A 51,187-nucleotide genomic window follows, 5' to 3' on the forward strand; every position below is an offset into this window, starting at 1 on the left:
GGTGGTGTTCATGGTCAATTCCGCCGCTGTCGCGCGGTGGAAGGTCACCGAGGACGAGACCCTGATCCGGTGGATCGAGGGTGCGCTGCTGGCGATGAGCATCGGTTTGAACACCTACCCGTACCTGAAGACCGGGGACCTGTTCAACGTCGCCGTGCACTCCGTGGCCCCGGTGATGGTCGGTGTCGCCCTGTTCGCCCACACCGCGGTGATGCGCCGCTACGGCCTGGCCATCGACCGCGCCTCGACCGCCGCTGACGAAGCCGGAGACGACATCGCCGAACGCCTCGCCGCCCTGGCCGACACCGGCCACCGCGTCACCACCCCCGAGCCCGCACCGGCGCTGGCCCCCATCCCGGCCGCCGACGACGACGAGGTGATCGCCCAGTACGAAGCCGAACTGAACCCCGCCCCCGCGCCGGAGGTGGCCGCCGCGTCGCCGCGCGCTACCGAGGAAACCGCGCCGATCGCGGGCGAGCAGTCGATCGCGCGCGAGGTTGAAACGATCGATCGCGCGCCGCGCGAACGCGCGGAATCGACCGCGCGCGGAGTCGATAGCGCGCCGCGCGCGAGCGAGCAGATCGCGCGTTCACGCGCGAGCGAGACCACCGCGCCGATCGCGCGCGAAGAGTCGATCGCGCGCGAACCGGAGGCGGCCGATCGTTTGATCGAGGTGCCCGATCGCGCGTCGATCGCGCGCGACGAGCAGGTGAGCACTCGCGCGTCGCGCGTCGCGCAAACAGGATCTGACCTGGGAACCGATCACGAGTCGCGCGTCGATCACTCGGCCGAGGAAGCCGCTGCGGACGCGCGAGCCGACGCCGCTGAACGCGCGACCGATGAGGAGGAACGCGCGACCGTCGCGCGCGCGACGCAGGCGCTCGCGCGCGATCGGCGCGCGGTGGTCTCGCTCGCGCGCGATCGGAATCCGGTGGCGTCGATCGCGCGCGACGGCGTCGATCGCGCGCAGCCATCGCGCGCGGGCCGCGCGCGATCGGCGACGATCCAGGGTGCACTCGCGCGCGCGATCGACAGCGCGCCGCGCGCGCGAACCGGCGCCGGGCACGGCCCGTTCGATCGCGCACTCTCGCGCGCGGAGGCGGCAGGAATCGCGCGCGCGGTCGTCGATCGCAAGCTCTCCCGCAAGACCATCGAGGAACTGACCGCGATCTATGAGGCGGTCTCGACCGGCACGTCGCCCAACGCGATCGGCACCCTGCTGGGGCTGCCGCACTCCACGGTCGGTCGCGCCCTGGAAGCGGCCACGAAGGTCTCCGGCCCGCGCCCGGTCTAGCCCACCTCTGCGCACCAGCACGAAGGCCCCCGCCGGCGGGAACCCGGCGGGGGCCTTCTGTGTGCGGAGTCCCTGGTAGCGCGAACCAACCAGGGACTCCGTGCGGTGACCTTACCGCCGGGGCTCGTGCGCTCCCTCCAGATGTGGCCCCGCGTGGGCGCCGGTGCGCATCAGCGCCGTCGGCGGCGGCCGGCCAAGTGTGCGGCGGCCGGGTGGATTCAGGCGTCGTTCCCGATCCGCCCGGTGAGGTCTTCCCGCCCCAGCGGGCTCGGGTCGGATACTCTGGAAGAAGAAGAGAGCGAGCTAGTATTTAGGTGACCTAGACCGGTCACCCCACCCGTTCGGGTGGTCGCTGCGCTGGGCTGTGAGGAGAGCTGCGGATGGCAGGGGAGTCACCGGATCGCCGGGCGCGGGTGCGCCGAGAGCGGCAGGCGAACGTGCCCGGCGGGCGCCCGCACCGGCACATCGTGAAGCTGTCGGATGCCGAGCACGAAGACCTCACCCGTCGGGCGTTGGAGGCGGGGGTGTCGGTGCCGCGGCTGCTGGTGGAGTCGGCGACCGATTCCGGGCGGGCGGAGGCCGGCCGCGCGCATGCGGCGCTGCAGTTGCTGGAGTTCGACGACCAGATCCGCCGGATCGGCAACAACCTGAACCAGCTGGTGCGGTGGGCGCATCAGAACCGGGAGATCCCCGAGCATTTGATCGACTCGCTGCACGCGGTGACGCGGGCGTGCTTGAGCGTGGATGCGACCGCGCGGTGGGTGATGGGTTTGGATCCGGCGGTGACCGGGGTGTCGGTGGATGTCGAGGCGGATCTGCCGATCTCGGAGGAGTGGGCGGGCTCGGTCGACCCCGACGAGATCGACGGGGTGTGATGCGGCGGTGATGCCGAACGTGGTCAAGGGCTCGGACATGCGCGGCCTGCTGCGCTATCTGGCCGGTCCCGGGCGGGCGAACGAGCACACGAACCCGAAGGTGATCGCCGGGGATGTGGTGACGATGGCGGTCTACTCCGGCGGTATCGACCCGGTCCGGGCGACCGAGTTGGCGAAGCTGCTGGATTCCCCGCGCCAGACCGTGCTGCGGGGGGCGCCGGTGCTGGTGACGAACTACAAGAAGGCCTACGGCCTGATCGATGAGGGCATGGAGCGCCGGAAGGCGTTCGAGGAAGCGACCCGGGATCAGAACGTGTGGCACTGCTCGCTGAGCCTGGGCCCGCGCGAGGGGCAGCTAGACGAGGAGACCTGGGCGCGGATCGCGCGGCGGTTCATGACCGAGATGGGGTTCACCGACTCTGCTGGTGGGGCGCCGGATGTGCGGTGGACGGCGATCCATCACGGCCTGACCAAGGCCGGGGGTGACCACATCCATGTGGCGATGAGCGTGGTGCGTCCGGACGGGTCGCTGGCGGATGTGCGGCGGGACTGGAAACGCTCGCAGGACGCGGCCGCGCTGCTGGAGCGCGAGTTCGGGCTGCAGGTGCTGGTGTCGCGGGAGGACCGCGGCACCGAGGCGGCGACGCGTCCGGACGAGCGGGGCCGCGCCGAGCGGGTCGGCGCCGCCGAGACCGACCGCGAAGCGCTGCGCCGGCGGGTGCGGGCCGCGGCGGTCGCGTCGGAGACCGAGGCGGAGTTCGTCGCGGCGCTACGGGGCGAGGGGATGGTGTTGCGCCCCCGGTTCGCCAAGGGTGGCACCGATCAGGTGGTCGGGTATGCGGTGCGGATGCCCGCGCAGAAGAACTTGCGGTCCGGGGCGTGGGAGAAGGCGGTCTGGTACGGCGGCGGGCAGTTGGCCAAGGACCTCACTCTGGCGTCGTTGCGGTCCTGGGCGGGTTGGGAGCAGTCCGAGCAGGCGCAGGCGGCGGCGGTCGCGGAGTGGGGGCGGGCGTCGACGACGCGCTCCGGACGAGCGATCAGCCCGGATCAGCTGTCGCGGCAGGACGCGGTATGGCAGCTGTCGCAGTGGTCGCAGTACATGCGCACCATCCCGGTCGAGGACCAGGATGCGTGGGCGCAGGCCGCTTCCCAGACGGCGGGGGTGTTCGCGGCGGCGAGCGTGCGCACCGAAACCACCCCGGGGCCGTTGGACCAGCTGTCGCGGCAGCTCGCCCGCGCGGGCCAGTTGCCCGCGCATCGGCGGCGCCCGCACGGGGTGCACGGGCCCGGGATGCGGGCGGTCGCGCGGATGCTGTGGTCGACGCAGTCGCCGGTCACCTCGGATCTGGCGTTGATGCAGGCGTTGAGCGACTGCCTGCTCACCGTCGGTGACATGCTCGCCGCGTCCGACCGCGCGCACGCCGCGCAGGTGATGGCCGGCAACGCCCGCCACGTGTTGACCGAGGTGCACATGCGCCTGGACGGGCTCGACCCGACGAAACGGTATGTGCGCGATCACGGATCGCCGATGTGGGCGGCCGAGCAGCGGGCCCGCGCCATCGTCGACCGCGTCGACGAGACCAGCCGCGGCAAGCTGGAAACCGAGATCGCCGCCGCCCACGACGGCTGGAAAGCACGCCGGATCGCCCAAGTTGGGGCCGGAAAGGGACCACGCATCGACGCCCGAGGCCAAATCCTCGACGCCCCCGCCACACCAGCGAAACCCACACGGCGGCGGACTGCCGCCGATCGTCTGGCCTGGCTCGACCAGGAGACCGGGTCTGCCCCCACGCGGGCGGCCGGGCCGAAGCCCAAGCCCGCACCGCGGCAGACACCGGAATCCGTGCACGAGAAGCACTCCGGCCTCGGACTACCGCACTTGCCTTATGACACAGACCAGGACCGAGACTTCGAGCGCTAGAGCTGTGAGTGGTGACTGGATCAACGTTCGCGCAGTAGCTGAGCGAGCTTCTCCTTCAACGCCTGCTCCAGTGGCCGTTCGGAATAGGACAATCCGCGCACTTGGTCGATCGGTAGGTCCAGGGGTGTGACGGTCCAGCGTTGTCCGAATCCCATGAACCCCGGCTCCATACGTTGCGTGGCGGTGTTGTAGACCTCCAGCTCGGGAGTCACGACATAGTGGAAGGTCCGGTGCAGATCGGACCATGAGTAGAAAGACCAGCCGGTGACTGCTTTGCGGCTGTCGATGCAGTAGGTGTCCCCATATGCGATCTTGGTGGCGTGGAGTCGATAGCGCTCGACTGCCACCCCGAGTCGGTTCATGGCTTCGACGAATTCACGTAGCTGGTCCCGCTGTCGACGGGCGCGATCGCTCAGTTCTCGTTGTCGCTGCTGAGCTGCCCGATCGCTCTCGGCATTCGCGTGCTGAGCGTCCTCCCACAGACCCATGAACCTGTTCCCTCCATCGAGTCCCCCCATCATCAGCCAGCCTCAGCCAGGTCGCAGAACATTCACAAGGCGACGAGGCTGCCTCGTCTTTCCGCCTGCCGCCCACGCGGACGTAGCGGACAGGGCGGTCTACGGACCGATGTCCGTGCCTTGGTTGCGCCCCGCCGACGCATCGTGCTGGTAGGAATCCAGCTGCTGCTGCGGACGCTCGTCAGGTTCTGCGGGCAGTTGCCCACCGTGGATTTCGATGCGGGCGCGGTGTTCGAGGGCGCGTTCGGGGTCGGTGAGCGCGCGACGGCGGCCGCGCTCACCGACCGCGGTGCGGCGCTGGTCGCGGATGGCATCGACGCGGGCTCGGCCGGCGGCCTGGTCGGCGTCGCGTTGCGCGTCGGTGTCGCGGGCGGTGTCGAGTTCGGCCTGTCGGCGTTCGTGGTCGCCGTGGCGGGCGAGCGCCCTGTCCCACCGGGCTTGCGGGGTGTGGGTCCGGTAGGCGGCGTCACGGGCAGCGTGCTCAGCGGTCAAGGCGGCCTGGCGGAGGCGTTCGGTCTCGGAGGCGAGTTCGGCAAGTGTGGCCTGGTGGGTGTTGTGGGCGTTGCGGCGCAACAGCTTGGAGGGGACGGGGGCTTGGCGTAGCCGAGCCAGCTCGGCGGCCGCGGCGGCGTGTTCGCGGGCGGCGGCCTGGGCGGTTCGGGCGGCGGCTTGGGCGGCGAGGATCGCGGCGGCTTCGCGGTCCTCGTCTGCGTGTCGGTCCTGGACGCGGGGGAGTGCGCGTTGGGAGTCGCCGCCGGCGAAGCGGATGGCCTCCATCAGCCCATCGTGCTGGACCACACCCGCCAGGTACCGGATGTGGGCGTCGAGTTCGGCGTCGGTCATGCGGCGCAGCGGGTCATCGCGCATCTGTTGGAGCGCGTCGACGAAGGGCGGGTGGGGTGGGTGTGTGTCGAGGGTTTCGGTCAGGCGCCAGCGCAGCGCGGCGGCGGGCTGCTCGACCGGTAGCGGCCGCACGGCGGCCGCGCGGGTGAGCGCACGGGGGATGTCGAGGCCGGTGCGGGCGGCGGCGGTGAGTTCGCGGGCCAGGATCGGCCAGTACGGGTCGGCGGTGATCCCGGTGCCGAGCTGGTCGGCGAGGGGCTGCCAGCGGCGCACGTCGACGTTGTGGTCGCCGAGGCGGGTGGCGGCTCGGGTGTCGAGGTGGTGTTGAGTGCGGCGTTCGGCGGTGGGGTAGCGGGGTGGGCCGGTGAGGCGGCGGTCGGTGTCGTCGATGCCGTGGGCGGCTCGCCAGATCGCCAGATCCGCTGCCAGCCGCGGAGCGTCGAGCAGGGGTTGCGCCCACCGGGGCGCGTTCACTGGTGTCCAGGCGCGGGTGGTGGCGGTGATCTGGGCGACCAGGTCCTGGATCTGGTCACGTCGGGCTTGCAGGTGCGGCCCGAACTGCGGGTCGGCGGCCAGGACGGGCGGGAGTTCGGGCACCCAGGTCAATGGGCCCGGGCGCTGGTGGTGCTCGCCGGTGGAGTCGATACGCCAGTCCAGCACCGCGGCCGGATCGTCGGCGGTGTGCAGTTCACGGCCCCGGGCGGCGGTACGCAGCGCGGTGATGGGGTCGTGGCCGTGCAGAGCGAGGGTGGCCAGGTGCTGGCGCAGCACCGGATACGCTGCGGCGGCGGTCAGCCCGGGATGGACCTGTTCGGCGGCAGCGTCGATCGCGGCCAACTGTGCGGCGCCGACACGGGTTTCGGCGGCCACGGCCAGGGCGTCGCAGTAGGCGTCGACGACCCCGGCCAGCCGTTGCCGTGGGTCGGCGTCTTCGCGCTGGTCGGTCGAGGCCGAGGTTTGTGTGCCTTCGCGCGCGAGGATCCCGGTGAGCACATCGAGGGCGGTGGGCGGCAGGACGGTGGGCCAGGCGGTCGGCGCGGTGTCGCCGTCGGTGGTGGCGAGGTAGATGTGGTTGCGGGTGCGGCCGCGGGTGAGCATCACGTAGGCCTGGGCGCGGGATTCGCGGCCGGTGAGCACGCCGTGGCAGGTGTCGACGGTCATGCCTTGGCTGGTGTCGATGGTGGTGGCGTAGCCGAGGTGGGTGTGTTCGCGCACGTAGTCGGCGGGCAGGGTGACGCGGCGTCCGGAGCCGAGGTGGGTGGCGGTGATCCGGCCATCTGGGTGGACTTTGCGCACGGTCCAGCGGTAGCCGTTGCGGACGGTGTCGGTTGCTGAGATCCGCAGCTGGTAGTTGTTGCGGCGGGTGCAGATCACATCCCCGGCCGAGGCTGAAAGCCCGTCGGCGAGGGCGACTTCCCGACCGTCGATACCGCCGTCGCGGGCCAGCCGCGCGGTGCGGGCACGGTGATTGAGCGCGGTGACCAGTTCGCGGGTGGGGGCCAGCAGGGCGGAGTCGAGACCGTTGTCGATGTCGGCGGCCCAGGCGGCGAAGACGTCCTCGACGACTACATCGAGCGGGCCGGTGCGGAGGCGGTCGTGGTCGAGGTAGTGGGCCAGCCCGGCGGGGTCGCCGTCGCGGATGGCGAGGCTGGCCGCGCGCTCTCCGGGGTCGGTGAACCGCATGACCTGGGACAAGGTGGCCGCGCCGGTGCGGGCGACGATGTCGCGGATTACCCCGCCGGCGGCGACCGAGGCCAGTTGGCGGTCGTCACCGATCGCCCGCACGCTTGCACCCCGCTGCAGCAGCCACCCGACCGCGGAGTCCAGCGACAGCGTGGAGCATTTGGCGGCTTCGTCAACGATGACCAGCGTGCCCGGCCCGACACGGTTCACCCAGTCAGGCGGGACGTGGCGGGGATCGGATGCCGCGCGGGACACCTGGGCAATCAGCATGTCCACGGTCGCGGTCGGCGACCCGATCTCCTCGGCCAGCACCGCGGCCGCCGACCCGGTCGGCGCCAGCCCGAGCACGGTGCCGCCGGCGTCGGTCCAGGCGCGGGTGAGGACCTGCATCGCCGTGGTTTTCCCGGTCCCGGCGGGAGCGAGGCCGACCTGTAGACGGGCGCCGGAGGTGGCGAAAGTGCGCACCATCTCCCGCTGCCCGGCGTTCAGGGCGCGGCCGGGATTGTTGGCGGCGTGCTCGATGATCGCGGTCTCGATCGCGGCCGCGGGGAGGGTGCGGCCGTCGTGGCGGCCGCTCGCGGCGATCAGGCGCTGCTCGGCGTCGAGGATCGCCTGCGAGGTGTAGCGCGTCGAGCGGGCGGTGGTGTACACGCTGGTGCCGTCACTGCGGGTCAACCCCGGTGCGGGCGGGACCTGCTCGGGCAGCCCCAGGCGCAGCGAGATCGGCGGCGACAACGCGGCATCGATGATCTGCTCGACCAGGCCAGCCCACTCCCCGGGCGCGACGGCTCCACGCAGTTGGCGTTCGACCTCGGCGCGGATGTGGTGGTGCTGCCAGGTCGCCCGCGACTGCGCCACCACCTCGACCGCCGCCCGAGCGACCTCACCGATCACGATCGCGCCCCGACCAGGGAGTGCCTGGGAGAGCACACGTTCGACCATCGCCTCGACCGCAGCCTCGTCGCCGAGCACTCCGACCGCATCCGCTCGCCAGGCGGTGCGCTGCTCGGCGCGGGAACGGGCGGGCAGCTTCCCGCGCCGTGTCGACAGCGTCGCCTGCTGGGCCAGGTCCAGCAACTCCATCGGAGTCGGCTCGCGCCCGTGATCAGCGGCGAACTGGCGGGCGAGTTCGCCGGTCGCGGCGGTGATCGCGGCCCGCCGCTTGGACCACACCGCCAGCAGCCGCTCGTCGACACCGACGATCTCCCGGATCGGGCGCTTGCCGGCTGCGGTGGCGCGGTCGGCGAACACCAGGCCGAGCCCCTGCTCGAGGTGGTGTTCGAGGCGGGTGTTGTAGAGCTCGGAGGCGGCGACGTTGTGCCGGTAGATCATCCGCCCATCCAGCGCACCCCACTGCCCGTCGAGGCGACGGACCTTGTTGGAGATGACGACATGGGTGTGCAGGTCCGGGTCACCGGCGCGGGAATCACGGTGGTCGAACGCGGTGGCGATCAGGCCTTCCACTTCGACCTGGCGGACGCTGTGGCGGCCGATGCGGGTGTAGGTGGCATGGGATTCCAGGTAGACCAGCGCGTCGGCGATCGCGGCATGGTGGGCGGCTTCGATCGCTTCGGCGACCTCACGCGAAGCGACCGCCCACAACGCCGAGACCGACTTCACGGGGGAGAAGGTGAGGTCATAGGCGGCGACCGCGGTCCGGACCGGGCGCGAGGACACCGCGATCCACGACGACAACTCCCGGTCGTTGTCCGGGACGCGGCCGTGCTCGGTGGCGAACATCCGCCGAGCGGTGTCGGTGCGGATCTGCTGGCGCACCTCCACCGGCACGAGTTGGTCCTCGCCGAAACCGTGCTCGGCGTTCCAGGCCGCGAACGCTTCGGCGACCTGGTGGCGGTAGCTGCCCTCGGCGAAGGTGTAGCGGCTGAATGGTGCTCCGAGACGGGCCTGGGCGTGGGCGTAGCGGATCGCGTCCTTGCGCTTCGCGCCCAAACCGATCTGCGTGGCGATCGCCTCGTCGATGATCGCGTCGGCGTCCGGGTGCAGGCCTTCACCGATCAACGCCCGCATCTGGGATTCCCGGACCTGCTCGCCCGCTGTGATGCCCAGCGACCTCAGTCCGGAACCCAGCCAGACGCCCGGGGATTCGCCGCGCTCGCTGTAGTAATCGGCCAGCGGCTGACGGCCGCGCTCGTTCGCGTCGTGGGTGGCGATGACGCGCAGGTAGTACGAGAACCCGTCTCCCGCGCTCAATTTCGCCACCGACATCACATACTCCACGGTACGGAAACCCCAGGTGACGTGACCGGGTCGTTACCTACAGAGCATGAGGTGTACGGGTCGTCCATGAGTTTGAAGGGGCTTTTAGAGCTGATGAATGGTGTTGTCCTGTTCAGATGAACTTTTCGGTGTTCGGGTCTACTTTTCGTGGGTGGGTTCGGAGTTCGGATGTAGGTTTCGTGGCTGCTGATGCCGATCTGCAAAGATCCGCTCGCTGCTGTCAGTCGCTCCGCTGTCGATCGCTCCGTAGCGTGCTCCAGCCGGGCCGACGCCCCTCGATCCGAAAGGTAGATCCGAACACCTGCGCTGCCGAGCTGTGCGCCCCAACTTTTCGTGCCGCAGGTCAGGCAGGCGCGGTCCGAAAGGTCCACGTGGACCGGACAAATGGGGGTGGGCGCGATGTGTGGGTTCGGATTGCGGATGCGCTGTGGATGAGGTGACGCTTTCCGTAGTGGGGATGGTGATGGCGCGCAGGGTTGTGGCTGCTACCGCCTGCGCTGCATGGGAGGTGGCGAATCCTCGACGCACCGATCCGGCGGGCTCGCAGACGCGCGACACTCCCACCGACGACCGATGTCGATCTATAGTTGTCGGCTATGACTAGGCGAGGTGGGAAGTCCAAGCGGACCCGTACCGACGCGTCGGCGGCCACGCGGGTACGGGCCGCTGCCCTGCGTGACCCCGCCGGCGCGACTGCGGTGAGCGGGTTCGCTGAGCGCGCCGCCCGCGCGGTGGAGGCGCCCCTGCTGATTCCGGCGTGGATCGCCTGGATCGCCGAACGCAACAAGCACACCGCGGCGTTCTGCTACCAGCTGCACTATCCGCCGCTGCGCGACGGGCAACCACACTGGCCGGATGGGGAGTTCTGGACCTACGAGCGGATCATGCGGGCCGAGAAGAGTGCTCGGGCGACCGAGCGGGCCCGCCGCTACCACGCAGACCGCCCCGGCCTCATCTCCGCCTACAGCCCGCCGCTGCCTGACGACGCGGAGTTCGAAGCCGCGCTCGACGCCGGCCGGGAGTGGACGGGGCACTTCTACTGCCTCGACCCCGCCCCGGATGTCGGAGCGGACCGATAGTCTCCACCGGCGTGGGCTGCCACGCCCGCCGGCGGGTGGTCACCGAGGAAGGGGTGGGCGATGTATCCGCAGCCGTATCCGATGTACCGGTGCCTGAACATCTACTGCCTGGACCAGTTCCACGCCACCCCGACCTGTCCGCGGGCCACCCCACCTGAGCCGGTGAGTTACGGACTCACCGACGCGGAGAGGCGCACGCTGCGCCATCTGCGGCACCTGGAACAGACCACCGACTTCCGTATGCCCGAACCGCTGGACCTGCGCTGGCTGCTGCTGATCCCGCTCGCGGCAGGGGCATTCATCCTGCTCGCCCTGCTCTCCTGAATCGCTGGGTCAGCATGGCGGCGGTGAATCGCACCAATTGATCCTGCTCGACCTGCCGTAGAGGCACTGGGTTTGTCGGTCGGTTGTGTCACGCTGAGATGTTGGAGCAGCTCACCGACCGGTCGCAGGGGAGAACGAGATGACCGATATCGCCGAAGGGCCCACGGTGCGGTTGGTCGCGCACTGCCGCCGCTGCCACGGCTGGCTGCTGTCCGCGCGATCGATCGCCGCCGGTATCGGGCCGACGTGCGCGATCCGGGAACGCGCCGAGCAGCGCGCCGTCGACACCGCGGTGTCCTCGCCGACGTTGTTCGACCTACCCGTCACTACCGCCGAGCAGACGATGCAAAGTGATCCGCTCGCCCTGTTCGACATTGCCAGCTGACTCGCAGCCGGGAGCCGCGGCCCGGTCGGTGCTCGGCGGATACGCAACGGCGGGCCACTCCCATCAGGTGGCCCGCCGTTGTCGTTGGGGCAGGCTCCGGTGGGAGTCCGGTTAAACCACGTTGCCCTGGGCGAGGATGCGGCATACGTCGGGCTCGGCCTCGTACATGGGTCCGTTGAGCGCGCCGAACTCGAAGTCTGCTCGGGCGCAAGCGCCGCGGAGCTCGTCGATGAAGTTCACCATGACCTCTGCGCCGTACACCGGTTCGCAGTGGGTGACGAAGAAGATCACGCAGCTGCCGAACTGGTCGTAGCAGGCCACCCACATCATCCTCAGGTTGCCGAGGTCGAGTTCGAAGAAGCCGTTCGGTTTCTCCACGGAATGCTCGATGGTGGGGAAGTGTGCGCGAAGCTGCTGGGCGAACTGCACCGGAGGAAGGCTTCCGGACACGGTGGGGTTCAGTTGCACAGCTGCGTGAATGACTTTGTTGACCAGCGCTATCGCAGGGTTGGGATTGTTGGTGACGTTGATGGAGGGCATGATGTTTGCCTTCTTCCGGGCTGGTACGGGGTACTGGGACGGCTCTGTTGCTCAGGCGAGGTGGTTCGCGGGCTTGACGTTGGGGGTTAGTACCGCCACTCGGTCTTCAGTAGGCTCTCGGCCTCGGGGTCGAGGTTGGTGGGCGGATGTTTGATACCGGCGCCACCCCACTCGAGTAGTCGGCTGACGATCTTCACAGCACTTTTGATGGTGCGTTGCCAGAGCAATTGGTTGGATAGCTCGGCATCCTCGGGCGCTTGGCTGGTGCTGTCAGGGGTCGCCCAGGGATAGTCCAAGTCGACGATCATCGCGCGCCGCTGCCGAACCAAGGGCTCGACGCTGTCGACGAGCTCGTCGCGCCACGCGGCCCACCTGTCGACTGGCCAACGGGGACTGGCGTCCTTGAACCTCAAGGCCACCCGGTCCTGGTTTGCGATCATCCCGTCGGACTCCCGCAGGACCACCAGGAACGGCGGGTCGAAGTCGAAGTCGGCGGAGAGCAGGTCGACGACCGGATGGCCCTCGACGAGCTCGCCGTTGGTGTCGACGACTGCATGCCCGGTGTGGTGCAGCACGGTGCACTCCGTGGGCTTGAGCAGCTTGGACCGCAGCCCATCGTTGCGCAGCTTGTTCATCCGGGCGATGAACAGGTCGCGGTCACCGTCGAGGATCGGCGCGGCGACACGGCGAACCGAGGAGGCATTCTCTACGCCCCACCCAATCGCGCGACCGACCAGCGCGGCGACATTCGAGCACCAAGCGCTCTGCAGGGTCGAGACGATCACGATCGAGGTGCCGAGCTTGGGCAGATCAAGTGGCATCGGCGAAGGTGAGCGATCGCGGGAGAAAGCGGGGATCAGCAGGTGCACAACCTGATCAGGAGCGGTCGGTACTGCGGGCAGGGCGAGGGGACGCACCGCCGGTCCGGCGAACACTGCTCGATCGCCGAGGATCTGACCGAAGTCCTCCATGAACATCCCGCGTACGGTTTTGCCCTCCTCGAGCAGTTCAGGCCGCGACAAGGTGACTGCGACTCGGGTGGTCGTGAGCACCTTCAGCGTGTCCGACGGGCCCGAGAGGTAGGGCAAGATGCCGCAAGCCCAACGGCCGGAGGCGGTGATGTCGCGCACCACACCGATTCCCGACTCGCCCGGGTCGGTGGCGAGATGTTCATGGATGGCGTTCAGTTTCATTCGTAGCTCCTTGTTCGCGATGACCAGCGATTCCGCTGTGGGTACACCAGGAAGCAAGGCGCGTAGCAGTTCGTCGGCTCGAATCTGCAGTAGCTCCACCGATGTGTGGAGAAAAGCGATGTCGTCCTCGTTGAGAACACCGTTACTGATCCGCCGGGTCACGCGCCCCTTGTAGGGGCTGCCCGGCCCGTAGATGGCGCGAGTCAGCGCTTCAGCGCTCACACTCGCCTCCTGCATCTTTCCGATGATCAGGTCGGTCAGGGGGTCCATCTAGCGCGCCTCCTTGTCTGTGTATCGCCAGCATGGCTGCGTCATTGCCGCTCGCGCTCTACCGAATTCCGGCTTCTGCGAACCGCTTTTCGGTACCGGCCGGATGGGGTCGAAGATTGTCACGAAAAGCGATCTGAAGCAGTCGTTTTCAGCGCTATCTGGCAGAAATCTGAAGCCGTAGCTTGGGTTTCACCGACAGGGATTCACAGCGCGGGTCCCAGCAGGCATCACCCACCTGAAAGGACGACACCATGACCGACTTGGCCTCGAATGCCACCAACCAGCCGGCCCCGCAGCCGGGCCCGGCGACCTTCTGGGAGCTCTATATCGCGATCCTCACCGCGATCCCGGTGGGGCTCCTGGTGGACTGGCCCACCGCTGTGCAGACGATGCTGACGGTGTTCGCCGGTCTCATGGCCGGCCGTAACACCCAGGCATAGGTGGCTGGCGCGGGCCAGCCGCCCGCTCCGCCCCTGAGCGCCATGCTCAGGGGCATTTTTTTGCCCAGCTATGGAGCCGATTGACGGACTTGCGCTTCGAACAGCGCTGCCTAGGGGTGGATCATGCGGGCGAAGTGGAAGCGCTCAGGCGACGAGACTCTGCCCTATCCCGGCGTCCTGCGCCCCCGGGCCGATAGGCCGGGGAGTGGCCATATGGGCGGTAGCGCTACTGGAGTCGCTCGACACAGTCGTCCACACGCTGATTGCTGCGCTGCGTTTTCGGCTCGAACTCCCGGACAGCACGTCGGTGACACCGCGTCGTCGCCTGTCTACCGAAGGTCTTTGGGGCCTTTGCCGTCGCGGATCCGGGAGACGTATTCGCGGCTGAAGTCGGCATCGCGGGCCACCGCGCTCACCCCGACCCCGGCGTCGAGGGCCGCGGTGATCGCGGCGAACAGGTCGGCGCGAGCGCGGTCGTAGGCATCGCGGGCCGCGCGCAGGGCGACGCGGTGTTCGTCGTGCTGGTTCACACCCACAGCATCGCACACAAATTTGCCAACATTGTTGACAGGTGCGCGGTCGCGCCTCACTGTGGACATTGTTGACAACAAAGTTGACATCTCTGTTTGGAGTTCCGCATGACCTACACCATTTCGCTGGCCGCGCGCACGACCGTGCCCGCCTTCTACGGCACCGGTGTCCATGCCCCGCCGGTCCCCGACCGCAGCCTGCGGGAGGTCCACGCCGACGTCGGCGTGAGCCTCGCGCTCGCGGTCGAGGCCGTCCGCGCCCGCAGCCTCGGTTCGCCGCCCTGGGCGGCGTGGCTGCTCGAGCAGGCCGAGACCACTCTGATCCGATCTGGCCTGGATGCCCGGCTCTACTACGCCGAACTCACCGCGCTGCACCAGGTTCTGACCGGCCGCGAGGTCGACGAGGCGCTGGCGGAGCACAGCTGGAGCAGTGTCGGCGCGGACTACCGGGCCCGCGCCGGGATCCGAGCCGCCGCGGTGCACGTTCAGTTGCGTGAGCCGCATCCGCAGGTGCTGGAGTGGCTGCTGCACCTGCAGGACCGCGCCCTGCTGCCGGGCGCCCGCCGTGATGCGGTGGTGGGTGCGCGTGAGCATCTGCTGTCCTACGGGATCGACCCCACCGACCAGGTGGTGCTCGACGAGCTCACCGCCCGCCGTCGGGTGGGGGAGTGGGTGCCGCAGCACCGGGGGCAGGGCTACTTCGTCTATGGCGGGGCCTTGTCCGGGCGGACCGGAACCTATGTGCACCCGGACATGACCACCCCGCTGGCCGAGCTGCTCGACGCTGCGACCCCACTGACGGGCGCCGAGGTCGACCTGCTGGCCCGGGCACGGGCCGTCGACCACGCGGTGTTGGGGCCGGTGTGGGTGGCCGGTGTGGTGGAGCTTCTGGTGGACTGGGTCGAGCACGTCTCGGTGGGTGTGCGATGAGCCTGCGTTCGACGGTGTATTTCGCCGGGTGGGGTGGGGACTCACTGGGCTGGGATCAGGTGCCCGGTATCCAGGTCGCCCTGGCCGCCAACCACAACCCGATTTGCGTGGACGTGCACAGTCTGAATTTCCCGGCGGCCGAGCATCTTCCGCCCGGCGACGTGAAGGCCATCGACCTGGCCACGCTGCCGTATTCGGAGTTGTTCTGGGCTTCGCCGGCGTGCCCGGCCTGGACCGACGCCAAGGGCAAGAAACGGTATTTCGACCGGTCCAACCAGTACACGCTGATCGACGACGAGCAGCTGGGAGTGGTGATCGACGATCCGGCCGAGTCCCGGTCTCGTGCCCTGATCGAGCAGATCCCGCGCTATCTGCGGGCGATGGCCGGGCGGGGGACCCCGGTGCTGGGTGGGGTGATGGAGAACGTCATCCAGTGCCGCCGCTGGGACCAGTGGGGCCGCTGGCTCCGCGAGATCCAGGACATCGGGCCCGGCTACGAGACGCGGGTGATCGCGTTGAACTCGATGCACGCCGTGCCCCGCACCTGCCTGCCCGCCCCACAGTCCCGCGACCGGCTCTACGTCATGTACTGGCTGAAATCCTTGGGTCGGCGCCCGGACTTCGACAAGTGGCTGCGCCCGCACGCCTACTGCCCGACCTGCGACCAGGTGGTGGAGGCGGTGCAGTCGTGGAAGCAGCCCGGCGTCGAGATGGGCCGCTATGGGCGCAATGGCCAATATGTCTACCGGTGCCCGTCGAAGTCGTGCCGGTTCGCGGTGGTGGAGCCGTTCACGACCCCGGCCGCCGCCGCGATCGACTGGGGCCTGGATCCGGGGGAGCGGATCGGGGAGCGGGTCCGCCCGCTGGCGGCCGCGACGTTGGAGCGGATCCGGATCGGGTTGTCGCGCTTCGCTGGTGAGCCGATGCTCGCTCCGGCGGGCGGGACCTGGCGCACCGAGGCGACCGCGGTGACCGCACCGATGCCGACGCGCACCACCCGCGAAACCGATGGGCTGGTGATCCCGGACGGGTGGGTGGTGCAGACCAGTAAGCGTTCCACCCAGCCCGCCCGCTGCACGGGGTTGCCGATGCCGACTCAGACCAGCCGACGAGAACTCGGCTTGGCCATCCCGCCGTTCATCGCCTCGTTGCGTGGGGGCGGCAGTAAGAAGACCGCCCACCGGGTCACCGAGCCGTTGTCGACGTTCTCGGCGCGCGGGTTCCATCACGGCCTGGTGCAGCCGCCCGGGTCCGATGCCGCGCGCGAGCAGCTGTTGGTGCCGTACTACCGGACCGGGCAGGCGCGGCCGGTCGGTGAGCCGATGGGCACGCTGACCACCCGCGACCGCCACGGGTTGCTCGGCGTCGACCCCGAGCGGCTCATCGAGGCGTGCACGTTCCGGATGTTGGAGCCCGACGAGATCCGAGCCGGGATGGCGTTCCCGGCGACCTTCCGCCCGCTCGGGGACAAGCGCACGCAGGCGGCTGGCTACGGCAACGCCGTCACCCCACCGGCGGCCGAGGTCCTCGGCTGCGCGCTGGTGGAGGCCATCACCGGCGAAACGATCGAAAGGAGCGTCGCATGAGCGGCGGCAGCTACACCGGCTGCGCACCGGACTCGACGGTCACCCGTATCGAATGGCGGTATCTGTCCTGATCGACCAGCCCGTCACCACCCCGGCGGCGGGCACCTGACCAACCCAGCATCGGCGAGGGCCTGGACACCGGCGTCCAGGCCCTCGCCGCGTATCCCGCGCGAGCGGGCGGGCGATGACTATCGTGAAGCACCGGAAGGGCAGGGGCAGCATGTATCTGGAGACCGAAGGCATCGCCGAAGTACCCGGCGAGCAGACCGCCGCCGAATGGGGGACCTACTTCCACACCAATCCCCACCACGGAAAAGACCACGCCGCGCTGACCCGGGAACTGCTCGAGGTGGCCGGCGAAACCCGCCGCCGACGCCTGTACGGCAACGACACCGACGACCAGTGGTGGCGTGCCCACTACCTCCGCGCGGCCCGCGCCGAGCTGAACTGACCTGCGATCCCGTCGATCCGAGGGCAAGCCCTCCCACACGGGCAGGCCGCAGCGGCCCTCGCCCGGACCGGACAGTCACAGGGCATCACCACCGCCGCCCGGAACCACCACGGTCCGGGCGGCGTCGACTTCGGCATGACCGAGCAGACCACACAGACGCGATGGGCCGCCGCACGGCTGCGGATCCGCCTCGCCAACCACGGCCAGCTCTACACCCGCCGACGCACCCGCCGCCAGCACTCGGCCCTCGAATCCGTGTCCGAAACCGGAACCCACCCAGTTCACGGCACCCGCGGGGAGCGGCGGCTGTGATCGCCGCCCGGCCGCGACAGCAACAGGGAGGCTCTCGGCTCTCCTACCGGCGCCATGTCACCGTCGCGCCCGACCATTCGTGACCGCGCCGGGCCGTGCGGTCACGGCGGATCGGAAACGGGTTGTGGTGGAACCGAATCGGTTCCGGAGGCGTCCAACCAGATGTCCAACCACACCATCCACAGGGGGGAACATCATGGTCAGGACAGTCAAAGCAGCAGTCGGCGCCGTCATGCTGGGGGCATTGCTGATAGCGCCCGCCGCGGTGGCCGGCACCGCTACCGCGACCACCATGAACTGCGTGTACACCGGCCCGATCGTCGGGCACCCTGGCATGCAGTACGTCTGCTACGTGATCCACGACGACAACTCGAGGGAGACTTTCTATGCACCCGGCCCCGCAGGGCGGCTCTGACCCGGTCGTCCACGTCATCCAGCGGCCCGAATTCGTCGACCAGGCCGACGGCACGGTCCGCGCCTACTACCCGGGCGAGGACTGGTACGTGACCGGCACCGACCGCGAAGACGCCGGCCACGCGCTCACCACCGAGGTGGATCGCCGCATGCAAGACCCGAACTACGTGGCCCAGCACTTCGCGATGGCCCAACGCCACCTCGACGGCGAACACACCCCCGGCTTCGACGTGCAGGTCCTCGACCAGGACCAGTACCAGGCCCGCACGAGCGAGATCGGCGACGCCCTGCGCGAAGGACGCACACCCGACTCGAAGTAGACCGCGGCGACCACCTTCGCCGCGCCACCGAACAGCAATTGGGGCTCGACGGCCGAGGGCAGCCGAGCCCCATTGTCATGCAGGTGAAAACCCGGTTCGCGGGCCCGGTCGTCCGTTGTAGAGGGTGGATTACCCCCTGGATCAGGGGCTGGATTACCCCTGGATCAGCGCGAGGGTTGGGTCCACCCCCTGGTCCAGGGGGTAATCCAGGAGGTAATCCAAGGGCTGATCCACCCCCGGCATAGCCGCTGAGCTGGGCGTTTGTCCGGTCCGTCCATCCCCTCCGTCCGCGGGCTCCCGGTTTGAAGACCACCCCCACTCTGCGGAACAGAGCAGAGCGAGGGTGGTCTTCAAACCGGGGATGGACGGACCGGACAACGAGTGGAACGAGTGGTCGAAATCGAGGGGGCGGGGAGCCTGGCGCGGCGCGAAACGGGTGGCGGCAGGGTGCTCAGCTGACGGCCGCGCAGAGGCCGGGCCCCAGCTGCACCCCACAATCTGGACATGTGGCCGGTGCGGACTCGACCCAGCAGTCGGGCCGCAGCCGGATAGAGCCCGCCCGGCTCGACGACGCGCCCGGCGACCCGGTACTCCAGTCCCGACCTGTTTCGTACATGCGTTCGAGTATCGTCGGGTGGGTGTTCGAGGTAAACGACCAGGTCCGCATCCGCCCCGCCGGGGTGTCGGTGTTCCGGATCGTCGAGATCGACGACGAACACGCACTGATCGAGTCCGTCGACGAGGCCCCGGGCCGCTACCCGTTCTCGGTGCCGCTGACCGATCTTCACCCTGCCGAATAGCTCGGTGACATGCCGGGCATCGGACCGAGCTGACAGGCGAGACCGCTGACGATGACTCCGGCGGCCCAGCAGGGGCCTGCCCGAGGTGTCACGACCGCAGCGTGCTGTCCAGGTGACGCATAGAAGATCGGCTAGGCGCCGCACGGGGATCGGCTAGGTGGCTGCACAGCGGATCAGCTGGACAACTCACGACAACCGCGACAGCAATTCGTGGCGCGATTGTCGTAGTATTGCGGTGCGACGTACTGAATTACTGAAACGCGCACTTCCCGGGTAACCCAGGGAAGCACGAGGGCCCCCGACATCCGCCGAGGGCCTCGTACCGGCCGGTTCCTGCCTAGTCGCCAAACTTACGTCAGGATCCGAACCGCAACACCGAGAGCCGCCACCAGCGCCCGCACAACTGCGCTGGTGGCGGTTTCTGCATCGGCAGCAAGCATGCTGCCGATCCACCACAGCGCAGCGGCGGCACGCACGTACGTGACCGCCTGGACGAGCCGCTGAAGACGAGCATTCGGTCTGGTGGATTCAGGCACTGGGCCTCATCCCCTCTCAGGGTCGACCGGCCCGCCCTCTGCGGGACCGGCCTCGCCAACCAGTGGCGAGAGGGAAAGACACCGTCCAGACGAGCGGTGCATCTCCACCTCGCCACTCGCCTAGAGAAGTCCGGGGAGGGAAAACCGATGCGAGGCACCAGGAACCCACCGAGGAGAAGTCTACTCGGCGAACTCACCCGAAATGCACCTACGACACCCCCGCCGCAGACTGTGTCGTGCGGCAACTGTGCCGCTCGGTGCCGCTCGGTGCCGCTCGGTGCCGCTCGGTGCCGCTCGGTGCGTCTAGCTTCGACTTTTGTTACTTGCGCCACATATTGCCGTGGGTGTGGCCCGAGTCGATCCGCGACCAGGTTCCACGTCGATGCCCAAGACCGCGGGGTGCGCTTTCGGGCACGCCGCTGTAGGCCTCGATTCGCTTCTGAGAAGGGCTCGTTGGACTGTGGAAATGACGGAAGACCCCACTGTGAGTGGGGTCTTCCGGTGTCCGGCTCGTCGGCCTGACGGACAGTGCGCTGCTCTACCGCTGAGCTACAGCCCCTCGGAGTGGAGCTGGCGGGGTTCGAACCCGCGACCTTCGCATTGCCGAGGAGTCTACCGCCGGGGACCGACAGAAATCTCGACCATCACGACGCGGGCAGCAACTCGTCGAGGCGGACATGTCGTCCAGGGGCGATCTCGAACAGCCAGGTCTCGTCGGCATCGACATGGATCGGCGCGCCGCCGATCGCGTCGAGCAGGGCGTGCAATTGGGGGTAGGGCGCGGTACGTACGCGCTCGACGATGCCGGGTTTGCGCCACCATTCCAGGCAGGCGGCAGCGAGATTGGCTCCGCTGTCCCGGAAGCGTCGTTCGGTGTCCTCGGCCAGGGCGTGAATGCCGTGGAGGAATGTGTCGTCCTCGTCGGCGACAACGGTGTAGTCCAGAATCAGTTCCTCGCGCGGCACGGTCATGTGGGTACCCGCGATCAATCTTCCTTGAGCCAGGGCAGTGCGAGCTGCGGCGTTGCCGCCGAAGGTTCCGGCGCTGCGACCGACCACCGGCAGCGGCATCGACGCGCGGACCTCCGGGTACTGCATCACGGTGGTGTCGATCCAGCGACCGGAACCGGGCAGCCACAGCACGCAATGACCGTGGTAGTTCTGCCCCTCCCAGCGATGTTCGCCGCCGTAGCGGGCCAGCAGCCCGCCGGCGCGGTGCCCGATGACCAGATCGACCGGTGTCGGCCGGGCTTCGATTCCCAGCAGTGCATAGGTGCTGCGCAGTGTCATCGCCGCCGAGACGCACAGATTGGCCTGCGCGCCGGTGGAGTAGTGCAGCCACAGCAGGGGCGGCAGCATCTCCACCAGCTGGTCCGGCGGTGCGGCGGCAAGCATGTTCGCGATCAACTTCGGTGGGACACCGAGCTGGCCAGGGGCATATCGTTCTGCCCGACCCGACCGTCGGACCTGCCCCTTCACCTGTTTCGGCTTGCGCCCCTTCGATTTCGGCATGACCGAATCACCCCCTCGGTGCTGCTGACGAACGTTCATCAGTATGAGCGAAGCCCCCGACACTCTGGCCCGAATCAGCAGGCCACCCAAGCAGTTCGGTCACATGCTCGGGAAGTGCTCGGCCTTACCGGTCTACGTAGCGGGGCGGGGAAAGTGGCCTGCTGCCTGCTCGGCGATCAGCAGGTTGATGAAGGCCGAGCAGGTGATGAGGACGTATCTAGCGAGGGCCTGGGTGATGTACTCGGCCGGCACCTCGGTGCCGCCATGGCGGATTCCGTGCTCGTCGCTGCTCCAGCCGTACATCTTCGACCACCCATCCAGCAGTGCCGGGTGCTCGAACCGCCCGGAGGCCTTCTGCATCTGCTTCAGTTCCTTCAGAGCCTCGCCAAGGGGCTTCTTCTTCCCGGTGATCGTTGCGAGGAACGACTCAGTAGCGCTGATCGACTCCTTGATCGAGTTCGGGTAGTCCGGCTCCTCGCGGTCCGACAAGTGCTGGATAGCCTGCCGCAGATGCTGCTTCACGGGATCAACAGGGGTAGCCAGTGCCGCCTTGATCTCGTCGAGTTCATGCTCATCGGAGATCGGCACGACCCGCTTCTCGAGCAGCCTGTAACCGGCGAGGTTGCGATCGAGCATGACGTTGAACGAATCGCTGTTGTCCTCGATGTCGACGAGCTCCTGGAGCAGGTCATAGACCCGGTACCACTCCTGCCCCTTGATCCACTTCTTGAGGTACTCCCCCATGAGGTCACCGGGGAAGTGGTCCGCGTCGCACTTCATGGTGAAGATCCAGATACCCAAGTACCGCGAGAAGTCCCCGTGCCGTTGGAGCTCAGGACGTACATAGAGCATGTGGGTGAAGTTCCAGAGATCTCTGCGCAGGTCGTCGTCCATGCCGTCGCTCTGAACGACCGATCGCATGGGGACGTGCCCGTAGACCTGGGAGAAGGGCTGCATCAGGGGATGATGCCGGAACTCATGTGCGCGAACCTAGTCCGGCGTGTTGGGTGAGAGGCTCCGGAACGAACAGCTGCCTCTCGGCTATCCTCGGTGATCGTAATCAGCTGCTGGCCTCGGGCCGGGCGAAACAGTCCGGCACGCCACGCCAGCAGCCATCCGTTCAGCCGCTGGCCGCGGGCCGGGCTCTCCAGTCATAGGAGGCCCGTCGTGTCCCCCCTTCATCGATTTTCCAGCGCATCCTTGCTGGTCGAGCTGCGCGTGCACCCCTGTTCTTTATGGTCCGCGACCATGCCCACCAAAGTAGAAGTCCCCGTGGTCGTGCCGCAGGCAGAGGAGCAGGCGTCATGACGATTCCAGCTACGATCGTCGCCTTGGCCGTCTGCGTGGCCGTCCTCGGATTCGCGCTCATCTGTGGACTGATCGCGGTCATCCTGCGCCTGAAGCAGGGGCACACCACCATTCCCGCCATTCAGACCGGATTCGCCGCTGCGGCTGTCGGCCTCACCCTCGGCATGGCCATGGTGGGGATGGTCAAGGCGCTGGTGTGAGTCGCACCGTCAGCTGAACACCTCGATGTGCGAGGAGAGCGAACTCTGCTCCTCGCACATCGAGGTGCAGGAACCACGACCTTCGAAGCTGTTCGGAAAACGTCTTCCGAACGCTCGGCCGTCCAGCGCCTCCGGAGAAGGACTTGCAGGAGCCGGTGTTCGGAAACGGTCATCGATGTCGCGGGCCGCGCGCTGACAACCCGACCTGGGCTTCAAAATCGAAGAGCCCGCGTCGAGTGGCGCGGGATCTTCGAGCGGCAGAGCGGGTCCCCGCCATGCTGCGGTTGTCGAGTCAGAAGTTCAGCCCTTCGGCCGGGCGCGGGAGGAGCGTCCTGATGACGACCGAGAGCCGCTTACGGCCGGCATCGCCGCTGAACTGCGAAGCCGCGCCCTTCGAGCCCGACAGCCAGAACTCGGCGCCGGATACGGGCTGAGCGCCTTTTTCGGTGATGATCTCGCCTGCGAGGTTCGGCAGATCCTCCATGACTTCGGCGTAAGCGGCCGGGTCGGCGAGGGACTTCCCTTTTGCACGAACCACTTCGATCACCTGCGGAAGCACCCGGTGCAGCGCAATCGTGCCCTGCCCCTTCTGGATGGCGTAGTCCTTGGGGTTGTTGGCAGGGGCGAAGGGCTCGGGAAGTACCTGCGCAATCCCGGCCCAGTAGGCGTTCAGGAGCTGTGCGATCTTGGCGGGCTCGGCTTTGGCAAGCAGCGGCATGTCCAGCAGCGGACGAAGCGAGCGTACGAAGGCCGCCTGAGGGATCGTCAGCTTGTCGCTGCGCTTGCCCCTCTGGTTCGGCGCCTGGATCCGGCCCGACCACACACCGCCCAGGGCTTCCAGCTCCTCCACCACAGTCTGGCCGCGGGTGATCCAATCGCGCCCTTCCATCTCAAGGCGGTCGGCCAGTTCCGGGTCTTCGTCGGCCATGGACTTGAGCAGAGACCACGCCAAATCGGTGCGCACGGACTTCGCGTTCGTGTTGACCTCGTAGAACTCGGTCATTTCCTCGATCTCAGTGAGTCCGAGGTTGATCGAAAGCGGAACAGGGAAGTTCTCGAAGCCGGAGTAATCAGCGAGGACGACCGCGAGTCCGTCCGCGCGATGCTGTCCGTCGTAGACCCAGATGGGCAGATCCTCCGGGATCTCGATGTAGCCGACCCCGATCCAATCGCCGCCGTTGCTCCGGGCTTCCTCGAAGCCCTCCTGATCGTCCTCGATGACGATCTCCAGCTTGGAGAAGTCCTCCTCCCGGATGTTGACCAGTAGCGGGTTGGGCATCCAGCCGCCCTTCTCGCCGTAGTACTTCGCGGCACTGTTCACCCGAGCCGTCTGGGCGGTCCGCTGGTAGCCCTTCTTCGTGGACGGGTCAAAGACGTCGACCTTCTTGTGGCGCCCGAGATCCTCCGCCCGGATCGCAGTGAGCAGCATGGGACGCCCACTCTGCACGATCACAGCTCCCTGCAGCCTGATCTTCGACGCAGCCTTTTCGCTCTTCAGCTCTGACATTTCAGCTCCCTTTCGTGCGAGCTGAACATCAGCTCGTATCACGACGAGCATATACGAAGATCGAGCTGAGCGACAGCTCGCATATATCGAGCTGTCGCGAAGCTCGCTTTATGTGTATGAGGCTCGCCGGTCCGCTCCCCCTTGGGTATTGCCTGATAACTACGGTTATCGGGCAAGATAGGGCCCGAACGGTTCCGGCGAACTGGCACAACACCATCCGGCGCGAACCGTTCGATTCCTGGTTATCGGGCAACCTCGGCGAAGAGGAGCAGCATGGGCGCGACGACGGCCGACATCGACGACGAGACCACGGTGCCCCTGGCGGTTCACATCGACCAGTTCCTCACCGATCTGGCCAACGCCAACCGGCCCGCCAACACGTTGCGCGCCTACCGCGGCGACCTCACCGGGTTCGCCGAACACGTCGACGGTGATGGCGGGATCGACGGCGTGACCGTGGCGGCAGTGCGCGGGTTCCTCTCCGGGATCGCCGATCTCGCGCCGGCCACCCGCAAGCGGAAGCGGGCCGCGGTCGCCGCGTTCTGCCGGTGGGCGGTCCGCCACGACCTGCTCGCCGCGAACCCGATGGACAAGGTCGACACCATCACCGTGCCCAAAACCCTGCCCCGGCCGGCGGCGGCGGCCGACATCGCGAAGGTGTTCGCCGCGATCTGCGCCCGCCGGCCGCGCAAGGACGTTGCCCTGGATGTGCTGCGGGATCGGGTGCTGTTCGAGACCGCCTATGTGTGCGGCGCCCGCGCGAGTGAGGTCTGCGAGCTGCACGTCGAGGACTTCGACCTGCGCCTGGACGACGAACACGTCCGCCTGCACGGCAAAGGCGGCACCGTGCGCACCGTCCTGCTCGACGACCGCGGCTACGTCGCCATGGTCCGGCTCTACCTCGACCGCACCGGCTACACCGCCGGACCCATGTTCCGCGCGTCCATCAACGGCCGCGGCGGACCGCTGTCCTACTCCGCCGCGCATCACCGGTGGAGCCGGTACTGCGCGAGCGCCGGGGTGGACATCGACATCCACCAGCTCCGCCACTCCCACGCCACCGAACTCATCAACGCCGGCGTCTCCATCGAGGTGGTGCGCAAACGGCTCGGGCATGCCTCCACCGAGACCACCCAGGTCTACGCCCTGCTCGCCGACCAGGTCGCCGACACCGAAATCCGCGCCGCACGGCGGCGTCGCGCATTTCGTGGGTGAATGAAGGCGAACCCGAACTACCCAGCCCGGAGTCCCGCCGTCCGCCGCGTCCAGCATCTCGCGTTGTTGACTGGAACAGCGACGACGATCCCTTCTGAACATCACTCCGACCGCCGCCTCGCGACTCTCGGACGCACCCTCCTCAGGTAGCAGGAAACGAGACGAGTAGTCGAACTTCTGTGAGCTGCGATCTACAACCAATCTCTGGTCATTCCTCCGTGGGGAGGACAGCTTCCAGCGGCACCAGCTCAGCGACCGCGTCCTCGATCTTCTGCGCAAGACCGATCGAAATCAGTTCGGCGGCAACCTTCTTACGGGCAGCCTGGAAGGTGCGGGCACTAGCGATATCGGCGTCCGCTGCGGTTCTCTCGGCGAGCGCTCCGAGTTCTGCAAGACGAATGTGGAGGTCGATGGTCGAGTCATATTTCGGGAAAGGAACCGCGAAGACGTTCTTGTCGAAGTCACGAGGGCCGAACAGCCCCAGAGCCTGCAGTGGTTTGACCCGTTCGAGCAGGGTTGCGGAGTTGAGGATCGCGCACAGATAGTGGCCCTCTGACTCCGTGGTCACGGGAGCCCAGTACAACTTGTGGTCGATGATTGCTGAGTCGTCTCGGACCAGGGCGGAAGCCAGTGTGTTGCCTGACTTCGTGTAGACCACCCTCAGCGCGGCTGTTGGAAGTTGTGCGGCCAGTTGGCCGTGGAAGTCGATGCGGTCGAGCAGCTGCGACGTGTCTGATGACGGCTTGGAGGAGTTCCACGTGGACTCTGCCTGGTTCCACCATCCTGATAGCCCTGGATGCTCTGCGACTTGCTGGGCTTTCAGGATTGAAGTGCTTTCGAGGGGAAGGACCGCCAGTCGCGGCGTGATGCATCGGTGCGGCAGCACGGTCTCCCCGAGATACACCGACCGCACGAAGCGTCGCTCCACTCGCCCTGAGAGTGCGGGCAGGTACTTCCACGGCTCCTTCTCCTGTGTGCTGCGGAAAGAAGTCACCGCGACGCGACCGGCACCCGCTCCGAGCGGACCGGCATCGGCTTTCTGTACGAACAACAGGAGACGCGGATAAAGGATCGCTCCGTTGCGGAACACTGACTTATACGGCGACGGGGGAGGGCCGTCGCCGTCGGAGGGGGCCACCAGAGTTCCCGGAGCCCTCGTGATCCGTGGCGCCGCCTCACTCCATGGAAGGTCCGCGCGGCGGAGTCGTCCGGACCACTTCACTGTCTGACTGGGTACCGCGGTGGCCGCTACAGCTCGATGGCCGTGTACAACGCACGAGACCATTGGGAAACCGGTCGTGGTCTCGGCCAGATCCCAGCTGGTTCCGAAGGCGACGGTGAGGTGATCACCGGTTCCGGTCGCCCACACTCCACTGCGGAACCCCGCATGCGGTTTGCGGGTGAGGGTGCCGTGTGGCATGACGAACGCGAACTGTCCCCCCTTCCGTAGGTACATCTCTACGGCCCGCACGACGAACAGTGTGGACAGATCCCGAGCCGACGCGCCGAGCCCAGTGCTGAGTAGGTTTCGAGGCTTGGCGAGCAACTTGTACCGCTTCTGCATCGGCTCGGTCATCTTCGAATAGCGCAGCCACGGCGGATTGCCCACGAGGATGTCCACCCGATTCCCCGGCTCCGACAGCCATAGCGGGCGAATCAGGTTACGTACGTAGTACCCCCAGATGTGGTTGCGTCCAGAGCGGTGCAGCGCCCGCATTGTCGAGAAGGTGGTCCGAAGGATCGCCGCCTCCTCGTCGGTGACCGCGAATCTACGCAGGATCGGGTCGGCCAGCGTACGGTCCAGCTTTTTCGGGCTGAGGTCGAGCGCGGCATCAGCCATCGCGGAGACAAGCTGGTCGAACCGGCCCGCGTCGCCCAGGATGCTGCGGGGAAATACGAGATCGTCGCCGAAAAGGACACCGCCGCCCTCGACGAGTTCGTGGCCAGCGGTGGTGATGGTGACCCTGTCTGCCCCACCGAACAGGTCTCGACTCTGTTCCCACTGCACCGAGTCGCCCAGATAGATCGGGACTGTGAGCGGACCTCGGTCTGCAGAGTTGATGCGGTCGATCCCGATAGCGAGGAGATAGGTGACACGGGCGAGGGTGACTGCGACGGGGTGAACATCCATGCCGACGACATGTCGGGTTACTTCGAGAACTGCCTGCCCGGTAGGAGTGCCGACGTCCTCGGCGGCATCGAGATAGCGGCGAACCGCGTGGAAGATGAACGTCCCACTGCCACAGCTCGGATCTGCGAGACGAGTGCTGAGCGGGTCTGTGACGCACTCGGCGACGACGCGATCGGCGAGCCAGTCCGGAGTGTAGTACTCGCCAAGCCGTTCCCGCTCCGGAGTGGTGATCACCGACTGGTAGAGCACCTTGAGGACATCGTGTTCGACGCGGGACCAGTCGAACCGAGCGATTCGGCGTCCGAGTTCGGTGACGAACTGCTCACCGCCGGCGACCTCCACGACCCAGTCGAAGAAATCGGCTTCGACGACACCGTAGATCTGGGCGTTGGCGAACTCTGTGCCTGACGTCAGTTGTGTGGGACTCAGAGGGCCGTGCGGCGACACGTCCCAGCCGATTGCCGCGTGAGCGACGAGCTCCGCGGTCACCACCAGCAAGGTGTGATTAATGAAGAGGGCCTCGTCGTCGACAAATCCGGTGCCTGATGCTGTCCGCAGCAGCTTGGCCCACAACTCCCGCTTGAGCTTGACCTCGGGATGGTTGCGGTTGTCGTGGTACAGCACCTCAAGGGTCGCGTAATCGAGCTGGTGGGCAGGCGAATCAGCACCGAGCCGTTGCTCGATTTCCGCTGGTACAGGGCGAATCTTCTCCCGAGTGGCCATGACCGATTCGAGCCACACCAGCAGTGCGTCGTGGTCTGGTTCGCGTGGGCTCAGTTCGAGCTCAGAGACACAGGCCAGCTGATCGTGTGCCAGGTGGTAGAGACGCCAGACGGTGCCGTCTGTGAGGATCCCGACGTAGCGACCCCCAAGTTCCTTGGTGCGCTGCGCGACGTAGCCGGCGAGTTGTTTCTCCGCATCCGCCAGATCTGCGGCGCGCAGGTCCTTTTTGACCTCAATGACTACGTGGCCCGCTTCGATGTCGATACGTCGGCGGGTGCCGTCCGCGACCGGTGACTCCATCGTCACGACATCATCAGTGTCCAACCCGAGTGCCGCTGTGGTGAGCAGCATGTAGATGTCGGCCTGCGTGGTCGCCTCCGGACGTACAGGAGACCGGGAGGCGAGGCGCCCGACGATCGTTTCGAGACTGGGTGACATCCCGCAAATCTAGCCAAGCCACCCGAGTGTTGAGTCGCGGGCAGCGCCCCGTCAGACCATCTTTTGTCGGCTGAGCCGCGAACGACAACGCATGCCCAGCTGAGAGCCGCTTTCACCAGCCTGGCCGATTCAGCTTCTCTAGAAGTCGTTGACCTAGCGCTGCTCCAACGGGACACCACGTCGAACTAAGGTCTCAGACTCTATCCGGATCGCTCGTGGTCGGCCGATCGAGCAGGAGAATCCCCTACAAGCGCGGGCTTCCGCGGTGTCCGGCTGGGGTCTACCCCAGATGGACACATCAAGAGCGAGATCCCTTCTTCTGCACTGCCTTGAGATTGCCTCGAACCACACTGGTGTTGAGGTGGTTGGGACCGAGGATGCGCTCGCAGTCGGTGAGAAGGCGTTCGAACGCCTCGATTGCCTGCTCGACCCGCCCCGCGGCCTGGTAGGCGCTGGCGAGGTTGTTGCGGGTGATCAGGGTGCTGAGGTGGTTGGGACCGAGGATGCGCTCGCAGTCGGTGAGAAGGCGTTCGGACTTCTCGATTGCCTGCTCGACCCGCCCCGCGACCCGGTATCCGTGGGCGAGGTTGCCGTGGGCGCTCAGGGTGTCGGGGTGGTCGGGACCGAGGACCCGCTCGCAGTCGGTGGCGGTCTGCTCCAGCAACGGGATTGCCTGCTCGACCCGCCCCGCATCCCGGTAGGTGTTGGCGAGGTTGCCGTGGGCGCTCAGGGTGTCGGGATGGTCGGGACCGAGGACCCGCTCGCAGTCGGTGGCGGTCTGCTCCAGCAACGGGATTGCCTGCTCGACCCGCCCTGCGGCCTGATAGGCGTGGGCGAGGCTACCGTGGGTGATCAAGGTGCTGGGATGGTCGGGACCGAGGACACGCTGCTGGTCGGTGAGGAGGCGCTCGGACTCCTTGATTGCCTGCTCGACCCGCCCCGCGGCCCGGTATGCGTGGGCGAGGTTACCGCGAGTGAGCAGGGTGCTGAGGTGGTCGGGACCGAGGACACGCTGCTGGTCGGTGAGGACGTGTTCGGACTCCTTGATTGCCTGCTCGACCCGCCCCGCGGCCCGGTATGCGTGGGCGAGGTTACTGCGAGTGAGCAGGGTGTTGGGGTGGTCGGGACCGTGGATCCGTTCGCAGTCGTTGAGGAGGCGTTCGAACTCCCCGATTGCCTGCTCGACCCGCCCCGCATCCCGGTAGGCGTTGGCGAGGTTACTGCGGATGAGCAGGGTGTCCGGGTGGTCGGTGCCCAGGACCCGCTCGTGGTCGGTGATCGAACGGTGTGCGGACTCGATGGCACGGGTGAGGTCTGCGGTCTCGATCAGCTGGCGCACAGCCCATCTGCTGATTGCGAGCAGCAGCTGCTGGATTTCTTCAGAGACCAGGGAGGCTAACGGGTTATGGGTGAGGGCATCGATCTGCTCGATGAGGTGAACCCCCTCCGACCGCCGGCTCCATGCGTCAGAGCGATCGAACAACCGGGCTGCGAGGACGACGAGGGCCGAAGCGACGATGGTTTCGGTGGTATCGGCGTCGCGGGCGCGTTCGCGCAGGACGCGGGCGGTGAGGCGGTGGACGGAGAGGGTCGTGTTCGCGGTGCTGGTTTCGTCGATGGCCCAGCTCAGCAGGCAGCGCTGTACGCAGTGGTCGATCGCGTCATCGACCAGATCGTCCAGGTCGGGGTGGACGAGCAGGGCACGGTCGACCCCGGAAGGAGCGAGCACCGCGAACAACCCGAGCAACCAGGCGATGACGGTGTCGAGTTCGGTGTCGCCGGTGGGCTCTTCGGCGGCTTCGATCGCGAATAGCAGGGCTTGGTCCACGCTCAAGGGGTGGTCCTGACCGTCTTGTTTGCGCAGTGCCTGCGGCAGGGTTCTGCTGCGCAGCCTGGTCAAATACCGCTCGTAGTTCATGGCTGGTGATGCCGCGATCGTGCCCGCGGCGGCCGCGAGCGCAAGCGGGAGGTCACCGAGTTCTTCTGCCAGCTCGTCTGCGTTGTCGGGGTCGTCGTCGATGCCGGTGGCCTCGGCGAGGTAGGTCAGTGATTGCGGGCGGGTGTAGCCAGTGCCGGTGTCGATGACGACCCTGCTCAATCGCGCGAACCCGCGATGGGTGCTGGTGATCACCACTCGTGTGGCTCCGGCGGTGGGTAGCAGCGACCGCACCAGGTGTATTTCGGTGGCGTTGTCGAACACCAGCAGTGCTCGCTGGCTGTGGGTGTGCAGGTGATCGCGTAACCGTGCTGCCGATACTTCGGCGTCCCCGTCGGGGTCGGCTACCCCTAACCGGTCGGCGATCGCCGCCAAGCCCGAGTGCAGCAGATCGGCGGACTCGGCCTCGACCCACCCCACCAGCCCCTGGCCGGAGGCCAGGACACGGCGGGCGTAGGCGGCGGCGACCTGGGTCTTGCCCGCACCCCGCATCCCGGTCACCACCACCGCCACCCGCTCCCCGGCCAGCCCCCGCTCCAACTCGTCGAGCTGGTCACGGACCACAAAATGCTCCGGCTCGTCCGGGATCTTGCCGACCACCACCAGCTCCGCCCGCGGCGCCGAGGACTCAGACTTCCTGGCCCGGACAGGTGGTGAGCCCGTCGCACCGGCACGGTGGCCGACAGTGGCGTCATCGTCGCTCCCTGTGTCCGGGCCTTCAAGGGATTCGACAGCTGCGGCGGCGTCGCGACGGGCGAGCCAGTCCTCTCGGGTACGGCGGTCCAACGGTTGTTGTTGCGCCAGGCGGCCCGCGCGGCGAAGGAAGAACTCCAGGACCGCGACCAGCTGCTCGTCCTTGCGTGGCACGGTCCTCGGTTTCGAGGGACTGATAGGAAACCAGCTGCGCACAGTGCCTACCGGCACACCGGTGTTCCGGGCGATCACCTGCACCGACGGTGGACGCCGATCGGTCACCGCCCGCGCCGCTACCCGTAGCCTGTCCAGTTCGGCGAAGAACTCCGCCCGGGCGTCCGTCATCTCGGTCATCACCACGCCCGCACGAGGTGCGAGTCGTGGCGACTCGACACGACTCGTCGAATCCTCACACCCCGAAATTTGATGCCTGACATGCGCATTCACGCACTCTATCCACTCCGTGCTGCTCGCGGAGCCCACACTGCTGCGGCTGTCCTGGATCTCGACACTCGATCCGGAAGCCACTCCAGGAGGCCCTCATGAACCAGACGCTGCGCAAGGCACTGCTGGTCACCATCGCCGCACTGCTCGGCATCATCATCGGCATCACCGCAGCCCTGCTCACCCACTTCGGCGGCGGACACGTCACCGAAGCGATCCGCGACGGCGGCATCGGCTTTGCCGCCGCCACCGGATTCGTGCTGCTGATCCTGACCCACCTCGACCTCCTGTGACCGGCAGCCCGGTCAGGACGGTCAGGCAGCAGCACCTGACACCTCCACGGATCGGCTGCTGCCCCGGCAGATTACGGTCGAGCGCACCCAGACATGGCTGGCCGCCGGTTTGGGCGCGTTACCGGCGGCCAGGAACAGCCCCCGTCGCCGTCGAGTTCTCGTCGCCTCGGCCGCTGGAGGACGCCCGGCTCTGTCGCCGCCCAGCAGCAAACCCGCCATCGATGTCGGGTTGAGGTGTACTCCAGACGGACGCTGCACTGTCTCGACCCCTACCAACCAAGAGATCAGCTGGGCTGTCCGACGCTGTCTTCTATGAATCCCCTCGTCGGCTGAGCGTAGGTGATGGCGGGTACTGCAGCGAGGTCGCCGTCGACCTGGAGATCGGATCGCGCGGCGATGTAGAAGGCGTCCCGGGCCCGTCCTGTGCGGTTGTACAACTCGATGAAGCGCTCACCGCCACCGGAGTATGAAGTGTTGAAGGTCTGGCGAAGGTTCCAGACCTCCCAGGCCCACGTTCGGGCTGCGGAGACCACAGCTGGATCTCCGAGCAGGATGACCGACTCGAAGAGTCGCATCCGCTCTGTTTCGAGTTCTTCGAGCTGCACGCGACCGGCACTGAGCTCGATGGTCGCATGATCGGGCCACATTTCAGACCAGCGACCTGCGGCAATCATGAGATGCATACGCACTTCGGATTTCACCGCGGCGGCGAAGGCAGCGTAAGCGGTGTGCCGTACCACGTCCCAACGGACAGAGTGGGTCCTGTTCCACTTGGTCGATTCGATCCAGCGCGTGTTCCACTGAACGATCACGATTCCGATGAATGCGATGGCGGCACCGATAACTGTGCCAAGCCAGGTCTCCACAGCAGCTCCCCCTCCAGTCGGACGCTCATCGAGCGGCAGTCTCAACGATATCGACCGAAGTCAGCCGAGTCTTGCTGTCGTCCTGTTCGACTCGTTCGTACCCGACTGGGCGCGTACACCTTCCAGAACCTGACGTAGGACACAGGCACCGCCGCTGGCCTGGGCGTCCTGCCGGCAGCATCCGTGCCGGGCCCTGCTCGAGATGGAGGCGATCGAAAAGGCCACGGGACAACGTTTTTCGCGTCGATGTCGGTGAACGCGGTTACGGTTGAGGAGGCGTTGGGGCCTGCCACGGGCGGCGCGGGGGAGGGATTGCGGTGCTGGTTCTACGCGGAGATCGTCAGGGCATTCCGGAGACCGAGCTGAAGGTCCTCGATTGGCTGCGCGCGTCTGATCTTGCCGGTGTCGTGGTGTCCGGTGCCCAGGTGCAGTCCAGCAACCGACGGCACCGCGGTAGTCGCCGATGGCTCAACGACAGTGTGGAAGCCGATCTGATTGTGATCACTCCGCAGGCCTGCATCGTCATCGAGGTCAAGGGCATCAAGAAGCCTGTCAGCGGCGTGCTCTCGTGCCCGGTCAACGGGCGCTGGACCATGCCCGGCGTGGACGAGCCGGTGAACGTGCGAGGACGCGACACCAACCCGATCGACCAGGCGAAGGAAGCCATGTTCGGGTTCAAGGGCCTGGTCGACAAGGCGAGCCCCGGGCCCGGAACCTTCGTCCTCGCGCTGGTCGTGGTGATGCCGATCCCCGGTTACACCGTGACACTGAACCCCGGCGAGATATCAATGCCCCCCGGCTGCGAGATCCTGCTCGCCCCACACCGCGATGCCTTGCATCGCTGGTTCGCACCCGAGCCGCGCGGCGCCAAGGGCGCGTTCCATCGAGCCCGCGCCTACCGGCCCGAGGCACCGTGGACGGCCGAGCGGGTCATGCGGGTGCTCGACGCCCTGATGCACACCCACGACGTCACAATCAACGACCTGACCAAGCACGGATTCCTCACCGAACAGTCCATCGCGTCTGGCCCGCCCACGCCGTCGACGTCGACCGAAGCGGCGCCCCACGATTCGGCGATCCCGCCGCTGTCTTCACCGGTCGAACCATCTTCTGGACCGCCGACCTCTTCCCCACACCTGCAGGCGGTACCAGAGACTGCTCTGGACAACGTGCACACGACCGCCCCCCACCCCGACCCGGCTGTGCGCCCACCGGCTAGCTCTGTCGAGGAAGATCCCGCTTCCAAGACACACCCAGTGCGGACGCTGGTGCTCGCCGCAGCCGCCCTGGTCACGGTCGGTACGGCTCTGTGGGGATTCGCTGGATGCAGCTCGACCAATTCACAGCACGACGCGCCCGCTCCCGTCGAGACCAGCAGCATTGCGCCTACACCGCCACCGGAACCGGCTGCCCTGGAGCCCCCACCGGCACCTCTGGATGAGGAGCTCCTGCCCGAAACACCGCCACCGCCACCGCCTCAGCAGCCCGCGGGCTGCTTCCCATTTCAGTCGAACTGTTGATCGCCGCTAGCCGTCTTATCGACGCCCGAAGTTGAAAGGTCACCACAACAAAGGGCTCCGGTCCGGAACACAGTTCAGCCCAGGGGTTCGCGCCCTGGGCTGAACTGTGTCACGGGTGGCGGACTACCTGTTTTCGATCACCGGCCGATCTCCTCACCGTGCAGGCGCCGGATGTGCGGCGAGTGGATCGGGCCGGTGGCCTGTGTGGTGACGGCCGGGCTGGTGGTGCAGGCACGGACCGGGCCTGTGGAGCAGCCTGCGGTAGCGGCTCGCCGTTGGGCGAGCGCGTCGTCGCGGGCGGCTGCGATCGCGGTGATCCGGTCCTTCCACCGCCCGCGACGCTCGATCGCGGCCTGCCCGGCCTGCCCGGCGTCGCGGGCGTGACCGTCGACGACCTCACGGATCGCGGTCATGGTGTCGGGTCGGATCCCGGTGTCGCGCAGGTGTTGTCCGAGTCGGGTGCGTCTGGTCAGGAAGGCTTCGCGGTCGGAGTCCAAACCCAGCAGCGACCCGCCATAGGCCACGCTGTCCAGGGTGCTGCCGATCGCCGACACCGAGGATGCGAGTTTGCCGTGATCACGGTGGCTCAGGTCGACACCCGCGTCGCTGAGCAGTCGGGTCACTTCCCCGGTGACCGCCGAGCAGACGCGGTATCCGGTGGCGTAGCTGCGTTTGTCGTCGACGGCGGCTTTGGTCCGTTCGTCGACCCACATCAGCTCCGGCAGTTCGGTTTCGCTGCTGATGGTGCCGGTGTCGATGTCGCCGATCACGGCGGTGAGGTGGTGGCGTTCGGCCGCGGTCAACCCTTTGGCGGTGGCGGCGGTGTCGAGCAGTTCGGTGCGGGCGGTGGTCATGCGGTCGATGCGGGCACCGATGTCGTCGCTGACACCGAGGTTGTCGCGTTCGTCGTCGGTGAGGTCTTGGGTGGCGAGGTAGTTGATGTCGCTGTGATGCTCGCGGGCTTCGGTCGCGTACTCGTGCAGCTGCTCGAAGACTTGGTCGCGGTCGACCCAGCCCGGCCACACCTGGAACCCGATCTGTTCGAGTTCGTGCATGGTCGCGGCGCCGACCTCACGCACGGCCTGCTGATCGGCGTCGGTCATCACCGAAATCTCTTCCGCGATCTGCGCGGGGGCGATACGGCGCTCGGTGAACTGTTCCAGCAGTTGCGGTATCCGGCCACGGACTTCCTGCCCGGGGTCGACGAGCACCGGGGTGTCGAGCAGGTCGACCCCGGCGGTGTGGTCGGTCAGGTAGTCGACGGTGAACTCGATCAGTGCCCGGTCGGTGTCGGCGCACCGCACGCCCGCCAGCTCCCCGCGCAGCTGCTCCCGCCGCTCGCCCAAGTCGCTGCTACTCGCCGGGGTCGCCTCAGCCCACGCCTGGACCGCCTGGTTGACCGCGGCGGCAGTGTGATCGGGCAGCGCCAGCCCCGAGACGACATCGATAATCGCGGTTTCCCGTGCCCGCACCGCGCTGGTTTCGGCGGCGGTTTGGGCGGCGGCCGCGTCGAAGCCGGGATCGACACTGACCTGCCAGGATTCGGGGTCGATACGCACACCCCACTCGGCGGCCAGCCCGCTGGTGATCTGTTCGGCGAGCCGGGCGGCGGTGTCCGAGCCCGGCGACCAGTACAGGGCGTCGGCCAGCAGCGTGGTGTCGGTGTAGGGGTCACCGATCCCCCGGACCGCCGACAGTCGTGTTTCGGCCGCGTCGAGGTCGCGCCGGAGTCCGGCCAGGTACTCGGCTTCGACGTCACCGCCGGCGCGGGCGGCCTGGTCGAGGTCGGTGTCGAGGCGGTTGCGGCGGTCGCGGGCTTGGTTGGTCGCGACCAGGGCGTGCAGCCACGCCCTGCGCTGACCGAGCCCCTGCGGCCGGACCCGCTCTGCGGTGGATTCGTTGGTGTTCACGATGGTTTCCTCCTGGAGGGTGGGGGTTTCGGACCAGGTCGGTCCGAGGTCGGTGGGGGTGTGCAAGTCATCAGCGGTGTAGCCGCGGCGTTCGGCGGCGCGCAGCTGGTGGGTGCGGGTGGCTTTCTCGATCGCCGCCAACTGCGCCGGTGACGGGGTCCGTTTCGGGCGGGCCTTGGCGATGTCGAACAGGAACGCGGTCAGGCGGCGGCCGCGGCGCTGACGGATCATGAGCGCGGCGACGTCCTGGCCACCCGGGGACAGGCCGGCGTCGCGGAGTTGGCGGCGGGTTTTCAGGTGGGACGGGGCAGCCCGCCACGGGTAGGTGGCGGGCTGCTGGTCACGGGTGGTCATCGGATCAGGTGGTGGCGGGTCAGCACCGGTCAGCCGTGCCACTGTCGGTGAGGCCTGTGGCGATGGCGGTGCGGCGGAAGTACTCGGCGTCGTGGGCTTGGGCGTCGAGCACTGCCTCCACCTGCCTGCGGGTGAGGCTGTCGTACCCGGCGGCGGTGAGGAGTTGGTCGAGTTCGCCGCAGTGGCCCAAGCATCGCTGCCGGAAGGCAACGGTGTTGGTGTCCGAGCCGATGTGCAGGTGCGAGAACTCGATGTTCTGCAGGGCGGCGCAGATGTCGTAGTAGAGATCTGGGTCGAGGTGATCGGTCGGCCCGAGCAGCATGCTGATCTCGCAGCCATGCGAGGTCAGCATGCGGATCACCGCCCGGTCGTGGCGCTGGGCGGCGGACAGCTCCTGCTCCTGCTCCTGGTGTTGGTTGTTGTCGGTGCTGGTCATCGTGGTGTCCCTTCGGGTTTCGGTGTGGTGGGAGTCGGTGTCAGATCTCGATGCCGGGGCCGTGGTCGCGGCCGGGGTCGATGTGGGTGGCGTGGTGGACTCCGGCGCCGGGGTTGGTGGTGCGTGCGCCGCGGGCCCGGTGTGCTTTGAGCGCGGCCGCGGCGGTGGGGTGGGCGTGGCCGGCGGAGGCGGCCACGCGTTGGGCGATGGAGTCCTCGTCCATCCCGGCGGCGCGCAGGCGTTCGGCGAGCTGGGTGCGGCGTTCGCTGCTGTCGTAGGGCGGGGGTTCGGGGCTGCGTTCGGCGATGACCGCATCGGTGCGGGCAGCCCACCGGTCGGCGATCCGGGCGGCCTGCTTGCCGACGGTCGCGGCTTCACTGGCGCCGAGGTCGAGCTGGGCGCGGACCTGGTTGCGCAGCGGCTCCCGCGCACCGGCGGCGGCCAGTTTCTGGTCGAGGCGTTCGGCCAGGCCGGTGGCTTCGTAGTTGGGCAGCGTCGCCCGCCCCGAGGCGAGATCGGTTTGCGCACCGATCACTTGGGTGACCGCATCCCGGGTTCGCCGCGCCGCCGCGGGTGGGGCGGCGTTGGAGGCCAGGACTTGCTCGACGTGGCGACGGGTGGCGCGGGTGGTGTCGTGGGCGATCTGGGTGGCGTGGTCGGCGTCGAGGGCGGCGGCGGAGCGGTCGTCTACGAACAGCATTTCCGGCACCGCCACCCCTGTGGTGGCGGGCAGTCCGGCGCGGGCGGGTAGCCGCACCCCGGACTCGACATCGCGCAGGACGGCGCGGAGTTGGTCGCGTTCGAGGTCGTGCAGGCCTTTGCCGTCCTTGATCGCTTTCACGATCTGGGTGCGGTGTCGGGCGGCGGCTTTGCGCATCTGGGCGGCGGTGGCGTCGTCGATATCGGCGGCCTTACCGGCGGTGGCTTCGGCTTGCGGGGCAAGCGTGGCGTACATGCGCACCGTGGTCGCCAGCTCCTCGCGGTCGACGTGGTCGGGCCACAGCCGTGCGAAGGCCCCGGCGGGGTTTTCGCGGATGGCGTTGCCGCGGGCCCGCACCGCTTCCTGGTCTTCGGGGGTGAGCACGGCCAGCGCGTCGGTCAGGCGCGAGCGCACCGAGGCGGTGGGACGGCCGGTGCGCAGCAGGTCCTGATAGGAGGTCAGCAGCCGGTCCACCCGGGGTTTGGCCTCTTCCCCGGCATCCACGAGCGGTGCGGGCATGCGCAGCAGTTCCCGGGTGGGCGTGACCGCCCGCACCGCCCCGAGCTCGCTGTCGGGGACCTGCTGGTTGGGGGTGCCGAGATATCCGGCGATGAATCGGATCTGGGTGCGGGTCTGCTCGTCGACCTTCTTCTCGGTCAGTTTCTTGGTCAGCTGGTCGAGTTGGCGGGCGCTGGGGTTGGTGCGCCATGCCTCGATGTCGGCGTACAGCTGGGCTTTGACCGACTCGTCGAGATCCTGTGCGGCGACCGCCTTGACCATGTGGTCCTGGGCCAGCCGGGTGCGAGCCTCACCGGCGCGGGCGGCTTCGGCGTCACGCAGCGCGTCGGCGATCTCCGGGGTGGGAGTGTCGGCGTCGGCGGTGTAGGCGTGCGGGTCGATCCGCACCCCGAACCGCTGCTCGACATGACCGGCGAGCTCCCGCAGCGACGCCGCGGCCACGGCACTGTTGGGCGCCCACGCCGCGGCATCGCGCACGGCTTCGGCGATCTCGGTGCGAGAAGCTTTCTCCCAGCCGTTGTCGGCCAGGGTCCGCAGCCGGGTCTCGACCGCAGCGCACTCGGCGGCCAGCCGCACTTCGGCGGCACGGCGTTCTTCCGCGGCGTCCTCGGCTGCCTTCTGGGCGGCGCGTAGGCGCTGGGTGACCATCGCCTGGGCCATCGCCAGCATCTGCTGCATCAGCAGCCGCCAGAACATCACCGCTTGGGTGCTGGCGTGGTCGATGTCGGGGGTGGTGTCGGCCGGCCGGTCGTCCAGGGACGGGGCCAGCATGTAGTCAGGCATCGGAGCGGTTCCTTCCGGAGACACCGCCGAGATTTCGACGGGAGCGGGACGCCCCGACACCACCGGTGAGGGTGGTGTCGGGGCGGAGGAGAAAGGGTCCAGGTGCGGGATCGGGTCGAGGTCGGCGATCTCGTGACCGCAGGCCAGATGGTCGGTGAGGTCCTTGCCGGTCGCGGCCTGGACCACCCGCACCCGCCCGACCAGCCCGGACAGGCTGGCCATCACACGTTCAGCGCGCCGGTATCCGGCGGTGTCACGGTCGGCGACGATGACGACCGTGCCCGCCCCGGCCAGCCACTTCGCGTGCTCGCCCGACCAGGACGTGGCGCCGCCGGCGTTGGTGGTGGCACACAGTCCGGCGGATTCGGCGGCGTGGACGTCCTTTTCGCCTTCGACGACATAGATGACCCCGCCGTCGGCGATGGTGTCGAGGACTTGGGGCAGCCGGTACGGGATCGGGTCGAACCCCCCGAACTCCATCCGCCCCGACTGCGGGTCCCAGTGGGACTGGCGGAAGTCCTTGTCCCGGCCGTGTTCGAAGTCCGCCTCACGGCGGATGACCTCACCGGCGACAGTGCCGTCCGCCCGCACGTATTCGTATGCGGCGACCTTCCGCCACGGCGAGACCTGGCGGCCGAGATCGGGGCGTTTCGGTTGGGTGGCGGGTAGTCCGGCGGCGGACAGGGCTCGGTCGGCGGGTGAGAGCGGTTGGGGGCGGGGCCGGTTCGCGCGGCGGCCCCGCCCCCCACTGCCCTCGATGCGCCGGTCGAACATGTCGCGGACCTGCAGCCCGACGGCTGCGAGGACGTCGTCGTTCTCGCAGCCGGCGAAGCAGCGCACCACCGTCCGCTGGGCGGTGGAGTCGTACTTCACCCCGAGTGAGGGCTTGTGGTGGCGGCCGTCGCCTTCGTGGGCCGGGCAGCAGTACTTCGTCCACGCCCCCGAGGGCCTGCCGGGGCCGACGGCCTGGTCCAGGGCGGCGGTGATGGTCTCCCATGACCCCTGCGCCCGGGCAGCAGTGCGGTGGTGGTTGTGGGCCGGGGCGTTCATTCCAGGAACGTCCTGACCACGCGGGTGGTGCCGACCGAGGGCGCGGGCACGAACAGGGCCGTGGAGTGCGGGGTGTAGTCCTCGGCGTCGCTGGTGCCGGCGGGGGCGGCGATGGTCGGCAGCGTCCGCAGGCATTCGCCGCCGCGGTTGTGCCCGTGCTGGACCGAGCAGTACTTGAACGGGCCCTCGGGGTCGAGGATGCGGGCCATGTGCGGGTCGAAATGCACCAGCCAGAACAGCGACGACTCGGTCGTCTCCCCCGTGCGCAGCGCCTCGAACGCGCGGTGCAGGGCGGTCATCCGGTTGTAGACCTCGCCGTGGTCCCACCAGCGCGGGCACCACGCCAGCTGCGAGTCACGCCCGTGCACATCCCGGCGATACAGCTTGGCCACGTACTCCTCGACGAACTCCTCCACCGAGGCGAACATCTGCTCGCCCCCGTCGCCGTCGTCGTCGGTCTCGGCCACCGCCGCGGCACCAGCAGTGCCCGGTTCCGGTTCCGGCTCGGGTTCGGGATCCAGCGCCAGCGTGGTCTCCAGGACCGCGGTCTCGCGCATCCCGGCCAGCACCTCCGGGGTGAGCATGCTCTCGACCACGTCGTCTGCGATGGCCTTGGCCTTGGCGGCCAGCGACGCGGTGACCGCGCGAGCGACAGCGGTTTCCAGCAGCTCCCCCAAGTCCATCTGCGGGATCACCGCCGCCGCATCCGTTTCGGGCGCGGTCTCGCCGGTGGTCTGGTTGGTGTTGGTGGTCTCGCTCATGCGATGTCCTCCTTGCTGGTCAGGGGCGGCACGACGCTCAGCAGCGGCGCCGCCTTCGGAGTGGTTGCGGGGCCGTGCTCGGCGATGGAGGCGGTCACGGCGGCGGCATACGGGCGGGTCATCCATGGCACCGTCTCGGCCAGCACCGCGCGGTGACCGGAGGTCAGCACCAGCGCGCGGCCCTTGGGCAGCGCGGCCAGATCGCTCGGGGTGAGGGTGCGTTCGGTGGTGCGGGAGGTCGACCTCGAGGTGGAGTCCTTGGACTTGGAGACCGAGGTGGTCAGGGTGTAGTGGTCACCGACCAGCTCGGAGACATCACGCAGGAACCCGGTGTCACGCAGACCGGCGCCGAGCACGACGACATTGGCCGCCGACAGCAGCGCCCGCATCCCGTCCTCACCCCAGCAGCGCACGCCCTGGCCCCAGGACTGCAGGATCGTCATCACCACGATCCCGCGGGACCCGAAATGGGAGTACTGCTTGGGCAGGTCACGCCACCTGACGATGTTGGCGGCCTCATCGAGCAGCACCAGCATCGGCACCGGCAGCCGCCCACCCGCGTGGCGGGCGCCGACGGTCTTCCCGGCGGCGGCGACCGCCGCGCACAACGCCGTCACCAACGGCCCCGCCGAGCCTTTGCCCTCTTCACTGAGCGGATACAGGGTGTCGCGGGAGGTGACGAAGTTGTTGGCGTCGAACGCCTTCCGGGGACGCTGTCCGGCCTGCGGTGGGCTGACCCACGGCTGGATCCGCGAGTACTTCAAGCACGCGGCCATCTTCTTCGCGGTGCCGAAGATGCCCGCCCGCTGCTTGTCCGGCGCCTGGTACTGGGCGTTCAACGCCGCCGCCACCAGGGTGAATCCGGCGCGGTCGCAGATCTTGACCGGGGTGGTGTCCTTGACGTCGGTCACCCACTCGAACACCTGCGCCACCGGCCGCTTGTCCAACGCCGCCGCCAGGAACAGCCCCGCCAGCAGGTCCTCGCCCTCGGGCTCGAAAAACGCGTCCCCGCGATCGGAGTCCCCCGCGGCGGCGAAATGCGCGGCCAGCTCCGCCGCACGCTCTTGGGCCCCCAGCCCGCCCTCGTCACCGAGGACCCACGCCATCGGATCCCAGAACCAGGAGCACTCCTCCCCCGCCACGCCTTGCGGGTCGAACACCCACACCCGGCCCCGCTGCGCACGGGCCGCGCGGGTGGCGTCGACGACGTCACGCTTGTTGCTGGTGGCGACTACCGCGCCGGGGGCTTCCATCACCGCCGGAATCACGCGGCTGGTGGACTTACCCGAGCGGGGACCCCAGATATCGAGGTGCAGGTCCTCATAGGAGGCGTAGAGGGCGCGACCGTCGAGGACCGCCCGCCCGATCAGCACACCCGGCGCGTCATCGGCACCCAGCTGCACGTTCAGCGCCGCGGCCTTCGCCATGATCGCGTCGCGACCCAGACCGGCGAGTTCCTTGCCGCGGGCCATGAACCGCGCCTGCGCATCCACGGCTTCACGCTTGATGCGGCCGCGATCTCGGTAGAGAGCCTGGCATTTGCGGCACGTCGCCCGCCACGCCCACACCGACCCGGCGACCGTGGCCACCGTGCCCGCGACCAGGGTGACCGCACCACCGGTCGCGGCGGCGGTCCACACCAGGTCACCGGTGGCGATATTGATCGCCATGGTCACCGGATTCCAGGACACATCCTGATCGGGGCCGCCGTAGAGGGCCTCACCGATGCGGATGCTCATCCCGGCCGCCTCACCCAAACCGAACCCGACGGCCACGGCGATCGGGTACTGCAGACCCTCCTCGAAATCGGCACTGCCGCGAGGGGCTTTCACGCTGCGGTCCACACCGCACCTCCTGTGGGGTTGGCCGAGACGACGACGCGGGTCGCGCCGTCGTGGCCGTGAATCGAACGGATGTCATCGAGGGACGAGGCCTCGACCGTCGTGCGGACCGGGCCGCGCCAGCGCATCGAGACCGTGCCGTCCGGCCACACCACCCCATCGGCGACCACACCGGTCCCGGAGAAGCCGGTGATGTCGCGGTCGCGGTGGAGCTGGAAAAACCGCACTGCGGCGGTGGTTTCGGTGCTGGCCATCACGCGGCCCCCCACACCCGGATCGGGCCGCCGGCCGCGATCTCGGCGAGCTTGTCGGCGGCCGCATGGCGGCGCGCCTTGCTGCCGTCGACGGTGGGCACCAGCACCCCGGCGACCACACAGTCGGTCAGCAGCCGGGCACGCACCAGCGACTCGGCCCACGCCGCGCATTCGGCCAGCACCGGGCAGCCCGCGCACACCGCTTGCGCGGCCCGCACCTGGCTCTGCCGCAAACCGGACACGAAGAACGCATCCTGCGGGATACCGGCACACGACCGCTCCGGCCTCGACGCCGGATCCAGGAACCTGCTCACCGCTGCTCACCCCCGACCGACACCGAGGGGGTGGTGGTGCGCAGGGAGCAGAACGGCTCACACGGGCCCAGCTCACGCGTCACCGGCACCGTCGAGTACTCCCGCGACGGGAACGCCAGCAAGACAGCGACCATCACCGCCAGTCCGACCAGCACGACACCGGCCAGCAGCAGCGCCATCGCCGACACCACCCCGGCCCCACGGCCACCGGTGTCCGGCACGATCACCAGCGGGATGTCGATCACACGCTCGCGCACCATCACGCCACCACCGGCATGGCGACGAACGCCCGCGCCTCGGCAGCGGTCAAACCGAGCACCGCGGCCCACCGCTCGACTTCCAGCTGCTGCGGGGCGACCGCGATCCGCATCGCCGCCGACGCCTGCTCCCGGGTCAACTGCCGCCCGGGCAGGTAGTCCACGACCCACCGGTCCTGGCCCACGTAATCGGCGTGATGCTCGGTCGCCTCCGACACCATGTGGCCGTCAGCGACGTACACCGCCGGGATCGTGGGAGCTGCTGCGCGGCGCCATGTCTCGCGCGTCCACACATTCGGGATGTTCATCTGTTCCTCGCTTTCTTCGGGGCCGTCCAGGCCCACGCCTGATCGAGTGAATCACAGACAATCGATTCAATCAATAGTGAATCGATTGACCAGATTGACCTGTGATCCACCTATGATGTCCGGGTGAGGAAGCCGACCCAGCCCCGATACGCTCAGATCGCCGACGAACTGCGCGCTCGAATCGAGCGAGGGGACTACAAGCCTGGGGATCAGATCCCGACAAAGGCTGAGCTCATGGCCCAATGGGGCGTCGCGCTGAACACTGTGGCGCGCGCGGTTACTGAGCTACAGCAGGCCGGTCTGATCGAGACACATCAAGGTCTCGGGAGTTTCGTACGGGTCCCCCCTGAGCCAGAACCGGCCCCTCAGGACGAGCTCGCAGTACTGCGGGCGCGTGTCATTCGGTTGGAGGAGCAGTTGGCGGCGGTGTACGAGCACCTCGGCCTAGAGCCTCCCCCTCTTGACGCTGCCTCCTAGCGCGGACGTTCTGATGTCGAAATGTCCTGTCGGCCATGCGAAGAAGTCTCTGCCGGTATCAGCGCGGTCGGAACCGACGCTGATCCACCTTCTACCGAACTTGCACCGAACTTCGGAAGCTGAGACACCCGGGCCAGTGAAACGATGACCTACATGGAACTCAACGGCCTCCCGGTCACCGTCGATCAGTTGAAAGCCCTGGCGCTGGTCAACTACGGCCACTTCACTTCGATCCGAGTCGAAGGCCACGCCGGCGCACGAGGACTCTCCTTGCACCTCGATCGCCTGACCCGGGACTGTCGTGAGGTATTCGGCGTCGAGCTGGATCCTGACCGCGTTCGGTCGCTGATCCGCCATGCCCTGAACGGCACAGACAAGGCTGTTGTCCTGAGGATCACGGTCTACGATCCCGCCCTGGAGCTCGGTCGCCCCGCCGCTGCGGCTGATCCCCACATCCTGGTGACCTTCCGTGAAGCTGGAACCGTACCGTTGGGCCCTCTTGCCCTTCAGTCCGCTGTCTACTCACGGGATTTGGCAAGGGTGAAGCACATCGGGCTCTTCGGTGCTCTCCATCAGCGGCGAGCTGCCCAGCTCAATGGCTTCGACGACGTCGTGTTCACTACGCCAGAGGGGGCAATCAGTGAGATCGCAACCTCCAATATCGGGTTCATCGATGAAGAAGGCCGCCTCATCTGGCCGCGCGCGGACGTGTTGCCCGGGACCACGATGCGCTTGATCAGCCAGGCCCTCGACGAGGACGTCAACACCAGCCCCATCACGCTGTCGCAACTGGGCGACTTCGCGGCGGTTGTGGCCACGAACGCGGCAGTGGGGGTCCGGGCGGTGCACCGCATCGATGACGCACGATGGCCTGTTGATCACCAGGTCATCGACCACATCCGCAAAGAGTATGAGGCGATTCCGCCAGAACGGATTTGACGATCGGTGGGGAGACCATGGGGAGTGGGCGATGATTTCGAGCGTCAAACGATGGACCGGCGCAGAGGTTAGGGCGCTTCGAGAAGCGCGGCGGATGAGCGTTGTCGACTTCGCGGCTCATCTGGGGGTCAGTGATCGCATGGTCTCCAAGTGGGAGTCCGGCGGGCGCCGGATCTGTCCTCGGCCGATCAATCAGGCGGCCCTCGACACCTCGCTCTTGAGGCTGGACCCTATGGCACGTGCGCGCTTCACTGAGTTCGTATCGCCTGACGTGCTCAGCGAAGCCCGAGACACCGATGTCGATGACGCGCGCGAGCGCGTACGACATCCAATCGATGGCAAGCTCATGACCTGGGTCGGTGAAGGCGTCTACCTCGCTGGCCCACAGGACGAACCGGCGTGGGTGGCCGGCTTCTACATCGACGTCTACCCCACCACCAACCGGGACTATGCGCGGTTCACTGCGGCGACGGGCCATACGGCACCACAGCACTGGATAGATGGCCAGCCTCCTCACAGGGAGATGGACCATCCTGTCGTATGGGTGAACTGGGAAGATGCCACCGCATACGCTCAATGGGCACAAAAAGCACTTCCCACCAGCGCGCAGTGGGAGAAAGCCGCTCGCGGCACACGCGGCAACCGCTACCCGTGGGGTAGCCAGACCACGCCCGCGAAGGGGAACTTCCGTGGCTCTGGCCCAGGGACGACGACACCAGTCGACCAGTACAAGAGCGGTGCTTCTCCCTACGAGGTCTACGACATGTGCGGAAACGTATGGGAGTGGCTGTCTTCCGAGACCACACCTGGCCGGTTCGAACTCAAGGGGGGTGCCTTCACGAGTCCGTTCGACCGCGCGGCTCCCTCCGCGTGGAACGACGCCAGCACCAGGATGTGTGATGACGACACCGGCTTTCGCTGTGCCACAGCAAGTCTTCGGACTGCCGCCGGTGGTTGAGCACGTGGCGTTTCAGCTGTCGGCCAGGCGAACCCACGAATTCATTCAGAGAAGTTCGGCGTGTCTGTCCTCGATCTTCCGCTATCGGGAATTAGCGTTAACCACCATGGCGAGACCGGTAAGCATGCCTCCTTCCAAGCTGTCGGGAGTGCGCCTGTCCATCGACCTCCTAGAGGCGTGTGACGAGGCGATCCGAGAGCGTGGGCTGACCAAACGAGAGTTCTTCGAGCGGGCCCTGCGGCGTGAATTGGTCCTTGGCCAGCCTGAGCCGGAAGCACCGGGCCAGGAAGCGCTCGACCTCGATGTAGACCGAAAGGAATGCGCGTAGGCGTGACGCCGATCGGGTGATCCGCCCCGACCCTCCTACAACCTCATAAACGCGAGAAACCCCCGGCCGGCACGCCGAGGGTTTGGTCTCGCCCACTGAAGGGGCTTTTGCTTTTGGCAAGCAAGTCTCAGGGTAGCGCACGTCCCTGCAATGGGACACGCGTACACACCCTTACGCGTACAAAATGTGCGCCTTACCACTCTCACCAGCGGAAACAGCACAACCAAAGACGGTCACCCGGTCGTGTCGGCGTATCGTTCGCGGGGCTTTTCCAGCTTCCGCCGCTGCGGTTACAGCTGCCCGAGAACGCCTACGCCGGTGTCCCGGCCTGCTGGTGGTCACGCGAGCGCTGGGTCGCGCACAACCTGGCCCTCTACGACGAGCACTACACACTGCTGCGGCGACAGAACATGGTCGAAGCCGTGGCCCGCAAGACCTTCGAGGCCTACCTGCTCACCGAATCCGCAGGCGCGGACTACCACACCGGCCGTGACGCCCGCGTCTCCCTCGCCCGACTGCAGGCCGCCACCCACCGCCAACGCTCCACTGTGCTGCGCTGCCGCCGCCTGACCCGCAAACTCGGCACCCGCACCACCGTGTTCACCGGCCGCCACCGCACCCGAGAAGAACGCCTCGACTCCCACAAGCGGCAAGACCGATCCCGCGGCTGGGCCTCCGTCGCCGCCCTGCACGAATCGGTCGTCCTGCCTGTGGATAACTCCCACGTCGAAAAGCTCCTTGACCAGGGTTTTGGCACCCCACCCGAACGAAGTGAGGGTTCTTCTTTTCTCTCACGGCAGAAATCGGTTACTTCACCAACAACCATGAGGGATCGCGCTTCGCGCTGCCTAGACAAGAGCGGGCGGCGGCGGACACCTCGGGCCTACGACCAGCGGGCGGTCAAACTGGTGGCCAGAATGCACCGTGACGAGCGTTTCCCGCTCTGGGTACGGATGACCTCACGCGGCCAGCTCACCGCCGTGGTGACGCGCAAAGCCGTCGCCGGTTGGGATGTCGACGACATCTACGGCGCCCTCGAGGAAGTTCGCATCGGCGGCCGCGCACCGATCACCCGCCCGGACAACCCCGCCGGCTATCTCAGCTGGCTGCTCCGCCAGATCCCCGACGACGTACCACCCGCTCGGCTCGACCGCGCCCGCGAAGTCGCCGCCACCGAAGTCGAACACGCCACCTGGCGCCGCGAACTCGAGCAGATGCGCCAAGCTCGCACGACCGCAACCGGCATGAACGCCGCCGCACGAGCGACCCGCGACGCACTCGCCACCCGCACACACGGACAAGCCGCCGCCCGTGCCAGGGAAGCCGAGCAGGCCCGCCGAGAACTCGCCCAGAAGGCGCGCAACGGCCGATAGCGGCCCTATGTCGGCGGAGGTGCTGTATCGCCCTGCCAGAACCAGACGGCGACGCCCAATGTGTAGCTAGCTAGGCGTGCTAGCACACTTAGCTTCGCTGGTCAGCAGCCGTTTCGGTCGAGAAATTCCCGCAGTGCCTGGTCGGTGATGGAGGCGAACGAGATGGTTCGGTCGCCGGTCTCGTAGCGCAGTTTGTCGACTGCGCGAGCCAGTCGCTCACGCGTGGAGGGACGGATGCGGACGTTGTGCTGCTCGATGAGGCGCTCCTCCAGCGGCACGCTGGGCGCGGGCCCGGACATCGATGGCGCCTTGAGCGGGGCCGCCGCGGTGGACGGGGCCTGGGCTGGTGGTTCCGGAGTCGGCGCCACTGGCGGCGGGGTGGGCTTGTCCGGGATGGCGTCGGCGGGATGGCGTCGTTTGATGGCTGGTTCGCGGTTCACAGCGTTCATGCGCGGGCTCCGTCCTTGATGAGGCCGAGCTCGACGGCCAGATCGGTGTAGGCGATCTGCAAGGCAATCGCCTTGCCCCCTTGGAACAAATGGATCGGCATCGCGGATGAGTGCGCGTCCTGGCGGGCGGCCAGATCAGGAATGACGGTCCTGCAGACCAGTCCTCCCGCCTCGTCGCCGATGGTGCCGTAGGCCTGCCGCAGTTCGCGCTCGCGGAAGTTGTGCTCACCGTTGTTGCGGCGGCGCGACACCACGATCGCGCCGAGCTCCAGTCGGGGGTTCGGGCGCCGGCGGACCCGCTCGATGGTCTCCTCGACCTCGGTGACGCCCTTCACGCTGTCCTTGGTCGCCTCAGTGACAACCAGGGCCAGGTCGGCGGCGACCAACGCCGAGAACAGCAACCGGCCCAACGAGGGCGGGCAGTCGAACAGCACCGCGTCGTAAGCACTGAGATCGACCCCGTCGAAGGCCGCATCCAGGCGCCAGACCAGATCGGCGTCGCCAGCCTCCTCGACAGCCGCCAGCTCTCGAGTGGCCGGCGCAATGTCGACAAGATCCCACTGGGAGGCAACGACCACATCGGCCAAGGCCCCCGGCTGAGCAGATCGGTCGAACAAGTCCGCCACCGTCGGCTGCCCGGCGACCACCTCTACGCCGACACCGGAGGTCGCATTGCCCTGCGGGTCCATGTCCATCACGAGCACTCGCCCACCCTGACCACGGGTCCTGCCGTGCGCTATCGCACTGGCCAGCCCCAGCGTGGTGGCGGTTTTTCCTACCCCGCCCTTCTGGTTAGCCAAGACCAGACGGCGAGGCTGGCTCCCATTGCTATCAGCGTTCGACTGGCTCACAGAGCGAACCTAACACCAATAGCAAGCACCGCTACCAGCAACAACACACGTAGCAAGCAGAGCGAGCAAATCAAGCGCAGCGACGGTAGCTCTGCTAGCAAGGTTAGCTAGCATAAAATGTTTTGTAACTACGTTTTAACTAATATAAATAACTTAAAACGAAAACGATTTATGGTAGACTTGGTGGGTGACGAACCCAGAAGGCAGCCCCACCCCCGGGGCGCAGAAGAGCGCTGACGAGCGCGTTTGCCAATTTCCGGTCGCCTACGACCCCGGGTCCGGGGAGTTCGAGGTCGCCGGGCATCCGTTGCCGCCGCCTCCGCCGGGGCGGGGCCGCTTGCCCGCGTACTGCGGTGAGTTCCACATCGATCCGGACGGGGTGCGGCGTCGCCACGACCGCGCGGGCGCGTTTCAGCGCAAGCGGGAGCTGCAGATCGAGGCCGCCGGTGGGGCGGTGAAGCGCCCTGATCGGCCCGCGGCGCGACCGGTGACCTCCGCGCGGGCCTCGCTGGCGGAGCTGTTGGCGCAGTGGGAGATGGTGACTACCGCGCATCGGGCGCAGCAAAGTGAGATAGTCGATCGGGTCGCCGAGATCGTGGCCACCGCCGGTGATCCCGACGCCGCCGTTGCCGAAGTCGCGCGTATCCGTGCCGAAGCCCAAGCCGAGATCGACGAGACCCGTCGTGGCGCCGCTGAAGCGGAGGCCGAGGCTGAGGCTGCTCGCCGGGACCTGACCCGCGCGCTGGAAGACAAGGTGCTGGCCGAAGGGGCGGCCGAGGATGCCATCGCCGAGCGGGATGCGCGGATCGCTGAGGCCGAGGCCGAGGTCGAACAGATCCGCGCGGCCGCGGCTGCGGAGGTCGCTGCCGCCCGTGCCGAGGCCGAGACCGCGCGTGCCGAGCGGGAGCGGGCGCTTTCCGACGCCGCCGCGCGGGTCGAGGCGGCCGAGCGGGCAGCGCAGGAGCAGATCCGCGCCGTGCGGGCGGAAGCCGAAGCCGAAATCGAGTCTGCGCGGCACACCGCCGCTGAGCAGGTCCGGGTCGCTGAGGAGCGGGCACGGGTCGCGAGCTTGGCTCAGCGGGAGGCCGAGCGGGACCGCTCCGGCGCCGAGCAGGCGGCCGCTGATGCCCGGACCGAGGCTCAGCAGCTGCGCCGTGACCTCGAGGCAGCTCGGGCCGAGCTGGCCGAGCAGACCCAGGCCGCCCGGGCTGAGCGGGAGCAGCTGCGCGGCGACCTGGAAACCGCCCGCGCGGAGGCCCGCACCGATCGTGAGCAGCTGCGCACCGATCATGCCGCCGAGATCGTCCGTGTCCAGGACGCGGCGGCCACGCAGGTCACCGCGCTGCAGAAGGCGTTGGCCACCGCCGAATCCACCATCTCCCGACTCGAATCCGAGATCGCCCGCATGAAGGAGTCCCGCTGATGTTCCGTCGCAGACCTGCTGAGGTCGTCGACCCGTTGCTCACCGCCCCGCTGCCCGATCGGGTCGCGACCGCACACACCCGACTGGCGCACCAGGACGACCCGGCGCTGATCGCCGCGCTGTCGGAGCGGGAGCTGGCCCAGGAGCGTGAGGTCGCCGAGGCCGTGCGCGATCACGCGCGCCAGGAGGAACTCGCGCGGGTGTCCTCGGCGCAGTCGGTGTCGGCGGAGATCCGCCGTGCGCAGGAAGCGATCGTGCGCGCGGAGGCGGCCGACCTGGTCGTCGCGCGTAAAGCGTTGGCCGAGCAGCGGCGCCAGGCTTCCGCCCACTCCCAGGTCGCCGCTCTCTACCGGCAGAAGACCTGGGCCTCGCGCGCGCTGGCCGGCGTGGTGCTGGGCGCGATGCTCTACAGCGCGGTCAACGTGCAGCAGAACCTCGCCCCCGGTGGTGCGGGGGATCCGCTGTTCTGGGCGAGCTACCTGCTGGAGGCGCTGATCTCCACCGTGCTGGTGGTGTTCATGGTCAATTCCGCCGCTGTCGCGCGGTGGAAGGTCACCGAGGACGAGACCCTGATCCGGTGGATCGAGGGTGCGCTGCTGGCGATGAGCATCGGTTTGAACACCTACCCGTACCTG

At 67.8% G+C, this 51,187-nt stretch carries 48 protein-coding genes; 25 read left to right on the forward strand and 23 right to left on the reverse strand.

The genetic code is table 11. The features are described 5' to 3' along the window. The first annotated feature begins 211 nt into the window (after window positions 1-211). The 3 genes from IU449_RS27420 to IU449_RS27430 all read left to right on the forward strand — a co-directional run bounded on the left by IU449_RS27420 (window position 212) and on the right by IU449_RS27430 (window position 4,090). Window positions 212-1,294, forward strand: coding sequence for a hypothetical protein (locus IU449_RS27420; RefSeq protein WP_195005075.1), 1,083 nt, complete (start codon window positions 212-214; stop codon window positions 1,292-1,294). A 380-nt stretch (window positions 1,295-1,674) separates the two neighbouring features. Then, complete coding sequence (locus IU449_RS27425) at window positions 1,675-2,169, forward strand: MobC family plasmid mobilization relaxosome protein (protein ID WP_195005076.1); 495 nt, start codon at window positions 1,675-1,677, stop codon at window positions 2,167-2,169. 10 nt (window positions 2,170-2,179) lie between these two features. Beyond that, entirely contained in the window at window positions 2,180-4,090 is a 1,911-nt protein-coding gene (locus IU449_RS27430) for a relaxase/mobilization nuclease domain-containing protein (RefSeq protein WP_195005077.1), read from the forward strand. A 20-nt stretch (window positions 4,091-4,110) separates the two neighbouring features. On the opposite strand, the gene IU449_RS27435 is transcribed toward IU449_RS27430, so the two are convergent. Together IU449_RS27435 and mobF are read right to left on the reverse strand one after the other, a co-directional pair. Beyond that, window positions 4,111-4,578: a hypothetical protein gene (locus IU449_RS27435; RefSeq protein ID WP_195005078.1), complete on the reverse strand. Its 468-nt coding sequence runs from the start codon at window positions 4,576-4,578 to the stop codon at window positions 4,111-4,113. Between the two features lie 129 nt (window positions 4,579-4,707). Further along, window positions 4,708-9,360: a MobF family relaxase gene (gene mobF, locus IU449_RS29570; protein WP_195005079.1), complete on the reverse strand. Its 4,653-nt coding sequence runs from the start codon at window positions 9,358-9,360 to the stop codon at window positions 4,708-4,710. Between the two features lie 608 nt (window positions 9,361-9,968). On the opposite strand from mobF, the gene IU449_RS27445 reads away from it, so the two are divergent. The 3 genes from IU449_RS27445 to IU449_RS27455 all read left to right on the forward strand — a co-directional run bounded on the left by IU449_RS27445 (window position 9,969) and on the right by IU449_RS27455 (window position 11,160). Beyond that, window positions 9,969-10,451, forward strand: a complete 483-nt coding sequence (locus IU449_RS27445) for a hypothetical protein (RefSeq protein WP_195005080.1) — start codon at window positions 9,969-9,971, stop codon at window positions 10,449-10,451. Between the two features lie 205 nt (window positions 10,452-10,656). Beyond that, entirely contained in the window at window positions 10,657-10,728 is a 72-nt protein-coding gene (locus IU449_RS29920; RefSeq protein ID WP_195005118.1) for a hypothetical protein, read from the forward strand. A 186-nt stretch (window positions 10,729-10,914) separates the two neighbouring features. After that, window positions 10,915-11,160: a DUF6011 domain-containing protein gene (locus IU449_RS27455; protein ID WP_228805813.1), complete on the forward strand. Its 246-nt coding sequence runs from the start codon at window positions 10,915-10,917 to the stop codon at window positions 11,158-11,160. 111 nt (window positions 11,161-11,271) lie between these two features. Here the strand turns inward: IU449_RS27455 and IU449_RS27460 are convergent, their stop codons facing one another. Further along, a complete protein-coding gene (locus tag IU449_RS27460; RefSeq protein ID WP_195005081.1) occupies window positions 11,272-11,700 on the reverse strand; it encodes a hypothetical protein in 429 nt (142 codons plus the stop codon). An 86-nt stretch (window positions 11,701-11,786) separates the two neighbouring features. Next, window positions 11,787-13,163: a hypothetical protein gene (locus IU449_RS27465; RefSeq protein WP_195005082.1), complete on the reverse strand. Its 1,377-nt coding sequence runs from the start codon at window positions 13,161-13,163 to the stop codon at window positions 11,787-11,789. A 251-nt stretch (window positions 13,164-13,414) separates the two neighbouring features. On the opposite strand from IU449_RS27465, the gene IU449_RS27470 reads away from it, so the two are divergent. Beyond that, complete coding sequence (locus IU449_RS27470) at window positions 13,415-13,603, forward strand: hypothetical protein (RefSeq protein WP_195005083.1); 189 nt, start codon at window positions 13,415-13,417, stop codon at window positions 13,601-13,603. 329 nt (window positions 13,604-13,932) lie between these two features. Here the strand turns inward: IU449_RS27470 and IU449_RS27475 are convergent, their stop codons facing one another. After that, window positions 13,933-14,133, reverse strand: coding sequence for a hypothetical protein (locus tag IU449_RS27475; protein ID WP_228805821.1), 201 nt, complete (start codon window positions 14,131-14,133; stop codon window positions 13,933-13,935). Between the two features lie 108 nt (window positions 14,134-14,241). Here IU449_RS27475 and IU449_RS27480 point away from each other — a divergent pair, with 108 nt between their 5' ends. From IU449_RS27480 to IU449_RS27510, 7 genes are all read left to right on the forward strand, one after another. Beyond that, entirely contained in the window at window positions 14,242-15,063 is an 822-nt protein-coding gene (locus IU449_RS27480) for a hypothetical protein (protein WP_195005085.1), read from the forward strand. Further along, complete coding sequence (locus IU449_RS27485; protein ID WP_195005086.1) at window positions 15,060-16,649, forward strand: DNA cytosine methyltransferase; 1,590 nt, start codon at window positions 15,060-15,062, stop codon at window positions 16,647-16,649. The genes IU449_RS27480 and IU449_RS27485 overlap by 4 nt, the downstream gene beginning before the upstream one ends. Window positions 16,650-16,833: 184 nt before the next feature. Beyond that, the gene (locus IU449_RS27490) at window positions 16,834-17,100 is read left to right on the forward strand and encodes a hypothetical protein (protein ID WP_195005087.1); all 267 of its coding nucleotides are present in this window, start codon (window positions 16,834-16,836) and stop codon (window positions 17,098-17,100) included. Window positions 17,101-17,235: 135 nt separating this feature from the next. Next, the gene (locus tag IU449_RS27495; RefSeq protein ID WP_195005088.1) at window positions 17,236-17,412 is read left to right on the forward strand and encodes a hypothetical protein; all 177 of its coding nucleotides are present in this window, start codon (window positions 17,236-17,238) and stop codon (window positions 17,410-17,412) included. Between the two features lie 196 nt (window positions 17,413-17,608). After that, the gene (locus tag IU449_RS27500; protein WP_195005089.1) at window positions 17,609-17,827 is read left to right on the forward strand and encodes a hypothetical protein; all 219 of its coding nucleotides are present in this window, start codon (window positions 17,609-17,611) and stop codon (window positions 17,825-17,827) included. Further along, entirely contained in the window at window positions 17,799-18,146 is a 348-nt protein-coding gene (locus IU449_RS27505) for a hypothetical protein (protein ID WP_195005090.1), read from the forward strand. Before IU449_RS27500 ends, IU449_RS27505 begins: the two co-directional genes overlap by 29 nt. A 638-nt stretch (window positions 18,147-18,784) precedes the next feature. Next, complete coding sequence (locus tag IU449_RS27510) at window positions 18,785-18,946, forward strand: hypothetical protein (RefSeq protein ID WP_228805822.1); 162 nt, start codon at window positions 18,785-18,787, stop codon at window positions 18,944-18,946. 350 nt (window positions 18,947-19,296) lie between these two features. Here IU449_RS27510 and IU449_RS27515 read toward each other — a convergent pair whose 3' ends face one another. The 3 genes from IU449_RS27515 to IU449_RS27525 all read right to left on the reverse strand — a co-directional run bounded on the left by IU449_RS27515 (window position 19,297) and on the right by IU449_RS27525 (window position 21,950). After that, window positions 19,297-19,482: a hypothetical protein gene (locus IU449_RS27515; RefSeq protein WP_195005091.1), complete on the reverse strand. Its 186-nt coding sequence runs from the start codon at window positions 19,480-19,482 to the stop codon at window positions 19,297-19,299. Window positions 19,483-20,126: 644 nt separating this feature from the next. Next, a complete protein-coding gene (locus IU449_RS27520; protein WP_195005092.1) occupies window positions 20,127-20,876 on the reverse strand; it encodes a hypothetical protein in 750 nt (249 codons plus the stop codon). Window positions 20,877-21,125: 249 nt separating this feature from the next. Further along, window positions 21,126-21,950, reverse strand: coding sequence for an AbiJ-NTD4 domain-containing protein (locus tag IU449_RS27525; RefSeq protein ID WP_195005093.1), 825 nt, complete (start codon window positions 21,948-21,950; stop codon window positions 21,126-21,128). Between the two features lie 347 nt (window positions 21,951-22,297). Between IU449_RS27525 and IU449_RS27530 the strand changes: the two genes are divergently transcribed. Beyond that, window positions 22,298-22,501 (forward strand): hypothetical protein, encoded by a 204-nt coding sequence (locus IU449_RS27530; protein ID WP_195005094.1) that lies wholly within the window; start codon window positions 22,298-22,300, stop codon window positions 22,499-22,501. 292 nt (window positions 22,502-22,793) lie between these two features. On the opposite strand, the gene IU449_RS27535 is transcribed toward IU449_RS27530, so the two are convergent. Beyond that, complete coding sequence (locus IU449_RS27535; RefSeq protein WP_195005095.1) at window positions 22,794-24,008, reverse strand: DGQHR domain-containing protein; 1,215 nt, start codon at window positions 24,006-24,008, stop codon at window positions 22,794-22,796. A gap of 273 nt (window positions 24,009-24,281) precedes the next feature. Here IU449_RS27535 and IU449_RS27540 point away from each other — a divergent pair, with 273 nt between their 5' ends. Further along, window positions 24,282-25,223 carry a tyrosine-type recombinase/integrase gene (locus tag IU449_RS27540; RefSeq protein WP_195005096.1) on the forward strand — a complete coding sequence of 314 codons (942 nt, stop codon included), beginning with the start codon at window positions 24,282-24,284 and terminating at the stop codon, window positions 25,221-25,223. A 208-nt stretch (window positions 25,224-25,431) separates the two neighbouring features. Here the strand turns inward: IU449_RS27540 and IU449_RS27545 are convergent, their stop codons facing one another. Together IU449_RS27545 and fxsT are read right to left on the reverse strand one after the other, a co-directional pair. After that, a complete protein-coding gene (locus IU449_RS27545) occupies window positions 25,432-28,515 on the reverse strand; it encodes an N-6 DNA methylase (RefSeq protein WP_195005097.1) in 3,084 nt (1,027 codons plus the stop codon). 298 nt (window positions 28,516-28,813) lie between these two features. Then, the gene (fxsT, locus tag IU449_RS27550) at window positions 28,814-31,498 is read right to left on the reverse strand and encodes an FxSxx-COOH system tetratricopeptide repeat protein (protein WP_195005098.1); all 2,685 of its coding nucleotides are present in this window, start codon (window positions 31,496-31,498) and stop codon (window positions 28,814-28,816) included. A gap of 188 nt (window positions 31,499-31,686) precedes the next feature. On the opposite strand from fxsT, the gene IU449_RS27555 reads away from it, so the two are divergent. Then, a complete protein-coding gene (locus tag IU449_RS27555) occupies window positions 31,687-31,881 on the forward strand; it encodes a hypothetical protein (protein WP_195005099.1) in 195 nt (64 codons plus the stop codon). Window positions 31,882-32,165: 284 nt separating this feature from the next. Here the strand turns inward: IU449_RS27555 and IU449_RS27560 are convergent, their stop codons facing one another. Continuing rightward, window positions 32,166-32,747, reverse strand: a complete 582-nt coding sequence (locus tag IU449_RS27560) for a hypothetical protein (protein ID WP_195005100.1) — start codon at window positions 32,745-32,747, stop codon at window positions 32,166-32,168. Between the two features lie 317 nt (window positions 32,748-33,064). On the opposite strand from IU449_RS27560, the gene IU449_RS27565 reads away from it, so the two are divergent. After that, window positions 33,065-34,267, forward strand: coding sequence for a nuclease-related domain-containing protein (locus IU449_RS27565; protein ID WP_195005101.1), 1,203 nt, complete (start codon window positions 33,065-33,067; stop codon window positions 34,265-34,267). 137 nt (window positions 34,268-34,404) lie between these two features. On the opposite strand, the gene IU449_RS27570 is transcribed toward IU449_RS27565, so the two are convergent. Genes IU449_RS27570 through IU449_RS27610 form a run of 9 tightly spaced genes read right to left on the reverse strand, consistent with a single transcriptional unit; the run spans window position 34,405 to window position 43,688 of the window. Continuing rightward, window positions 34,405-36,531: an RRQRL motif-containing zinc-binding protein gene (locus IU449_RS27570; RefSeq protein WP_195005102.1), complete on the reverse strand. Its 2,127-nt coding sequence runs from the start codon at window positions 36,529-36,531 to the stop codon at window positions 34,405-34,407. Between the two features lie 19 nt (window positions 36,532-36,550). Beyond that, a complete protein-coding gene (locus IU449_RS27575; RefSeq protein WP_195005103.1) occupies window positions 36,551-36,967 on the reverse strand; it encodes a hypothetical protein in 417 nt (138 codons plus the stop codon). Window positions 36,968-37,007: 40 nt separating this feature from the next. Further along, window positions 37,008-40,019 carry a toprim domain-containing protein gene (locus IU449_RS27580; RefSeq protein ID WP_195005104.1) on the reverse strand — a complete coding sequence of 1,004 codons (3,012 nt, stop codon included), beginning with the start codon at window positions 40,017-40,019 and terminating at the stop codon, window positions 37,008-37,010. Beyond that, window positions 40,016-40,780, reverse strand: a complete 765-nt coding sequence (locus IU449_RS27585; RefSeq protein ID WP_195005105.1) for a DUF4913 domain-containing protein — start codon at window positions 40,778-40,780, stop codon at window positions 40,016-40,018. The genes IU449_RS27580 and IU449_RS27585 overlap by 4 nt, the downstream gene beginning before the upstream one ends. Next, complete coding sequence (locus tag IU449_RS27590) at window positions 40,777-42,612, reverse strand: type IV secretory system conjugative DNA transfer family protein (protein WP_324188455.1); 1,836 nt, start codon at window positions 42,610-42,612, stop codon at window positions 40,777-40,779. The genes IU449_RS27585 and IU449_RS27590 overlap by 4 nt, the downstream gene beginning before the upstream one ends. Then, complete coding sequence (locus IU449_RS27595; RefSeq protein ID WP_195005106.1) at window positions 42,609-42,875, reverse strand: hypothetical protein; 267 nt, start codon at window positions 42,873-42,875, stop codon at window positions 42,609-42,611. The genes IU449_RS27590 and IU449_RS27595 overlap by 4 nt, the downstream gene beginning before the upstream one ends. After that, window positions 42,875-43,189, reverse strand: coding sequence for a WhiB family transcriptional regulator (locus tag IU449_RS27600; protein WP_195005107.1), 315 nt, complete (start codon window positions 43,187-43,189; stop codon window positions 42,875-42,877). The genes IU449_RS27595 and IU449_RS27600 overlap by 1 nt, the downstream gene beginning before the upstream one ends. Then, on the reverse strand, window positions 43,186-43,449 hold the full coding sequence (locus tag IU449_RS27605) for a hypothetical protein (RefSeq protein WP_195005108.1): 264 nt from the start codon (window positions 43,447-43,449) through the stop codon (window positions 43,186-43,188). The genes IU449_RS27600 and IU449_RS27605 overlap by 4 nt, the downstream gene beginning before the upstream one ends. Continuing rightward, entirely contained in the window at window positions 43,449-43,688 is a 240-nt protein-coding gene (locus IU449_RS27610; RefSeq protein WP_228805814.1) for a hypothetical protein, read from the reverse strand. The genes IU449_RS27605 and IU449_RS27610 overlap by 1 nt, the downstream gene beginning before the upstream one ends. A 189-nt stretch (window positions 43,689-43,877) precedes the next feature. Between IU449_RS27610 and IU449_RS29925 the strand changes: the two genes are divergently transcribed. The 5 genes from IU449_RS29925 (at window position 43,878) to IU449_RS27635 (ending at window position 47,829) form a co-directional block, all read left to right on the forward strand. Further along, window positions 43,878-44,231: a GntR family transcriptional regulator gene (locus IU449_RS29925; protein ID WP_195005110.1), complete on the forward strand. Its 354-nt coding sequence runs from the start codon at window positions 43,878-43,880 to the stop codon at window positions 44,229-44,231. Window positions 44,232-44,375: 144 nt separating this feature from the next. Continuing rightward, complete coding sequence (locus IU449_RS27620; RefSeq protein ID WP_228805815.1) at window positions 44,376-45,170, forward strand: aminotransferase class IV family protein; 795 nt, start codon at window positions 44,376-44,378, stop codon at window positions 45,168-45,170. 31 nt (window positions 45,171-45,201) lie between these two features. Next, entirely contained in the window at window positions 45,202-46,128 is a 927-nt protein-coding gene (locus IU449_RS27625) for an SUMF1/EgtB/PvdO family nonheme iron enzyme (protein WP_195005111.1), read from the forward strand. A 4-nt stretch (window positions 46,129-46,132) separates the two neighbouring features. Next, window positions 46,133-46,456, forward strand: a complete 324-nt coding sequence (locus tag IU449_RS27630) for a hypothetical protein (protein ID WP_195005112.1) — start codon at window positions 46,133-46,135, stop codon at window positions 46,454-46,456. Between the two features lie 410 nt (window positions 46,457-46,866). Beyond that, a complete protein-coding gene (locus IU449_RS27635) occupies window positions 46,867-47,829 on the forward strand; it encodes a hypothetical protein (protein ID WP_195005113.1) in 963 nt (320 codons plus the stop codon). Between the two features lie 101 nt (window positions 47,830-47,930). On the opposite strand, the gene IU449_RS27640 is transcribed toward IU449_RS27635, so the two are convergent. Beyond that, complete coding sequence (locus IU449_RS27640) at window positions 47,931-48,278, reverse strand: hypothetical protein (RefSeq protein WP_195005114.1); 348 nt, start codon at window positions 48,276-48,278, stop codon at window positions 47,931-47,933. Continuing rightward, window positions 48,275-49,129: a ParA family protein gene (locus IU449_RS27645; protein ID WP_195005115.1), complete on the reverse strand. Its 855-nt coding sequence runs from the start codon at window positions 49,127-49,129 to the stop codon at window positions 48,275-48,277. The genes IU449_RS27640 and IU449_RS27645 overlap by 4 nt, the downstream gene beginning before the upstream one ends. A gap of 187 nt (window positions 49,130-49,316) precedes the next feature. On the opposite strand from IU449_RS27645, the gene IU449_RS27650 reads away from it, so the two are divergent. Then, on the forward strand, window positions 49,317-50,552 hold the full coding sequence (locus IU449_RS27650) for a hypothetical protein (protein WP_195005116.1): 1,236 nt from the start codon (window positions 49,317-49,319) through the stop codon (window positions 50,550-50,552). Continuing rightward, on the forward strand, window positions 50,552-51,187 hold a 636-nt coding region (locus IU449_RS27655), incomplete at its 3' end, for a hypothetical protein (RefSeq protein ID WP_195005117.1). The genes IU449_RS27650 and IU449_RS27655, both read left to right, overlap by 1 nt.

Source organism: Nocardia higoensis, assembly GCF_015477835.1.
Lineage (GTDB): Bacteria > Actinomycetota > Actinomycetes > Mycobacteriales > Mycobacteriaceae > Nocardia > Nocardia higoensis_A.

Excerpts from the sequence above, each read along its gene's own strand:
- IU449_RS27470 (WP_195005083.1), top strand. The coding sequence starts at position 13,415 with ATGACCGACTTGGCCTCGAATGCCACCAACCAGCCGGCCCCGCAGCCG.
- IU449_RS27445 (WP_195005080.1), top strand. The coding sequence starts at position 9,969 with ATGACTAGGCGAGGTGGGAAGTCCAAGCGGACCCGTACCGACGCGTCG.
- IU449_RS27495 (WP_195005088.1), top strand. The coding sequence starts at position 17,236 with ATGACCGAGCAGACCACACAGACGCGATGGGCCGCCGCACGGCTGCGG.
- IU449_RS27460 (WP_195005081.1), bottom strand. The coding sequence starts at position 11,700 with ATGCCCTCCATCAACGTCACCAACAATCCCAACCCTGCGATAGCGCTG.
- IU449_RS27465 (WP_195005082.1), bottom strand. The coding sequence starts at position 13,163 with ATGGACCCCCTGACCGACCTGATCATCGGAAAGATGCAGGAGGCGAGT.
- IU449_RS27430 (WP_195005077.1), top strand. The coding sequence starts at position 2,180 with ATGCCGAACGTGGTCAAGGGCTCGGACATGCGCGGCCTGCTGCGCTAT.
- IU449_RS27480 (WP_195005085.1), top strand. The coding sequence starts at position 14,242 with ATGACCTACACCATTTCGCTGGCCGCGCGCACGACCGTGCCCGCCTTC.
- IU449_RS27545 (WP_195005097.1), bottom strand. The coding sequence starts at position 28,515 with ATGTCACCCAGTCTCGAAACGATCGTCGGGCGCCTCGCCTCCCGGTCT.
- IU449_RS27435 (WP_195005078.1), bottom strand. The coding sequence starts at position 4,578 with ATGGGTCTGTGGGAGGACGCTCAGCACGCGAATGCCGAGAGCGATCGG.
- IU449_RS27425 (WP_195005076.1), top strand. The coding sequence starts at position 1,675 with ATGGCAGGGGAGTCACCGGATCGCCGGGCGCGGGTGCGCCGAGAGCGG.
- IU449_RS27525 (WP_195005093.1), bottom strand. The coding sequence starts at position 21,950 with ATGCAGCCCTTCTCCCAGGTCTACGGGCACGTCCCCATGCGATCGGTC.
- IU449_RS27485 (WP_195005086.1), top strand. The coding sequence starts at position 15,060 with ATGAGCCTGCGTTCGACGGTGTATTTCGCCGGGTGGGGTGGGGACTCA.
- IU449_RS27625 (WP_195005111.1), top strand. The coding sequence starts at position 45,202 with ATGATTTCGAGCGTCAAACGATGGACCGGCGCAGAGGTTAGGGCGCTT.
- IU449_RS27555 (WP_195005099.1), top strand. The coding sequence starts at position 31,687 with ATGAACCAGACGCTGCGCAAGGCACTGCTGGTCACCATCGCCGCACTG.
- IU449_RS27490 (WP_195005087.1), top strand. The coding sequence starts at position 16,834 with ATGACTATCGTGAAGCACCGGAAGGGCAGGGGCAGCATGTATCTGGAG.
- IU449_RS27635 (WP_195005113.1), top strand. The coding sequence starts at position 46,867 with ATGGTCGAAGCCGTGGCCCGCAAGACCTTCGAGGCCTACCTGCTCACC.
- IU449_RS27640 (WP_195005114.1), bottom strand. The coding sequence starts at position 48,278 with ATGAACGCTGTGAACCGCGAACCAGCCATCAAACGACGCCATCCCGCC.
- IU449_RS27580 (WP_195005104.1), bottom strand. The coding sequence starts at position 40,019 with ATGAACGCCCCGGCCCACAACCACCACCGCACTGCTGCCCGGGCGCAG.
- mobF (WP_195005079.1), bottom strand. The coding sequence starts at position 9,360 with ATGTCGGTGGCGAAATTGAGCGCGGGAGACGGGTTCTCGTACTACCTG.
- IU449_RS27535 (WP_195005095.1), bottom strand. The coding sequence starts at position 24,008 with ATGTCAGAGCTGAAGAGCGAAAAGGCTGCGTCGAAGATCAGGCTGCAG.
- IU449_RS27530 (WP_195005094.1), top strand. The coding sequence starts at position 22,298 with ATGACGATTCCAGCTACGATCGTCGCCTTGGCCGTCTGCGTGGCCGTC.
- fxsT (WP_195005098.1), bottom strand. The coding sequence starts at position 31,498 with ATGACCGAGATGACGGACGCCCGGGCGGAGTTCTTCGCCGAACTGGAC.
- IU449_RS27540 (WP_195005096.1), top strand. The coding sequence starts at position 24,282 with ATGGGCGCGACGACGGCCGACATCGACGACGAGACCACGGTGCCCCTG.
- IU449_RS27620 (WP_228805815.1), top strand. The coding sequence starts at position 44,376 with ATGACCTACATGGAACTCAACGGCCTCCCGGTCACCGTCGATCAGTTG.
- IU449_RS27455 (WP_228805813.1), top strand. The coding sequence starts at position 10,915 with ATGACCGATATCGCCGAAGGGCCCACGGTGCGGTTGGTCGCGCACTGC.
- IU449_RS27595 (WP_195005106.1), bottom strand. The coding sequence starts at position 42,875 with ATGGCCAGCACCGAAACCACCGCCGCAGTGCGGTTTTTCCAGCTCCAC.
- IU449_RS27500 (WP_195005089.1), top strand. The coding sequence starts at position 17,609 with ATGGTCAGGACAGTCAAAGCAGCAGTCGGCGCCGTCATGCTGGGGGCA.
- IU449_RS27575 (WP_195005103.1), bottom strand. The coding sequence starts at position 36,967 with ATGACCAGCACCGACAACAACCAACACCAGGAGCAGGAGCAGGAGCTG.
- IU449_RS27420 (WP_195005075.1), top strand. The coding sequence starts at position 212 with ATGCGCCGCTACGGCCTGGCCATCGACCGCGCCTCGACCGCCGCTGAC.
- IU449_RS27570 (WP_195005102.1), bottom strand. The coding sequence starts at position 36,531 with ATGACCACCCGTGACCAGCAGCCCGCCACCTACCCGTGGCGGGCTGCC.
- IU449_RS27585 (WP_195005105.1), bottom strand. The coding sequence starts at position 40,780 with ATGAGCGAGACCACCAACACCAACCAGACCACCGGCGAGACCGCGCCC.
- IU449_RS27520 (WP_195005092.1), bottom strand. The coding sequence starts at position 20,876 with ATGCTTGCCGCCGCACCGCCGGACCAGCTGGTGGAGATGCTGCCGCCC.
- IU449_RS27505 (WP_195005090.1), top strand. The coding sequence starts at position 17,799 with ATGCACCCGGCCCCGCAGGGCGGCTCTGACCCGGTCGTCCACGTCATC.
- IU449_RS27605 (WP_195005108.1), bottom strand. The coding sequence starts at position 43,449 with ATGGTGCGCGAGCGTGTGATCGACATCCCGCTGGTGATCGTGCCGGAC.